Raw genomic sequence first — 57671 nt, forward strand, 5'->3', positions numbered from 1 at the left:
GGTCGCCGCCTTCTTATAAAGACCCAATTCGAAAGAATTGGGTCTTTTTTTATGCAATAGATTTTTTAAAAAATAGTTATACCACTAAATAAAAACCATTGGAACAAACTAAAATTGAAGAATTGTGGAATGCAGCTTCACACGGACTTGGAATTCTACTGGGCGTCGTGGGGCTCGTATTGCTGTTGGTATACGATTCCGAAAAAACAGCGTATAGCACATTCAGTATTATTGTGTATTCGCTTTCAATAATTGTTTTATTTGCAGCATCTACAATTTACCATGCCGTAACCCATGAATCTTGGAAAGAAACTTGTCGTAAGATCGACCATATTAGTATTTATTTTCTCATAGCGGGTACATATACACCCGTAGCTTTAATATCCTTGGAAGCAAGTTCCGGGTGGTATTTGTTTTGGACGGTTTGGAGCATTGCGGCTTTTGGGACACTATTGAAAATCTTTTTTACCGGAAGATATGAGATCTTGTCATTATTGTTATACCTTATCATGGGATGGCTTATTGTAGTTGATCTCAACAACTTATTGGAACAACAAACGTCTTTGGGAATTACACTTCTTCTCTTAGGAGGCGCTTTCTATACTATTGGGATCCTCTTCTATGCTATACGAAAAATCCCATACAATCATGTAATCTGGCATTTCTTTGTGTTAGGAGGCAGTATCGCGCATTTCTTCTTTATATTTTTAGATGTCATCTAAAATGTACGGTACAGTCATCTAGATAATATAGGCAAGTACAAACCCTAGCACTATGGTGATGAGTTTCGCCAAATTGAATTTATGATCTTTACTGCTTTCATATAAGATCGTGGTAGAAACGTGCAAGAAGATACCTATGACTACCGCAGTAATTTCAGTGTGATAGGTCTGTAGTGTTTCAAAAGTGGATAACCAGCTTCCCAATGGTGTCATAAGTGCGAATAAGGTCATAAAAAGGATGGTGACAGTTCTACTATACTTCGCTTTTATAAAAAAGAACGATAATATAATTGCCACAGGGATCTTATGCACCAAAATACCTATAAGGATATTATTTTCTTCAGAAATGGGAAAACCTTCCAAAAGTGCATGAATAGCAAGACTAATAAACAGTAGCCACGGAAAGTTTCGTTTATCTGAATGTAAATGAATATGTCCGTGTTCGGCTCCTTTTGAAAAGAATTCAAGGCAAATTTGAAGCAAAATTCCTCCCATGATAAAAATCCCTATACGTTCGGTGGGCATTTCGAACACTTCAGGAAGCAGCTCTAAAATAGTCATGGAAAGAAGGAATGCCCCGCTAAAAGCCAAATAGATGGTGAGCTGCTTCATCTCACGTGCCTTGAGACCTTCAGCAATTAAATAGCCTATTGCAACAGCTAAAAAGAGTACAATATAGACCATCAATTAAAAATTAAGATAAGACGTTCGGAGGTATCTTGATCGAATTCCCGTAAGTGATAATCTCCAAAACAATGATGTAAGGATACTTCAGCCTCTTCAAAATATACCAAAAAATCGGTTAGAGTAAGCGCTTTAACGCGTTCTGTAAAGGCATACGCTTGTCCATTATCTTTAAATTGAATTTCTTTATAGATATAACCATCGGTTATATGACGCTTTATATGAAAATCGATCTTTTCTACGGTCTTAGTTTCAGAAGCAACTAAATGCTTTGCCACATGATGAACATTTAAAAAATCGATGACTCCATACCCATTAGGTTTTAAACCATTCTTGATTGCTTTAATCGTTCTCACGTTGTCTTCTTCAGACTCAAAATAACCAAAGCTTGTAAACAGATTGAAGATCGCATCAAATTTTGAAGTAAAGGGTTTACACATATCGTGAACAACAAATTCCAGGCGTTCATTCTCAAATTTTTTTGCATACGCTATACTGCGTGGTGAGAGATCTGCGCCAATAACCTTATAACCTAGCGTATTCAAATATTTTGAATGGCGTCCTTTTCCGCAGGCGAGATCAAGAATTTCGGCATCTTTAGACAATTCCAAAAACGATGTAATCCGCCTCATAAAATATCCTGCTTCGTCGTAGTCCCTATCCTTATATAAAATATGGTAGTAAGGCGTGTCAAACCAGGAGGTATACCAAGTATCGGTCTCTTTTTGCATGAATCAATGTTTCCGCTGCTAAAATACTGTATTTTTGTAGGACTTTATGAATGACACTATGGGAAAAAATTTTAAAATGGTCGCCAAAACCCTCTACGGACTGGAGGAATTACTAGCACAGGAGCTAAGACAGTTGGGTGCCGGTGCCATTGAGATAGGGACGCGAAATGTTTCTTTTGAAGGGGATACCGGTTTTATGTATAAAGCAAACCTTTGTTGCCGTACCGCCATTAAGATCTTAAAACCCATTACGGCCTTTAATGTTTTTTCTGAAGAGGACCTCTATAAAAGGATCTACGATATGCCATGGGAGCACTACATGAGTGCAAAAGGCAGTTTGGCGATTGATGCTACAGTGTTTTCTGAACAATTCACACACTCTCAATATGTCGCCTTTAAAACAAAGGATGCCATTGTCGATCGTTTTCGTGATAGGGATGGGGAACGTCCCAATGTAGATTTGGATCATCCTACTTTGCGAATTAATGTTCATATCGATCGTAACATTTGTACCGTATCGTTGGATAGTTCCGGACACTCCTTGCACAAGCGCGGTTATAAGACCGAAAGTACCGTCGCGCCGATCAATGAAGTGTTAGCAGCGGGAATGATCATGCTTTCAGGTTGGTCCGGACAATGTGATCTAATGGATCCAATGTGTGGAAGTGGTACTATTGTCACGGAAGCTGCCATGATAGCCTGTAATATCCCCCCAAATTTAAACAGAGATGAGTTTGGTTTTGAAACCTGGCCCGACTTTGATGTCAATCTGTATGAGCGAATTGAAGATGCGGCACTTAGTAAAATTCGGGATTTTCATTTTAAGATATACGGATTCGACGTAGATCCGCTAGCGGTTAAGAAAGCCAAGGAAAATGCCAAAAATGCCAATCTTCAGGACTTTATCGATTTTGAAGTAAAGAATTTCTTCGAAAGTGAAAAGGTGACAGGAAGACAATTATATATGATATTCAATCCGCCGTATGACGAACGTATTTCGGTGGCAGATATTTCTAAATTTTATGCCGATATCGGGTCCACACTAAAGCATGGATATGCCGGCACGCAAGCATGGATGATCACCTCCAACATGGAAGCCCTGAAGCACGTAGGTTTACGACCTTCAGCAAAAATAAAGCTGTATAACGGGAAACTCGAAAGTAAGTTTGTTCGTTATGAGATGTACGAAGGCAGTAAAAAAGAGAAGAAACAGTAATTACTTCTTAAAGATTGGGATAAGGTAGGAAAGTGAATATCCGTATCCTACACCGAATTCGCTAAAATCGTAGGTTCGATTGAAACCCGGGATATAAAGATTGTCAAAATTCTCAGGCTGATCCTCGCTTAGCTTCCGTTTTAGTTGTACTTGAAGGGTAAGATAGAGGTTGTTCAAGACTTCCGTCTTCACTCCAACAATTAATTCCGCCCAATGTGCCGTTAGTCCATTGAATTCCTGTGGATCTACCTTAAACGTTTGTGGGAATGTTTGATTGGTCGTATAGACACCATAGGCCAAAAGCTCATGAGAAAAACTGGAGAACCCGTACCGAAGCCCACCGATAATTGCATTATCCATACCGAGCCAATTGGTATACGCATTATAATCCATGCCTATTTTGGCATAGCTCCCTGACGTGGTAGTGTTAATATACGGTTCAAAAATATCCTTCTTCTCACTTCCTAGTTCTGCTGCAATATAGAATTTTTGTGATATTCTGAAATCACCCACGATCTCGAACCCCGAATAACCATCTTCCAGTAGGGTACGCAGCGGCTTGGACAGATCGGCCCCTACACGCAATCCGTAGGCTTCCGAACGCACCTTGAGTGTGTCCTGAGCTGTACCTGTCTGCTGTGCCGAACCTGAAAGGATCGTTAGCAGACAAATACTAATGAAAAATAGTAAGGTGCGCAGACGTATCATTGGCTACCGTAGGGTTAAGGGTTTCTATACTTACGATCCAATTTCCGGTATTCGGATCCTCTTCTTGGGTGGTTAGATTGGTGAAAATTGTTTTAAAACCACAGGCTCTATTCACATAAAGATCCTCGCGCTGATAGGTAAAAGCAAGCATGGCATCGTTTGGAGCGCTGCCCCCATCATCTTTTTTAAAGAGGAAGGATGAAGTATTTAGATTCGTATTCAGTGGGATGGCTATTGAATCTGTAGTGGTTTGGCTTAAGACTACGACACCGTTCAACCCCGAAGTTCTTACTGTGAGATTTGGCACCTCTTTTGTTTCTGTAGGATTGGCACTGTCCTTAAATGTAATTATCAACAGTGGGGTAGTGGCGGTCCCTTCGGCACAGATATCATCGCGAGTGCATCCTATCAACAGGCTTATAAAAGCAATAATTAAAAGAAAATATTTTATCATAGAATCTCCGGATCTTTTTCAGAATACATCAACGCTTTTCCAAAAGTACAACATTTTCCACATGGTGTGTTTGTGGGAACATATCTACCGGTTGTACCTTGGTCACTTTGTACAAGACATCCAGCATAGCTAGATCTCTCGCTTGTGTGGCACTGTTGCAGCTCACGTAGACGATCTTTGGCGCTTTAATAGTGAGTAATTGCTGAACCACATCAGCGTGCATCCCGTCTCTGGGCGGATCGGTAATGATTACGTCGGGTTTGCCGTGTGTAGTCAAAAAATCGTCATTGAAAACTTTTTTCATATCACCAACAAAGAACGAAACATTGGTGATGGAATTTCGTTCTGCGTTCTCTTTGGCCGCCTCAATAGCTTCAGGAACAGCTTCTACCCCTATGACCTTCTTAGCATTTTTTGCTACGAATTGTGCAATGGTGCCTGTTCCGGTATAAAGATCAAACACTACTTCCGATCCGATAAGTCCGGCAAACGCTCTTGTAACTTTATAAAGCTCATATGCCTGTTCACTATTGGTTTGATAAAAAGATTTAGCGTTGATTTTAAACGTAAGCCCTTCCATTTCTTCAAAGATATGATCGCGACCTGCATGACAAATGACTTCTTGATCGTATATAGTGTCGTTTCCTTTGCTATTGATGACGTAGAGAAGGGAAGTTATTTCAGGAAACTGCGCAGCGATGGCATCTAGTAAAACAATACGCTTTGGAGCATCTTCATAGAAGAATTGTAGAAGTACCATCACCTCTCCTGTGGAAGAAGTACGAAGCATCAATGTTCTTAGAAAACCTTCTTGTTTCCGCGTGTTGAAGAAAGAGAGATCAAGCATTTCGGCTTTTTCTTTCACAAAATCCCGAATGGCATTGCTAGGGTCCTGCTGGAGATAACAATTGTTCAGGTCGAGTATCTTATCCCACATTCCCGGTATGTGAAACCCAAGTGCATTGCGATTGGTGATCACTTCGTCACTTTGTATTTGTTCTAGTGTCAACCATTTATTATCACTAAAGGAGAATTCCATCTTATTTCGGTAAAAATAAGTGCGTTCCGAGCCAAGAATAGGTTGTACTTCTGGGATTTCTATCTTTCCGAGCCGGATAAGGTTGTTCTCAACCTCCTTCTGTTTGAAATATAACTGATCTTTGTAACTCATATTCTGCCACTTGCAACCGCCACATACACCAAAATGTTCGCAGACAGGTTCGACCCGTCTTTCAGAAAATTTAGAAATTGAAACAGCCGACCCCTCATAGTAGGCTTTACGCTGTTTTGTGGTTTGTACAGTAGCCACATCTCCGGGTACAGCGTTATCGATAAAAATCACGCGGCCGTCCGGAGCTTTCGCAATCGCTTTTCCTTTAGCTCCTGCATCGATCACAGCTACATCTTCAAAAATCTTTCGGTTGTTCTTTCTTCTGGACATCGTGCAAAAATAGCATAATTAGAGCGTTTAAAATGGGGGAGATCGCCAAAAAATGTGGGAATATTTTAGTAATTTGCGGACCTACGGATGATTTCTCTCCGCAAAGCAGGAATCGACTTTGTTCTACCTATTAATTTCAGAAAAAAATGGCAGTGTTAGAGAAAACAGCTTCCCAGAAAGCGATCGATCTAGAAAATAAATACGGAGCTCATAATTACCATCCACTACCGGTAGTATTGACTCGTGGTGAAGGAGTTTATGTGTGGGATGTGGACGGCAAGAAGTATTTCGATTTCCTTTCGGCTTATAGTGCCGTGAATCAGGGGCATTGCCATCCTAAGATTGTTGGTGCCATGAACGACCAAGCGCAGCGACTTACGCTTACATCGAGAGCTTTTCACAACGATATGTTGGGGCAGTATGAGAAATATGCGAGCGAATATTTTAAATTCGATAAGCTCTTGCCTATGAATACGGGAGCTGAAGCCGTTGAAACTGCAATCAAGATTTGCCGGAAGTGGGCTTATGAAAAAAAGGGAATCGATGAAAATGAAGCAGAGATCATTGTATGTGAAAACAATTTCCACGGAAGGACGACAACAATTATCTCCTTTTCAAACGATCCTGTGGCGAGAAAGAACTTTGGACCTTACACCAAAGGATTTATAAAAGTATCCTACGATAATCTAGCTGAATTGGAGCAGGCAATGGCGAGTAGCTCGAATATAGCCGGATTCTTGGTCGAACCTATTCAGGGAGAGGCAGGGGTCTACGTTCCTTCTGACGAATATTTGATCAAGGCCAAAGCACTTTGCGAGAAATATGATGTACTGTTTATAGCAGATGAAGTGCAAACAGGAATTGCCCGTACGGGGCGTTTGTTGGCTACTTGTGGTAATTGCGACTGTCCTAAAAAGGATTGCAGTGGTACACCCGACGTGAAGCCAGATATCCTTATACTTGGAAAAGCCCTTAGTGGTGGTGCCTATCCGGTATCGGCCGTATTGGCTAACGACCCAATTATGAGTGTCATTAAGCCGGGTACCCATGGTTCGACCTTTGGTGGAAATCCGGTAGCAGCAGCCGTCGCTATGGCAGCGCTTGAGGTAGTGAAAGATGAAGCTTTGGCGGAGAACGCAGATATGTTAGGAAAACTCTTCCGAAGTGAATTACAAGCGTATATTGAAACTAGTACTATTGCTACGTTGGTTCGAGGAAAAGGTCTGTTGAATGCAATTGTCATCAATGATACTGAAGATAGCGATACTGCTTGGAATATTTGTTTGAAACTTCGTGATAACGGATTATTGGCAAAACCTACCCATGGTAATATTATTCGGTTTGCTCCGCCATTAGTGATGAATGAAGCACAATTGCGAGAATGTATTGCGATCATTATAGAGACACTTAAGGAGTTTGACAAATAAGAAGATAAGAATGAAATTGAGAGAATAAAAAAAGCGGCAATTGCCGCTTTTTTTATTAGTTATAGAATTATTACATTCCGTATTGCTCCATAAGCTCTTGATTCATATTCATGATGCCGTCCATTCCAAGAGTGGCGAATAAGAATATAACATATCCAAGATAAATCACGTTAAGCACGATACCGATAATGGCAAGGATTTTTCCTGTTTTTACATTTTGATACCCCGTATACTGTTCCGGATTGGCCATATAGACTGCGGTAGCTTTCTTAGCCATAACAATGGCAATGATACCGAAAATAAGCCCAAGAACTCCATAACAACAACATGTTACGATTGAGACTATACCAAAAACCAGAATAAGGGTAGCGTTAGGTAATTTTTGTTTTTCCATAATTGAAAGAGTATTTAGTTGATTAACTTTATAAATTTAAACGAAATAATTTAAACCTAACTTGTATTCCCATAAATTTTAGTGAATTACAACACCGAACTCATCTTCATAATATAACTTCCAATTATGATAACTACGTTAAGGAGTAGGAGTGCCACCTTGATCTGAAAGGCATAGCGAAATTTAACGAATAGATTAATAACCACCACCACTGCTAAAATTATAAGGCTATAGATGGCAGGATACATTTTAAATGCGGCAATAAACTCACCTCTAAAAAGTAAGGCTGTAGCACGTTGGATGCCACAGCCTAAACATTCAACCCCGAAGATTTTCTTATTGGTGCATTCCAACATATAATCTTCCAGGCCCTCTATGTTCATAAAGGAAGTATTTAATTACGGATCGTGATCTTATAATCGATCATTATATCATCATCCGTAGTAAGTTTTACTAAATATACACCATCACTCAAGGTAGCGGTAGAAAAGGTGAACTTCGTAGAATCACCAATATCATTTCTGCTAATTACAAGTTTTCCTGACATATCATAAATATGTGCAGTTTTGATAGTGTAACCTTCGGGATTCGTTACCTCTAATTGCGAAACCGGATTGTTTTGAAAGAAATCAACGTTTTCCACTACCATGTCACGCTGGGTTACCACCTTGGCCAATTCTGAATTTGGATCTGATGTACTACCATTGTTTCTAAATACAATAAAGAAACGATTTTGATAATGTCCGGCAGGTAATATCTTTTCCGCTCCTGAATCTTGAGTAAAATTGTGGTATGTATTGGTAACATTATCATATAAAAACGCCTCACGGTCCATATTTACTTGCTCTACGGTAGTAAACTTAACTGTTGTTTGCCCGTTCAACTTCAAATTTAATGGAACCTGTACCGTACCATTCTCAAAAGGAAGCGTTTGGATCACGAATTTTTCCATTTCATTTCCGGTACCAATAGGGAAGTAGGCTTCTGAAGTAGCATCCATTGGACTTCTTCCATCCAACCCTCTATCGAACTTCTCTGTGGCTTCATCAAAAAATGCAAGTACTAATTGACGAATATGAGAATCGTTCATTTGAACATTTATGCGCAAATGAGGCAAACGATTATCAGGTTCAATAACAGTTCCTCCGGGATCCGCTCCCGTTGAAGTTCCTGTGGTTGGTATTGCGCTTCTAAATTGTGAATCAAAAGCAGCACCTTCTTTAATGTAGCGTCTGTGACTGTTCTTAAAGATGATTACACCATCACCACCTGCGCCGGGCGTTGTGATGTCGAAACCTTGGCCGATAGGAGCAAAACGCCGCGCGTACACTGCACCCGCACCTGTTTGACCGCCACTAGGATTACCTCCGGCATCATAATTAAGAAAGGGAGCCGGGGTGTAAAAACCATTATCTGTGGTCCCGTTTGGATCGTTAGGCCCTGGAACATAAATCCCAAAACCACCTTTATTCTGTATAAACAAATGAGAATTTATTGTTCTGTCCTCATCCCAATACCAAAACTCGCTGATCTCACTATTATCCGGATCGTAAAAAACACGGTTCAGATCCAATGCTGAAGGATAAGGGTTTCCTGCCAAAACCGAAGTTCCCGGAGTAACGGCAACATTAATATTTCCACTATTTGGACGACCTCTAAAGTCGTAAATTTGATTGTGATTGACAGTACCAACACCTTTCATTGTAAAACCGTACCCGGCCGGCACTGCGTTGGAGGTATTAATAGCTATGTAATTATTAACACCTGCAGGACGTCTGTATAACCAACGTCTCGAGATTGTAAGCGGATTGATGCCTCCATTGTGTCCGGGTGTGATTAGTGCAACTGTTGAGTTGGTATAGCCGAGAGAGTCGTGTACCCTGCCTACGCCAAAGTTTTGATTTCCGCTTCCGGTAGTGATCCCCACAGGTGAAGCCCAAAAGGTATAATCCCAGGCATCATCATCCGGTACATTTTGAAATACAGAGATGTACCCGTTTCCGGTATTCGTGGAAGTAGTTCCACCTTGTACTAATTGTGATTGATTTCTTAAATAAACACTTGCTCTTGCAGTTCCAGGGTTGTTTTCCTGTAAATTTACATAACCGTCTACGTAAAGTACTTGGTCATTCACATATACATAAGAATCGGTAGCTCCATTGGGTTTTACAAAAAGCTGAGCAATGGACACAGCAGAGAAGAGCAACAGGGTTGCGAGGGGTAGTAGGTTTTTCATATTTCACTGGTTTAACGTGGTTTTTCTGGGGGGAAAATTCCACTATTTCCGTGGTAAATTTAAAAATATTTTTGTATTTACGAACAATTTAAGTAAAAAATCACAGAAATTTAATACTCAGGGAGTTGTAAAATTCTTACATACGATTCAAATAATTGACGTATTTTCCTTCATTATAAAGAAAATCGAAATGAAAAAAGGGGCAAAAGTATCTGTTCTAGATGATATAATTTCAGGAAAGATCACTGAAATATCAGGTGATGACGTCACTATTGTCACAGACGACGGATTTGAAATGCAATTCCATAGAAATGAATTGGTTGTGGAACATTCGGCATTTGCCCCTCGTGAATTGATGCCCGACACTATTTCTAATATTATTTCAGAAAAAGAAACTAAAAAGAGAAAAGACGCCCCTCGTGTCAAGTCAAAAGATCGATCGGCGCCTCCCATGGTAGTAGATCTTCATATACACCAACTGGTTAAAAGTGAAAAAGGGCTTAGTAATTACGATATGTTAACAATTCAAACCGACACCGCTAAACGGCAACTCGATTTTGCTATTTCAAAACGCATCCAGCGAATTGTTTTTATACACGGGGTAGGAGACGGTGTACTCCGGGCTGAATTGGAATACCTTTTTAAACGATACGAGAATATTGAGTTTTATGATGCCGATTATCAAAAATTTGGTCGCGGAGCTACAGAAGTATATATTTTTCAGAATAAAACGCCCTAATTTATAAATTTAGGAGTGATTGTAATAGTGGTATCTACTACGTCCTGTATATTTCCCATGTCCAAGGACTCCTGAACGATCTGTTCTTCGCCATTCACAAATACAACATTGGACAAGAATAGGTTGATACTGCTTCTCAGATTATAACTGTGTTCCCGATACATCTCCACGAAAACTGGCGTGGCTACTGCCGGATTTAAATAGTCGGGACCAACGGTAGGGTCCGTGATCATTTGTGTGGGATCCAAGCCTCCGCCGGCCTCATTTCGTGTTAAGACTCCATCGTTGTCATCATCGATATCCAAATAATCGGGCATGGCATCTCCATCGGTATCTTGCGGGTTGTCCGGATCGGGACCAATTTCCACAGCGGTAGGAACGTTATCGCCGTCATCATCAAAGTCAAAGTAGTTCAATAACCCATCATTATCTGTATCGATCGTGCTTTCAGGATCTTCCTCGAGTGCATCATTATCATTGAGTACTAGAGTAGTGATAAGTGTTGCGACACCCGATGTTGCCAAGTAGTCAATGGTAACCAGTGGACTCGTGGGCGGAACATTGCTGCAAAAATAGCTGCTCGTTATGGTTTCTGAATAGGTCCTATAATTAACAACATTTGAAGCCCCTAAATCGAAATCTACAGTTGCGTTATCCAAGAAAAGTGTTTCGGTAGTGTTTAGTTGCAATGAAAGACTTTCTGCAGTAGACGAATTGATCTTAAAAAACACATACGATCCCGGCTCCCCGCACACTTGAAGGTTGGCATCCTCAAAATCGAATGTGGTAACGATCACATCCCCGTCATCACATGACGCCAGGCATGTTACTAGAAGAAGTCCAAGTGCTACTATTCTATTCATAGTTCTTATAATAATTACAACAGTTACAAAGAAACGGATTTCTTTATAACTGTGGTATTTTAGTTTATTATAATATGTATTTTTGCGACCTATGAAGAAAGTTTATTTTGATAGCGCTGCGACCACACAACTTCGAAGTGAGGTCATACGATGTATTTCTGAAGTACTTAAAACAGAATACGGAAATCCTTCATCTACACATTCTTACGGTAGATCATCTAAGTCATTACTTGAAAATGCTCGTAAAGAAATTGCAGGCCATTTAAAAGTGAATGCCAGTGAGATTATCTTCACTTCCGGCGGGACCGAAGCCGATAACCTGGTACTGCAAAGTTGCGTTCGTGATCTTGGTGTTACACGTATCATTACTAGTAAAATTGAACATCATGCTGTGCTTCATACAGTACAAGAGCTTCAAGAGCAATACAATATTACAGTTGCCTATGTGAAATTGGATGAATGTGGGGTAGTTGACTTCGAACATTTGGAATCGTTGCTTAGAGAATCTGATGAAAAAACACTTATTTCTCTTATGCACGTAAATAATGAGGTAGGTACTTTGCTGGACCTTAAACAAACTGCAATGCTGGCTAAAGAGCACAACGCACTGTTCCATAGCGATACTGTTCAATCTGTAGGGCATTACGAATTGGATTTTTCTGAAATACCCATCGATTTCGCTGCTGCGGCAGCACACAAATTCCACGGACCTAAAGGTGCCGGATTTTTATTCGTTAGAAAGAACAGTAACCTGAAATCAATAATTCACGGAGGAGAGCAGGAGCGAGGCTTACGGGCCGGTACTGAAGCGGTTTATGCGATTGCCGGAATGGCCGAAGCATTAAAGATTTCATATCAAAATTTAAAAAAGGAGCGTGCCTATATCTTGGAACTGAAAGATTATTTCAAAGAAGAACTTTCAGCAAAAATACCGGGGGTAAAATTTAACGGCGCCTGTGAAGATAATGAAAGAAGCACCTATACATTGCTCAATGTATGTTTACCAATTTCTCAAGAAAAAGCTATGTTGCTTCTGTTTCAGTTAGACCTTAAAGGAATTGCTTGTTCCAAAGGAAGTGCGTGCCAAAGTGGTAGTGAAAAAGGCTCGCATGTATTGTCTGAAATCCTTTCCGAAGAAGACCTCAAAAAACCTAGCATCCGCTTTTCTTTTAGTAGTTTCAATACCAAAGAAGAAATAGACTATGTGGTTGAAGTGCTTCAGTCCTTTATTTCAGAATAAAAACACTAGAACTTCATAGTCACCCGTACGTTGAATACACGAGGGGTTAAGAAGTTTGGTATGGAATACTGGGTTTTGGTATATACATCACGCACAAAAGTATTGGTGATTGAATTCCGCACATCGAAAATATTAAAGATCTCTGCGCCTACGGTCAATTCTTCAAACGGACTCAGCCATCCGCTATCCCGCAGTTTCTTTTGATCGACAATCACATAGGAGACACCTACGTCGGCGCGCTTGTAATCTCGTAATCGCCGCTGAAACGTATACGGATCTGCATAACTGGGCGATCCTCCCGGCAGACCTGTATTGTACACCAGGTTTAAATACATCTTAAGATCGGGGATCACTTTCACATAATCCTGAAAGAGCATTGCAAATTTTAATCGTTGATCGGTGGGTCGGAATATATAACCGCGATCATCAATGTTCTCTTCGGTTTTTAAATACCCGAAACTTATCCAACTTTCGGTTCCGGGAACAAATTCACCGGACAGTCGCATGTCCAAACCATAGGCATACGCCACGGCATTGTTACGGGCCCTGTACCGTATGCGTACATTTTCGAGCGTATAGGGGTTTACATCGGTGAGATCTTTGTAATACACTTCCGAATTGAGTGTGAAAGGTCTTCCCCATAGATCGAAACTGTAATCATTTCCTAATACAATATGGATCGACTGCTGTGCTTTGACTCCGGGACGGACGGTTCCTGTAGAATCACGTAATTCCCTGTAAAAAGGAGGCTGATGGTAAAATCCGCCTGAAAGGCGAAATAACATGTCCATGTCCCATTCGGGCTTTATGGAAATCTGAGCTCTGGGGCTAAAGACCGTTTGCGTGGTACTTGTTATATCTTTTCCACTCACGGTCCAATTGTGAGCGCGTACGCCTGCATTGAGCCATACTTTATTCGTGCCCCATTCGGTACGCCGACTCCACTGAGCGTATCCTGAAATTCGGTCGATCTGTACATCGTTCTGTGCCCGTATTTCGGTAAAAGGCACTATGGGTGCATCGAAAGGGGTGTACGGTTGGTCGTTTACAAAATCACTTATTGGTGGACGAATAGAAAACCCTGCAGAGTCGATGATCTCGTATTCCTGCACTCGATCTCTAATGTCCTCTCGTGTATATTTTACTCCGTATTCTATTTTATTCTCGTCAAGCGAAAGATTTCCTTTGTGTTCTGCATTGATGATCAAAGCATCGAGATCGTTACGGGCGTGCGTCAATTGACCTCCAATTCCTTCGGTAAACTCTACTTCTCCCAAGTTCTCATCGCCTATGTTCGTATTTACTTGACCCAATCGATATTGTGCCAAGATATCGAAATATTCCTGTTCGGTGGTTTGATATCCGGATAGGATGAATTTTGCGGTATAGTTTTCAGAAACCACATAGGTTCCCTTTAAAGCGCCAAAGTATGTATTGTAGCGATCTTCTTCCTGACCTTCGTAAAAAACCAACAGAGCAATTGGGTCTGATAATGTACCAAAGTTTGTTTGACGTGTAAGTGGCTGATAGTTGTAATCGTTAATAGATATATTTCCTAAAAAACCCAACTCGAACTTATTCGTGAATTTATACGAAAGATACGTTTGAGCATCGGCAAACTTCGGTGTAAAGTTCGTTTCGGTTTGTTTGGCCTCTACAAACAAGCTGTTGTCCCTGTAGCGCAGTCCAACGATACCGCGCAGTCGTTCGCTTTTTGAAATACCTTCTACCGAAACACTTGCTCCCAACAAGCTAAGGTCTGCGGTAGCACCAAAATCAACCGGTTGTCGGTATTCAATATCCAACACCGAAGAAAGTTTGTCTCCATATTTTGCCTGAAATCCTCCGGCCGAAAAATCTACCGAACGCGTAAGGTCGCTGTTCACAAAACTTAGCCCTTCCTGTTGTCCGCTACGTATCAAGAACGGGCGATATACTTCAATTTCATTCACATAGACTAAATTCTCGTCGTAATTTCCACCGCGAACATTGTACTGCGTACTCAATTCATTATTACCACTTACGCCCGGAAGTGATTTCAACAGGTTCTCAACGCCGGCGTTTGCTCCGGGAATTTTTCGAATCACCTCCGGGGCGATCGTCGTAATTCCTTCAACTTGTTTTTGTTTTCGTCGGGAAATAACAACTTCACCTATTTGAGCAATATCCGTCTTCATGACCGGGTTGAACTCATAATCAGCGTTAGGTTCCAGTGTTATGGACAGTGTTACATCCTTAAATCCAATATAGGAAAAGGTAAGCGCTACCTTTTCGTTGGAAGGGATCTCCAGCAGATAATAGCCGTTGATGTCGGTTTGTGTTCCGGCATTGGTTTGATAGCTAATGTTCACTCCGGGAAGTGGTGTGTTCGTATCGTCAAGAACAATCCCTTTTATTGTCGCATTTTGCGAGAGACCGTTTGCAATTGTAAAGAATAACAGAAGAAGTAGCGGTAAGGTTGTTGTTTTCAAAAGCAATTTTTTGAATTATTTTCTGAAAAAGGTTGCTTCAAATGTAGTACTATTTCCCACATTATCTATAACAATCAGTTTCAAATTATTTTCAGTATCGGTAATCACACCATCATCAAAATCATAGGTTAGAACGTCTTTTTTGTAATCATATTCTAATAAAATGAATTTTCCGTTCACGGTTGCACGGTAACTGCTTATGCCACTTAAATCATCGGTTATCTTAAACCGAAGGGTTTCGTTCTTGCTAATCCACTTTCCGTCGTCAAAATTCAATGCTTTCACCAAAGGCGCCGTTGTATCTGCCACCAACACATAGGATCCGAAGGTGCGTGTATAAGCCGAAAGTTTATCTCCCTTTCTTGTGGTGGTATTATAGTATGGGTCGCCACGGTAATTCAGGCGGCCAACATATAAGCGATCAAGATCCTTGGGATCGTAATTGGAGGCGTCCACGGTGATCGTAATATTTTTATGGATAGGGATCACATCTTCATGAAGAAGCAGCGTATCGCCCTGTGCCTGTATGTTTAAAAAGGTATCTTCATATAAACTGTTCGCGGGAATATAGACACTAAATTTACCCTTAGATATGGAGGTCGCCTGATTTGCATAAATAAAATCGTCGGTCTTAGTGACGGTCTTAGGCTCAAGAATCTCCTCGTTGGTACCTTCAATAGGAACTGTAATATTTATAACATTCCCTTTAAAATCGGTTACTTCAATGGTGTAATTAGAACTAAAACCATCCTCAACAACAATAAAACCATTATCGTTCTCGTAAGTGATCACACTTAAGGGATTGTTAGCTTCTCTAAACAACTTTTGCACTCTGCTCTTGTTGTTCATCCAATAGTAGTAATCAATAAATCTATTGAGATACCGAGTTTCGTCAAAAGAAAATTTTTCAAACAGCACTTTAAAGCTTTCTGTTCCATTATAGTGCGTTGTGATCTTGTATACTCCGTTTTTATTGGATGCTCCATCCTGCTGATCGTAAGCGGAGACACCAAAGCCAATTTTTCCATGAGCTGTGATCTTTTCGGCCTTATACGACCCGTCCTTTTGGAGCATTAACCGCAATTTTATAGGATTTTGTGATTTGTTCACGTGGGCATCATCAGAAATAGGATACGCCATGACACTATTGATAAGGGGTTTTTTAGTATCGGGTATGTCGATCCCAAACAACATAGGATTCATAGGGCGAGAAGCTCCATCCCGTATTTCGAAATGCAAGTGAGGCCCGCCGCTGCTTCCGCTGTTACCCGTATAGCCGATGATATCTCCTTTATTTACTGTTAGCCTGGAAGCCTCGGGGAACAGCTCTACTTCAAAAGATTCTTTGTTGTATTGATTCTCTTTGACGTATTGTTCGATGGCACCTGCATACTTTTGGAGGTGCGCATAGACCGTACTGTATCCATTGGGATGCTGAATGTACAAGGCTTTACCGTAACCGTAATGGGCTACTTTGATCCTGCTCACATATCCATCGGCAGGCGCATAGATGGGCAAGCCTTCTTTTTGTTGTGTCTTTATGTCCAATCCGCTATGAAAATGATTGCTTCGTAATTCCCCGAAACTACCCGAAAGAATGAGCGGAATATCCAACGGATTCGAGAAATAATCTGTGGGGACCGAATGTTGTGCTTGCAAGTGAAGACCTCCAATAATAAGCAGACATAACAAAAGTGTATTCTTCATAAAATGCATAATTCAATATAGATTAATGGGGAGTTGGAGGTTTTATTGTGAATGTAATTCAATATTACAAAAAATTATAGAAAAGAGTTGTCTTATTAGGGGATGTGTGTTAACTTTGTCTGTATAGTATTGAAATAAACAATTAATGAGTGATCTTTCAGAAATTGTTGATTCTTTGGAAAATAGGATTAGCAAGTTGCTTCACCGACATGAGATCCTGAAGCAATCCAATGCAGCATTGACCGAAGAACTGCAACTTTTAAAGACACGCCAAGAAGAATATGAAAATGATATTCAGCAGTGGCAAGAAAAGTGTACCTCATTGAAATTAGCGAATTCAATACTTGGCAGCGACCAACATAAACGAGAAACAAAACTCAAAATAAATGCTTTAGTTCGGGAGATCGATCTTTGTATCGCACAGCTTTCCGAGTAAACTGAAATCATGTCGAACCAATTAAAAATCAAGATTTCGATTGCAGATAGGGTGTACCCATTAACTATAAACCCTGCGCAGGAAGAAGGCCTTAGAAAAGCCGCCAAGAAGATCGAAGAAATGATAAAAAGGTTCGAAAAAAGCTATGCCGTGAGGGACAAGCAGGATGTATTGGCCATGTGTGCCTTGCAATTTGCAGCTCAGGTAGAGCAAAAAGGGATTGATAAGAATACTGATGAACAACACATTGAAGACAAGCTGGAAGCTTTAAATCAATTGTTACAGGAGCATTTAACATAATACTAAGTTCTTTTAAATACAAAGGTTACTGCCTACATTAATATTATTTTTTGGTAAACTCAACACGAATTCTTTAAAAAGGGTGAGTTAAAGTTGTAAAAGCGAGCCGTCTTTGAGCGGATACTTGATCAGCTTGTTAGCCCTAAACTTGTTTTTAAGGAGTTTATTCAAAATGCATCTATTAATGTAGGCTTTTTTTTTACACCAAAAACAGATCGGAAAATGGATAATATCATTACCATAATTATAGTATCGATCGTAGGGATCGCCGTTGGCTTCCTTATTGCAAAGTTGTTGGAGCGCAATAATGCCTCACAACTTGTGAAGTCGGCAAAGAAGAATGCCGCTACGATCTTGAAAGAAGCAAAAACCGAAGCAGAGTCTATAAAAAAGGATAAAATCCTTCAGGCCAAGGAAAAATTTATCGAGTTAAAATCGGAGCACGAAAAAGTGATCCTGAGTAGAGACAAGAAGATCTCTGACATTGAAAAACGCATTCGCGATAAAGAATCTCAAGTTTCCAACGAACTCTCCAAATCTAAAAAGCTCAATGCCGAAATGGAGGCAAAGCAAAAGGACTACGATGAGAAGCTTGCATATTTAGAGAAAAAACAATCGGAAGTAGATAAACTGCATCGCGGTCAAATCGAGCAGTTGGAAGTAATCTCAAGCCTTTCGGCCGAAGATGCCAAGGCGCAGCTTATTGAGAATCTTCGAGAAGAAGCCAAGACCGATGCTATGGCTTACATACAATCATCTATTGAAGAGGCCAAAATGACCGCTCAGCAGGAAGCGAAAAAGATCGTCATCAACACCATTCAACGTATCGGGACGGAAGAGGCTGTAGAGAATTGCGTTTCCGTATTCAATTTAGAAAGTGACGATGTTAAAGGACGTATTATTGGTAGGGAAGGACGTAATATTCGAGCCATTGAAGCAGCAACGGGTGTAGAGATCATTGTAGACGATACCCCCGAAGCTATTATTCTTTCGTGTTTCGATTCGGTACGTCGTGAAATAGCACGTCTTTCGTTGCACAAACTTGTTACCGATGGAAGAATTCATCCGGCACGTATCGAAGAGATCGTTAAGAAAACTACCAAACAGATAGAAGAAGAGATCATAGAGGTAGGAAAACGCACCGTGATCGATCTTGGTATCCATGGGTTACAACCGGAGCTTATTAAAGCAGTGGGTAGAATGAAATACCGCTCTTCATACGGTCAAAACCTCCTCCAACACTCGCGTGAGGTGGCAAAGCTCTGCGGGGTCATGGCTAGTGAACTGGGATTGAATGCGAAACTGGCCAAGCGTGCCGGTCTCTTGCATGACATAGGTAAAGTACCGGAAACCGAAACTGAGGTTCCTCATGCCATTCTCGGAATGCAATGGGCCGAAAAATACGGTGAAAAGCCTGAAGTATGTAATGCGATAGGTGCACACCACGATGAGATAGAAATGACAAACCTGCTGTCGCCCATTGTACAAGTATGTGATGCTATTAGCGGGGCACGTCCGGGCGCGAGACGTCAAGTGCTGGATTCTTACATCCAACGATTAAAAGATTTGGAAGACATTGCCTTCGGCTTTAACGGTGTAAATAAAGCATATGCCATCCAAGCAGGGCGAGAACTTCGTGTGATGGTGGAAAGTGAAAAAGTAAGTGATGAAAAAGCCGCACAGTTATCGTTCGAGATCTCACAAAAGATACAAACCGATATGACCTATCCGGGTCAAGTAAAGATCACGGTGATCCGCGAGACCCGCGCGGTGAACATAGCCAAATAAAAAAAGCCTCCCACGGGAGGCTTTTTTTATTCATCATATACGTTGGTATATCCTTTCTCCGGAGCGTCAAAGAATTTTCCGGTAATAAAGCGATAGTGCTTGTCGAGTTTCGCGATGGTTTCCATGTCTTCTTTGTCTAATTTCACATCGGCCGCCCTAAAATTAGCAACAATATGTTCTTTTGTCGTAGATTTAGGTATCACTGCAGTTCCTCGGTGCATGTGCCAGGCGATTAAAACCTGTGCTACCGTCGCATCTCTTTTTCTGGCAATTTTTTGTAGGGCTTCAATCTCTAAAAGATTTGGTTCGTCGTCCCCTTTCATTCCTTCGGAACGATCGCCGGAGCCGAGAGGTGAGTAGGCCGTCATTAAAATACCTTCCGAAGTACAAAAATCCAACAGTTCTTTTTGTTGTAATAAAGGATGAAGCTCTACTTGATTCATTTCGGGGGTGACTGAAGCATCCTTTATAAGTGCTTTTAATTTTTTCTTACTGAAATTGGACACTCCAATATGTTTTGCATACCCGGATTCTTTTGCCAGTTCCATTTGTCTCCATGTCATGCTCAAAGGTTCCTCTTCAAGCGAAACATAGTCTGAAGGGGACGAAGGAAAACCAACCCCTAGCTTAAAGGCGATGGGCCAGTGCATTAGGTAGAGGTCAAGATAGTCTAATTGCAGTTTTTTAAGGGAGGTTTGAAGTGCCGGTATTACTTGTCCTTCGCCGTGCGAATCGTTCCATAATTTAGAGGTGATGAATACGTCCTCGCGAAAAATTCTCCCTTCAGCGAATACTTCGGCCAGTGCCTCGCCAATGAATTCTTCATTATCGTAGGCCGCTGCTGTATCAATATGCCTGTAACCGGCATATAGCGCTTCTTTTACTGCATTTTTTACATCATTTCCTTTCGATTTCCATGTTCCCAATCCTATGGCGTGCATGGTATCACCATTTTTAAATTGTAGTGTTTTCATAGTTGCTTCTTTTTTTATTAAAATACAAAAGCACCTTCCTATTAAAAAACGAAGCAGGCACTTTAGCGTTTATTTAACGCAACTATTTTTTGTCTTTTCTGGGATGATAGGTATCGATCACCGCGCGCAGATGGGTGGTATCAATGTGGGTATACACCTCGGTGGTGGTAATACTTTCATGTCCCAACATTTGTTGTATAGCCCTTAGATCGGCACCGTTTTCCAGCAAATGGGTGGCAAAGGAATGGCGAAACGTATGCGGACTCACCGTTTTACGGATCCCCGCAATTTCGGCTAGTTGCCTTACGATAGTAAAGATCATGGCTCGGGTAAGGGGTTTGCCGCGTCGGTTCAAGAATAATGTATCCTGCGCTAATACATCCACGGATTGATGCCTGCGTATTTCCTTACGGTAGATCTCAATATATTTTATGGTTGCATCTGCAATTGGAACAAAACGTTGCTTGTCGCCTTTACCGGTCACTTTTATAAAACCTTCATCATAGAACAGGTCGGAAAGCTTTAGACCTACGAGTTCCGATACACGAAGCCCGCAGCCGTACAATGTCTCCAAGATAGCGCGATTTCGTTCTCCTTGCGGACTGCTAAGATCGATAGCATCTATAAGCATGTCAACCTCTTTTTCAGATAAGGTATCGGGGAGTTTACGACCCAGCTTCGGACTTTCGATAAGTTCCAACGGATTCGTGGAGCGGTATTCTTCAAAGATCAAGTAATTAAAGAATCCCCGTAACCCTGAAATAATCCTGCTTTGCGTTCTGGGATTTACTTCTTTCGCTATGTGGTAAATAAACTCCTGTACGGTCTCTTCAGAAATTGCGGTAGGCGAAACCAAGATATTATTCACATCGAGCCATTTTTCTAATTTAAGAATGTCCAGCGAATAATTCTCAATAGAGTTTGAGGAAAGACCACGTTCAATCTTTAAATAATGACCGTAATCGCTACGCGCTTGTTTCCATTTCATGAGGCAATTCTCTTTTCTTACTATTTGTGTAAAAGTACTTTTTAAAATAATTGAAACCAATTAAACGTTTTACAGTAAATTTGATAAACTAATTTAAAAATTATGAATATGAAAAAATTGATTGTTTTAGCTGTTATCGCGCTATTTGGAACTTCCGTGCAGGCACAAGGACTTGATCTTGGTATAAAGGCAGGGGTTAACTTTGCCAATATTACCGATGCGAGTGAATTTTCCGGAAGAACGGGTTTTGTTGCCGGTGTATTTCTCGGCGGAAAGTTCAATGATAATATAGGTATTCAAGGAGAGTTACTTTATTCACAACAAGGAGCAGAGTTTGAATTGGGAGAATTTAATTTGGATTACGTAAATGTTCCTATCATTTTAAAATATTTCGTTTCTCAAGGCTTGAACATTCAGTTGGGTCCTCAATTTGGGGTGATCGTAAACGATGATACACAAACTGTAATAGGTGAGGTGATAAATGATATTGCAACAAAGGATTTTGATGTATCCGCTGTGGTTGGACTGGGCTATGATTTACCATTGGGCCTTCGAGTGGATGGTCGCTATCAATTTGGGCTTTCCGACGTACCGGAGAGTGGAGAGGGCAAAAACAGTGTGGTAACGCTATCGATTGGTTATTCCTTTCTGTAATCTATTAAGAAAGACTTAGGATTTGATTATGATTATTTAGGAATTGATTTGATTAGGTTTGATGAAACTTAAAAAATCAAATTATGAAGAAAGTAATTTTAATGCTAATTTGTTTGCCATTGGCCCTAGCCACAGCAAACGCACAGGAAGTAAAATTAGGTGTTAAAGCCGGAGTTAATTTTGCAAAGCTAACAGGTGATGCGGTTGAAGATGCCGACGGCCGTACAGGCTTTCATTTAGGAGGGGTGGTTGAAATCCCTGTTTCTGAAAAATTTGCCGTACAACCGGAGATCTTATATTCGCAACAAGGTCTGCAGCAGGAAACCGACTTCTTTGGCAGCACACTTGAAACAAAGCTGAAGCTGGATTATATTAATGTTCCTGTGATGGCCAAATATTATGTTACCGACGGACTCAGTGTTGAGCTAGGTCCGCAATTCGGATTCAATGTAAAAGCAGAAACCGAGGTATCTGTGGAAGGTGATAGCGACGGCGATGAGATTGAAGGCACATCCGATGTAAGTGATTCGGTATCCGGATTTGATCTTGGCCTTGGCGGCGGATTAGCATATCAATTAAATAACGGTGTGTTCTTTCAGGCACGTTATATGTTTGGGATCTCGAACGTAGATGAAGATAATGATGAAGGATTTATTGGAGACAATCTTACCAATTCCAATCTTTCCATTTCTGCAGGGATCAAATTCTAAGTATTAGAGCACAATATAAATAAGTTTAAAAAGAGCGGTTAAACCGCTCTTTTTTCATTTATAGCGACTAAGAAACTGTTAATAAGTAGGTTAGTAACTATCTAAGGGGTAGGGGGGCTTACACTTTGATTTATTCAGTAGCTTTATACTACTAACTGTAAAACACTTAATTATGAAAAAACTAATTGTATTGGCTGCTATCGCAGCTGTAAGTTTTACTTCCGTCCATGCGCAGGAAGTACGCTTTGGTATTAAAGGAGGGGTCAATTTTGCATCATTAAATGGAGACGATGCTGATGACCTAGACGGTAAGACCAGTATTCACTTGGGTGGTGTAGTGAACATCCCTATTTCAGAATTATTTGCAGTACAACCTGAAGTGATCTATTCCAGACAAGGTTTTGAGAACAGTGAGCCGGAACTTTTTGATGTTACGGTATACTTAGATTATTTAAATATTCCTATCATGGCAGATTTTACAGTGGCAGAAGGTCTAAGTCTGCAAGGCGGACCTCAAGTGGGAATTAACATTAATAGTATTAGTAAGGACAATAATACGGATAATGAGACCGATATTGACGATGTAGAAACACTGGATTTGGGCGTAGGTATCGGAGGGCAGTACAAACTACCCATGGGACTCTTTTTCCAGGCTCGCTATGTCATTGGACTGAGCGATGTGTTCCCGGATGCCAATGCTAAGAATTCGGTGGTAAGCGTGTCTGTTGGGTGGTTTTTTAATTAAAACAATATACAGCAAATCGTTTAAGGCAGAAAATCTATCTTTTATTTTCTGAATTAGAGAACCCCTTATTCGTATATGCGTTAGTAATTTTAAAATTGTTATTAGCCACAGATTTTTAATTTATTCATTAGCTTTATGCTATTAACCAAATAATTTACTTAATTATGAAAAAACTAATTGTATTGGCTGCTTTTGCAATATTTTCATTGGCAACCATGGAAGCTCAAGAAATCAGTTTCGGACTTAAAGCAGGTGCTAACTTTGCGTCAGTGAACGGTGATGATGCCGATAATCTTGACGGAAGAACCAGTTTACATGGAGGAGCTGTTGTGAATATCGGACTTAGTGAATTAATTGCTATTCAGCCGGAAGTACTATTCTCTTCTCAAGGATATTCCTTCAATGATGAGGACGGGGATAATGATGTGGTTTTAGATTACATCAATATTCCAATTTTAGTTGACGTTACACTTGCTGAGGGATTTAGTTTGCAAGGTGGACCTCAAGTTGGAATTAACGTGGGAAGTAAACTGAAATTCTTGGATGAGGAGATTGATTTAAAAGATGGAACTGAATCCTTAGATCTTAGCGCAGCGATTGGTGCTCAATACCGCTTGCCAATGGGAGTATTTTTCCAAGCGAGATATGCGATAGGATTTACCAATATTTCTACTGAAGAAGACGTCGACGCGAAGAATTCTGTAGTAAGTTTATCAGTAGGATGGTTTTTTAACTAAAATTGTCCGAAAAGATTCTTTTGAGCGGAAGATTCGATCTTCCGCTTTTTTTCTAATGTCAAAAAAGAAATTACTTCAAGCAGTTAAATAATTTTTCTCGGTAATCCTAACTTGATCCAGTTTCTATATCTTTGAGTTATGAAAATTATCATAATCAATGGCCCGAACTTAAACCTGTTGGGTAAGCGGGAGAACGATATCTATGGGGATGAAACCTTTCATGATTTCTTTGAACGGTTGCAAGAAAAGTTTCCACAAGTCGCTTTAAGCCATTTCCAGTCCAACGTAGAGGGAGAACTCATTAACGCTCTTCAAGAAGTAGGATTTTCGTATGATGGTATTATATTGAATGCTGCAGCGTACACACACACTTCCGTAGGCATAGGGGATGCGGTAAAGGCCATTACCACGCCCGTTGTCGAGGTACACATCTCTAATACATTTGCCAGAGAGGAATATCGGCATACTTCTTTTATAGCTCCCAATACAAAGGGGATCATCCTCGGATTTGGCCTTCAGAGCTATGAACTGGCGGTACAAAGCTTTTTAGCTAAGAACTAAAAAAAGCGTCTGTCCCTCAATTTCCATTGAGATCGAAACGCTTTCATACTTTGTTTAAAATAGTGTTACAAATGTATCACTTCGTCGTAGGCATCGGCTACAGCTTCCATTACAGCCTCACTCATAGTAGGGTGCGGATGAATGGCTTTCAAAACTTCATGTCCTGTGGTTTCCAGTTTTCGTCCTAGAACGGCCTCAGCGATCATATCGGTCACTCCGGCTCCAATCATGTGACAACCCAACCATTCGCCGTATTTGGCATCAAAGATTACCTTGACAAAACCGTCCTTGGTGCCGGCAGCACTCGCTTTTCCGCTTGCGGAAAAAGGAAACTTCCCAACCTTCAGTTCATATCCGGCTTCCTTGGCTTGTTTTTCGGTCATACCTACACTGGCGATCTCAGGTGTTGCATATGTACAACCCGGAATATTTCCGTAGTCAATAGGTTCTACGTGCAAACCTGCAATTTTTTCCACACAAGTGATCCCTTCCGCAGAAGCTACGTGCGCCAAAGCAGGTCCCGGAACCACATCACCAATAGCATAATATCCGGGTATGTTGGTCTGATACCAATCGTTCACCATGATCTTATCACGATCAACAACGATTCCTACGTCTTCAAGTCCTATATTCTGAATATTGGAAGCGATTCCTACAGCTGAAAGTACGATCTCAGCTTCCAGGGTTTCTTCTCCTTTCTGTGTCTTCACGGTAGCCTTTACAATTTTCCCGGAAGTATCCAGCTTTTCTACGGAAGAAGAGGTCATAACTTTAATTCCTGCTTTTTTGAAGGATTTCTCGAATTGTTTAGAAACGTCTTCATCTTCCAACGGAACCAAATGGGGCAAAAATTCTACAATCGTAACGTCGGTTCCCATAGCATTATAGAAATGGGCAAACTCAACACCTATGGCACCACTTCCCACAACGATCATACTTTTTGGTTGCGTTTTAAGGCTCATAGCTTCGCGGTACCCAATTACTTTTTTTCCGTCCTGCTTCAAATTTGGCAATTCTCGTGAACGTGCTCCCGTAGCAATAATAATGTGATCTGCGGAATATTCTGTGCCATCGACATCCACTTTCTTACCGGGTTTTAACTTTCCGAAGCCATTGATAACATCGATCTTGTTCTTCTTCATTAAAAATTGAACACCTTTACTCATGCCGTCGGCAACGCCTCTGCTTCGCTCAACAACCTTTGTAAAGTCTTTATCGGCTCCCTTAACGGTCAATCCGTAGTCTTCGGCATGTTTTAAATAATCGAACACTTGCGCACTTTTTAATAAGGCTTTGGTAGGGATACAACCCCAATTAAGGCATACACCCCCTAAACTTTCCTTTTCAATGACCGCTGTTTTAAAACCTAATTGAGAAGCTCTTATGGCAGTTACATAGCCGCCCGGTCCACTTCCCAATACTATAATATCGTATTTACTCATCTTCTGAATATATGTCTGTGATTTAATGTCACGAAATTACAAAATGAAAGTGGAACAGGGAAGGCCCACCGGTTATTTATACAAAAAAAGCGGAACGCTTGTACGTTCCGCTTGTTTCAGTTTTCTTTTTCAAACTTCTATTCTTTCTGAAGGTCTACCGAAAGTGAATTTACACAATACCGCTGTCCGGTTTCTGTAGGTCCGTCATTGAATACATGACCCAAATGACTTCCGCAGTTAGCACAAAGGATCTCGGTACGTATCATTCCATGGGAGGTATCCCGAATATATTCAACCGCACCTTCAATGGCCTCGTCAAATGAAGGCCATCCGCAACCACTGTCGAACTTACTACTGCTTACAAACAACGGGATATGACAGGCGCCGCAAAGATAGGTCCCTTTATCGACCGTAAGATTATACGTTCCTGTAAAGGGGCGTTCGGTTCCCTTTTCGCGTAAGATTCGATATCGTTCGGGACCAAGTTCTTGAAGCCACTCGGCTTCCGTCTTTTCTACGGGATATGTTTTCGCTTTTTTCATTATTGTTTCATAGGAATGAAATCTAAGGCAGCACCATTGATGCAATGCCGTTTACCTGTTGTCTCCTTGGGGCCGTCCTCGAATACATGACCCAGATGGCCACCACAAGTGGCACAATGCTCTTCTACGCGTGTGTACCCTAAATTGGTATCGGTAGAATACGCTACATTCCCTTCGATCGCGCGATCGAAACTGGGCCAACCCGTCCCACTGTCAAACTTATATTTTCCTTCAAATAAAGGTGTTTCACAAGCTGCACACACATAGGTGCCCGGCTCATAGATCTTGTTCAGTTCACTTGAAAAGGGACGCTCTGTACCTTCTTCCCGCAGTACGTAATACTCCATTTCTGAAAGTTCTGCTTTCCATTCTGCTTCTGTTTTAGTAATGGGAAATTCTTTAGATTCTTTCTTATCCTGCGCCGAAGAATTACAGCTGATGAACATAAGCGCTATGGCTATAATAGGTAATTGTTTCATAATTTATTTAGGGTATTGTTTCAATGTCGTTTGTGGAAATTTCGAGCTGTCGCATCAATTCTTCCATCGTAAGGTCAGCCGATCCAAATTCAGAAGGGACCACGGCAATCCTAAAGATTTGGTCGTTCGTAAAACCGTTACTTAACAGGGAAAGATCAAAATCTCCCTGAAGGAAGAGAAGCACATCCACAAAGGTATGGTTGAAGGTATACTGAAAGGATCCGTCGGCAGTATAAATGGTTTGAGGGAGTTGACTCCATACATCCAAAGACCCGCCATTTCCATCGGGAACGACATCTTCCAACCAATACACTAAAATCACATCACTTTCAAAGACCTCTACGTTCGAAGGAATTGTAAAAAGTTGTTCGTAATTATTTGCTTCGGAAAAAGTTGCGTTTACTTCAAATACTTGTCCTAAAATATTAATACCGGGTTCACCGGGAGGTCCGGGATCGCCTTCACAAGAACTGAAGATAATTCCAACGCTTACTGCTAAAAGTAAAATGATATGTTTCATAGTAGTTGTTTTGATATTGTATTACAAAAGTTGTTCCACTTTATAAAAGTACGTGCTTAGCGTGCGATCTTTCTTAAAATTGATATAAAAATTAATTGGTAATTTTTAATATTTACCCAAAATCAATACGATTCGCTTCGGTTTTATATTTTTTTTATAATAATTGAAATTTTATATCCTTAATTTTAGGAAGTTCAACAAAGAAAATAATTATGAAACTGAAAAAAACACTTTCCCTCCTCGCAGTGACTTTACTGGTCTTCGCATGTACCACAAATCCGTTTACCGGAAAACAAACATTGGCATTGGTGCCTAACTCACAAATCTACCCAATGGCATTTCAGCAATACAATCAAATATTGTCTGAAAACAAAGTAATCACCGGAACTTCCGATTCCCAAATGATCAAGAATGTGGGACAGAAGATTGCCGTGGCTGCCGAACGTTATTTAACAGCCAATGGATATGCCGGATACTTAAACGATTACGAGTGGGAATACAACCTTATTGAAAGCCCGGACGTAAATGCATGGGCCATGCCCGGCGGTAAGATCGCCTTCTACACTGGAATCTTACCTGTCGCACAGGGCGAAGCCGGGATTGCAGCAATTATGGGACATGAGGTGGCACATGCACTGGCAAATCACGGACAACAGCGTATGAGTGCGTCGCAATTACAAGGATTGGGCGCAGTGGCAGGAAATCTGGCACTTAGTAAAGACCCTAAGAACCAACAGATTTTCAATCAGGCGTATGGAATTGGATCGACATTGGGCGTCATGTTGCCCTTTAGCCGAAGTCATGAAACAGAGGCCGATCGTATCGGACTTACATTAATGGCGATCGCCGGGTACGATCCCATTGTTGCAGCGCAACTTTGGCAACGCATGCAACAACAGGGCGGAGGCGCACCTCCTGAATTCCTAAGCACACACCCGTCAAGTACCACCCGAATCAATAATATTACCGCTTGGGCTCCCGAAGCGAAAGCAGAAGCGCGAAAGTTCGGCGTTACCTCCTTTAAAAAATAATTTGTGCTACTACCACTGAAATGATTACTTTAGAATCCCGCTTTAAAGCGGGATTTTTTCTTTACAAATCATGAAATATGGCACAACTGGCAAAGGGAAGTAAAAAGTTACTAAACGCTTGGGCGTTCTATGATTGGGCGAATTCTGTGTACAGTTTGGTGATCGCCTCGGCAGTGTTTCCTATCTATTATCAAGCTTTATTCAATATTGCGAATGTTGAGACAGTAACGGTATTTGGCGGAGCCATTAGAAGCACGCCTTTAATAAGCTATACAACTGCAGCCGCATTTTTAATGGTTTCGATTATGTCCCCATTACTTTCAGGTATTGCCGATTATGTTGGGAATAAAAAGGTCTTCATGAAATTCTTCTGCTATTTGGGGGCCTTATCCTGTGTGGGTCTTTATTTCTTTGACTTAGACCGTATCTATATAAGCTTATTGTGCTATTTTCTGGGCTTGGTCGGGTTTTGGGGAAGTCTGGTTTTCTATAATTCATACCTTCCCGACGTAGCCTATAATGAGCAACAGGATCGAATAAGTGCCAAAGGTTACTCCATGGGGTACATTGGAAGTGTGGTATTGCTCATCTTTAATTTGATCATGGTCATGATGCCTCAATACTTCGGGTTAGGCGAGGGAGATCCGGCCAGCATGACCGCCATGCGTATATCCTTTATTACCGTAGGTGTTTGGTGGATCGCCTTTAGTCAGTATTCTTTTTACCATTTACCTAAAGGAGTATCTACGGGGCACAAGGTGACTCGCAGTGTTCTTTTTAATGGCTTTAAAGAGTTGAAGAATGTGTATCATTCGCTGTCGGAAAACAGTACGTTAAAACGGTTTCTAGCTGCATTTTTCGTGTATAGCATGGCCGTGCAGACTGTCATGTTAGTAGCAACCTATTTTGGCGAGCAGGAGATCGCATGGGGCGGAAATGAGGAAAAGACCATTGGTTTGATCAGCAGTATATTGATCATACAATTAGTAGCCGTAATAGGAGCGACACTCACATCCCGGGCTTCCGAACGATTTGGAAATATTGCAACTTTAGTAGTGATCAACATGGTGTGGGTGGGAATTTGTATCGTCGCCTATTTTGTTGAAACTCCCATACAATTCTATGCAACCGCCGGGGTGGTTGGATTGGTGATGGGTGGGATACAGGCACTGTCTCGTTCTACCTACTCAAAATTCCTTCCGGAGACCAAGGATACCACCTCCTATTTCAGTTTTTATGATGTCGCCGAAAAGATCGGAATTGTTATTGGGATGGTGATCTACGGCTTTATAGACCACATAACAGGAAGCATGCGCAATTCGGTATTGTTTTTAGTGGTCTTCTTTATAATTGGTGTTATTTTACTTCTTCGTGTACCAAGAAAATCGATGAAATAAACAATTTTTACTTATGTTTGCGGTTATTACCTGAGAAAACTTACTTACTTATGAAAAAATTTCAACTCTTAAATTGGTTGCTTGTCGCCTTTCTTGCTTTCCAATTTACTGCTTGTGATAACGAACCTTTGGAGGGTGACTTTGTAGATGACACCGTGGCTGAGGCAGAAGAAGGACAACTTATCTGTTCGGTCAACAATCAAGATTTTGCATCCGAAACGTCGTCCGGTATCCTCTCCGGAAATATCTTAGTAATTACTTCAACGAATGCCACTTCTGGATAATTCATAACGCTCTCGGTTGCTGATCCGGCTGAAGGAACTTTTAGCCTTACCGCAGGACAGGGTACCCCAACCTTCGGGATGTATGCGCAATCGTCTACCGAAACCAATCCGTATGTTTCATTTGCAGCCCTCGGAGGAACCGGAGAATTAACTATTACCAATCTGGATATGGACGCATTGACCGTTTCAGGAACATTTAATTTTATCGGAGGCCGATTCGCATTGGACGCCGATGGAAATCCTATTTTGGATGGTAGCGGCAATCCTGTGATAGAAAATGTAACCCTTTCAGACGGAGCATTCAATACGGTTGTTTTCACTATTGAAGATGATGGGAACGGTAACGCCGAGGACGAATTCTATGCCGAAGTCGAAGGGTCGGTCTTTGAGGATATCTCTTTGACCGTTTCAGAAACTACGGTGGGCGGTTTCGACATGTTAAACCTTGTGGCGATAGATACTACCGGGGCAATGATTCGTATTGATATACCAAAGGATCTTGGTGTAGGAACGTTTGATTTCTTCACGGGTATTTCAGACGGAACGAAATTGATAGCGGTGTACAATGCTGGCACAGGAGGAGAGAACCTTACTTCTTCCAATGGAAGTATCACTTTTACCGAATTTGGAAACATTACCGGAAAACTTAAAGCAACCTTCTCTTTTACGGCAACCGATCCGTTAGGTACAGACCCAACCGTGGTGAATATTACTGAAGGTAGTTTCTCGGTGGATTATGTTGATAATAGTAGTCCTATAACAAATGAACTGACTGCGGAAGTTGATGGTGTTGCGTTTGCGGCAAGTCTTATCGATATTGTAGAAACCACCGTAAATGATGTGCCGGTTATCTTTATTTCTGCCGAAGATGAAACGAACACACAATTTATACGCCTTAATTTTCCTTCTTCGATAGAAGTCGGTATGTATCCGCTAATGCCTGCGATCGTTGATGGGACTGAAAATGTTGGGTTGTTCATTCCGGATACCGATACGCCGCGTAATTTCAATTCCAGCAGTGGAACACTAGAGATTATTAGTTACGATACTGTTTCAGGAATTATTGAAGGACGTTTCCAATTTACTGCGGAAGACTTGACAGGGCAAGATCCTGCAATTTATGAGATCACGACTGGGATCTTTACAGTACAGTTGAATCCTTAAAACTGAAAAAATATTGAATAAAAAAAAGCCTCCAAACGGAGGCTTTTTTTTATCACATGTCCTACATAGATTTTATGGAACCGGAGCCGGACACCTTGGTGTCACTCTTGGAAGGATTACCCGAATACCGAATATCTCCCGAACCGTTTACTCTTGCCTTTAAACTATTGTTGGCAGTTACTTTGGCATCACCCGAACCGGATACAAAGGCTTCTGTATTCAATGCTTCCAAATCCATTCCTTTAAAATCGCCGCTTCCGCTTAATTTTAATTCCAAATTGGTGGTGCGACCAGCCAAGACCATATCGCCTGATCCGGTTACCTTCGCATCAAGATTCTCGGTATCCACGTCCAGAATTACATCTCCCGAACCGATCACCGCCAACTCTAACGCAGTGCTTCGTATTGGATCCTTGGTCTTGATATCTCCCGAGCCCACTAATTCGATTAGAGAAATGTCTTGAAACGGGACTGTTACACGTATTCCTTTTTTGGTGCGAAGTGACACACTTTTCTCTGTGCGGATCACCAAGGTATTTTCCTCTGTAATTTCCACAATAATGAACTCATGCAGGTTATCGTCTGTGGTCACCGAAATAGTTCCTTCAGAACCACTTTCCAGATGAACAGCCATAGAACCTACCACCTTTATAGCATCATATTCCTGTGTGTTTCGTGTTTTGGTCGTGACATTACCATTGCCCTCTACTTTCTTATTTCCCCACTGCGCAGCAGCTTCAGAAGCATTTAAAACTAAAAGCAGACAAACGATTAATGCATGTATTTGTGTTTTCATGGTTGTATATTTTTTAACGATTTATAATTTTCGGAAGGTAACCCCACCATAACTTGAATTGATGTTCATTGTCTTACCGGAGCCTTGCGTCTTGTGATAGCCTTCCAAAGACTTGCTGGTATAGTCCTTATCACTGCGCGTAACCGTGACAAACTCTTCTCCCTTAACGCTGGCGTAGGAGGTCCGTACCACGAAATCAAAACTGTAACCGCTATCAAATCCTAATTTTATTCCGGTGTAATCGGCTTTAATGGTCACATCGCCTGCCGAAGCAGTCAATCTTTCAATGGTGATGCTTCCATAATCTGTGTTCAGGTTGAGTGAACCGTTTACAGTGCCTATTTTATTGCTCACGTAATCGCCTCGGCCAATAATATTGCGCGCTTTGTCGATGACCACTTTACCGTAATCACAATTATAATTAATATCTCTGGCTTCATGGATCTCAGAGTTGGTATAGTCGGCAGTAAGTTCTATATCACCGGCCTTGTCCAAGGTAAAACCGGAGTAGTCTGCGTTGATCTTTCCGCTTTTCATATATCCTATGGTCGACTTATCGGTATAGTCGAAGCTTAGATAGTTGTTCTCAGCTAAGAGCTCACCAATAATTAATTGTCCGTAATCACAGTGTATCTTTGCATTCCCTTCCAACCTGTTTAGGTTAATTGTTCCATAATCGTTGGTAAGATCCACACTATTCGTCACAGGAACTTTCACGGTATAATTGACCTCCATGAAAACATTGTTACTCTTATTTCCCCACCAGCTCCAGGAATTTCCTTTCTTTTCCCCAAAAATTGTTTTGGCTGAAACTAGTGAACCGTTCCCGGAAAATTCAACCGTAATTTCGTCAAGTTTTTTCTGTGCTTGATCTTCATTATCGCTGTTGGTGATAATGTGTACTTCGATCACGGTTCTGTTTTCGTTCCATGTAACGATATCTAAGTTGCCGTAAGAATTGTTAATACGTAATCCTGCATTGGCATTGACCGTAAATTCTTTCTTCAAGGTCTTTTCTTTGGTGTATTTCCCTTTGAATTTGTCCGGATAGGCACATAATACCGCCGGAACGAGCAAAAGGAAGATAAGTGTTTTAAATGGTGCTTTCATTTTGTGTGTTATTTAGATTTTCAACTTCTTCTATGGTAGAGATCACTTGTTCCAACAGATCGATGCGATTTTGAAAGTTTGAGATCATAGCGTAGATCACACGCTTGTCATTGCCACTGGCAACAAGATCCTCTTTCAGTTTTTCGTATTGGGTTTCAAGGATTTCCATTTGTACCAAAGCATCATCGACCAATGCTTTGGTTGCGGGCGTGGAATAGCTTTTCAACTTATCCAGTTCCTTATTGATGGTTGTGGTAAAAAAGGTCTGTGTTTGTTTCATTTCTGAAGAAACACTCGCCAGATCTGCTTCTTGTGCGGTACTTGGCATAAAAGTAAACCCAAATCCCAGGAGTACAACGATTGAAGCGGCAATTGACAACGGTTTCCACCACCTGTTCTCCTTCTTAACCATAGGCTTAGAAGCTTCAAGGCGCTGTAAAAATCGTTTTTCGTGTCCCAAAGGGGTTTCGTGTACATCGAAACGTCCGTTGGTATTGTCAAATGCGTTGGGTGTGTAATTAGTATTCATAATTAATTAGTATTTTTTTTCGCAAACTGTCTTTAGCCCTTGAAATAAGGGTTCTACAATTAGCGTAGCTTATTTTTAATATCTCACAGACCTCTTCATAATCATACCCTTCAATAAAATGAAGTGTAAGGATCTCGCGATAGCTGTCGTGAAGTTGATCCATACAAGAGAGCAACTGTTTTACCTTTAAATTAGCGTACTCTTCCTCCGACAAGCCTTCCATGGTAATGTCAACCTCTGTCTCAATATACGTATGATCCGGTATGGACGTAAAACGTTGCGATTTGCGATACTGAGAGATACTGTTATTAACCACAATACGCTTTAACCATGAACCAAAGGATGCCTCTCCTTTAAAGGAGGAAAGCTTCTCGAAAGCCGTTATAAACGACTCTTGCATTACATCTTCGGCAGTTGCAGCATCTTTTACAATGCGCAAGGACGTGTTGAACATGGCATGTTGATACCTGTTGTATACCTCCAGCTGTGCCAATCTATTTCCTTCTTGACAAAGAGCGAGTAACGATTCAATATTTTGTTTGGTTAGTGTCAAAAAAACAAGTGTTTAGTCTAAAGATGAACCAAGATAGCATTTGTTACACTTGTAGTTAAAATATTTTCTGAAATCGCTCCGCATTGGTTTAATGAAAGATGGCATAACTCTTGAATTATAGTGCTGAACCGATATATGAAACACCTGTTTATCAGGAGTTTTTCAGAAATTTTATAGAAATATTAATATACATAACTCATTGTAACCACTACTTTTAGTGACACAATGTCGGAAAATATAGTATGTCCAAAACAAAACTTACATCCATAGACAGTCTGTCATTTCAAGATCTTAATGAAGATGCCGAATTGATCCCCTTAATGACGCCCGAAGATGAAGATGCCATGAATAAGGAAGACCTTCCGGAAATATTACCCATTCTTCCGCTTCGAAATACAGTGCTTTTTCCGGGCGTGGTAATCCCTATCACAGCCGGACGTGATAAATCGATCAAACTTATTAATGAGACGAATAACGGTACGAAGGTAATAGGCGTGGTTTCTCAGAAGGACGAAGGGAAAGAGGAGCCGCATTTGTCGGATATCAATACGATTGGAACTGTCGCGCAAATCCTGCGGGTTCTTAAAATGCCCGATGGGAATACCACTGTCATCATTCAAGGAAAGAAGCGGTTTGAAGTGGCCGAAGTGCTCACCACAGATCCTTACATGACCGCCACCATTCGTGAAGTGGCCGAAGCTAGGCCTGCCAAGGAGAATGAAGAGTTCATTGCCATTATCGATTCCATTAAAGAAATGGCCTTGGAGATCATCAAAGAAAGTCCCACCATTCCTTCGGAAGCTGCATTTGCGATAAAGAATATTGAAAGCAACTCATTCCTTATCAATTTTGTTTCTTCCAATCTTAATATTTCTGTTGCTGAAAAGCAAAAACTACTGGAGATCAATGATCTCAAGGAACGTGCACTGGAAACGCTTCGGTATATGAACATCGAAATTCAGAAGCTATCCTTACGTCAAGACATTCAGTCGAAGGTAGAAAGTGATATCAGCCAGCAACAACGCGAGTACTTTCTGCATCAGCAAATGAAGACCATACAAGAGGAGCTTGGCGGGAATTCTTCCGAAGCAGAGATCGAAGAGATGCGAGAGCGAAGTAAGAAGAAAAAATGGAGCAAAGAAGTAGCTAAGCATTTCGATAAAGAATTGGCGAAGTTACAGCGCATGAATCCGCAGGTGGCAGAATTTAGTATACAGCGTAATTATTTAGATCTGTTGCTGGAGCTTCCGTGGAATGAGTATAGTAAAGATAAGTTTGACCTGAAGCGTGCCCGTAAGATCTTGGATAGAGACCATCACGGTTTGGACGATGTCAAACAGCGCATTATAGAATATCTAGCGGTTCTAAAACTACGTAATGACATGAAGTCGCCCATTCTGTGTCTCTACGGACCTCCCGGCGTTGGGAAGACCTCTTTAGGGAAATCGATCGCTGAGGCATTGGGTCGTGAATACGTGCGTATGTCACTAGGAGGACTTCGTGATGAGGCTGAAATTAGAGGCCATCGAAAAACTTATATCGGCGCAATGCCGGGTAGGATCATACAAAGTTTAAAGAAAGCGGGGACCAGCAATCCGGTGTTTGTTTTGGATGAGATCGACAAATTGTCGGTGGGCAGTCAAGGCGATCCTTCCTCGGCCATGCTAGAGGTACTGGATCCGGAGCAGAATCATGCCTTTTACGACAACTTTTTGGAATTAGGATTTGACCTTTCCAAGGTGATGTTTATTGCGACCTCGAATAGTCTTAGTACGATTCAGCCCGCTTTAAAAGATCGTATGGAGATCATTAATGTGACAGGCTATACCATTGAGGAAAAAGTAGAAATTGCCAAGAAACACCTCCTTCCGAAGCAATTAAAAGAACACGGACTCACCAAAAAGGATCTTAGTATCGGAAAGTCTCAATTAGAACAGATCGTGGAAGGCTATACACGTGAAAGTGGTGTACGCGGACTTGAAAAACAGATCGCAAAGATGGTACGACATGCCGCCATGAAGATCGCAATGGAAGAAACATATGATCCCAAAGTGACCAAAGAACTGGTGGTAGAAGTCTTAGGTGCTCCCAAGATGCTTCGAGATAAGTATGAGAACAACAACGTTGCGGGCGTAGTAACAGGTTTGGCTTGGACACGCGTAGGAGGCGACATACTCTTTGTAGAATCTGCCTTGTCCAAAGGAAAAGGACAGTTGAACATGACCGGTAATCTTGGAAAGGTGATGAAAGAATCGGCGACCATTGCCTTGGAATTCATTAAATCCAATGCGAAGGAACTCGGGATCGATCCTGAAGTTTTTGAAAAATACAATGTACACATCCATGTTCCCGAAGGCGCTACACCCAAAGACGGACCCAGCGCCGGAATTACCATGCTAACATCATTAGTTTCGTTGTTTACACAGCGAAAAGTGAAGAAGAGCATTGCCATGACAGGAGAGATCACCCTTCGCGGAAAGGTGCTTCCGGTAGGGGGTATCAAAGAAAAGATCTTAGCCGCCAAACGGGCTCATATTAAAGAGATCTTGCTCTGTGAAGAGAACCGACGCGATATTGAAGAGATAAAACCAGAATATCTAAAGGGACTTACATTTCACTACGTGACCGATATGAGTGATGTACTTGAATTGGCACTGACCAAGGAGAAAGTCAAGAACGCAAAGAAATTATAGCAGGGAATCATTTCGCCCCCTCCCGAAAATAAATTATACTTGCATTCGTTTAAAGTGTCAGGTAATGGTATCTCACAGCGCATGATCCAAAAGGTATTCTACGTATTGTCATTTTTTTTAGCTACTTCTGCAGTCGCACAAGTAGGGGGACAGTCGACCTATCAATTTCTCAATTTGGTAAATTCGCCCAGACAAGCAGCACTTGGAGGTAAGACCGTGACCAATTACGATTATGATCCTACGCAGGGACTTTTTAATCCGGCAGCGATCAATCCCGAAATGGACAACCAATTGTCGCTCAACTACTTCAATTATATTGGCGATGTAAATTACGGAAGCGCATCCTACGCCTATTTGTGGGACCGCCGCACCCAAGTGATTCATACAGGGGTTACATATATTAACTACGGAAAATTTGACGGGTACGACGAATTTGGAAATCCAACCAGTTCGTTTAGCGGAGGCGAAGTGGCACTTTCTTTTGGACATGCGCGGAACATAGCCTTTACAAACTTTCATGTGGGGGCCAATGTAAAATTTATTTCTTCTACACTAGAACAGTATTCTTCTTTTGGGGGTGCCATAGACATAGGCGTCATGTACGTGTATGAAGATTGGGACCTCCATATAACGGGAGTAGCCCGAAATATAGGAACACAATTCACGCCCTACAGTGTGGATTATGAACCTTTACCCTTTGAATTGATCTTCGGAATCTCACAAACCCTTCAAAACATTCCAATCCGCTGGCATTTCACCATGGAGAACATGCAACAATGGAAGGTGGCTTTTCCCAATCCGAACCAATCGGTAACCGACTTGGAAGGGAATACCCAAGAAGAGCGGATCAATTTTATTGATCATGCCTTTCGTCATGCTATCGTTGGTATCGAGATCTTCCCCGAAGGAGGTTTTAATGTGCGGCTCGGTTATAACTTGCGCCGCGGGGAGGAATTACGCATTTTGGAAAAAAGAGCTTTTGCAGGTTTAAGCGCAGGGTTTTCCCTTCGATTGAACAAACTGCGTTTTAGCTATTCGTATGTAAAATATAGTACGGCTGCGTCTACGAGTAATTTCGGATTAAATATTAACTTGCAGTAATGCGAAAAATTACGATTGCCATAGACGGCTACTCATCTACAGGAAAAAGTACGGTCGCCAAACAATTGGCCGATTGGTTGGGATATGTGTATGTAGACAGCGGAGCCATGTACAGAGCGGTAACACTGTATGCGCTTCAAAATGAGTTCATTTATAACAATGAGTTGTATGTTGAAAACCTGGTCGCTGCATTGCCGGAGATCTCATTGGAATTTAAGAAGAGTGAAACAGGTAAAGCCGAAATGTATCTCAATGGTGTGAACGTAGCGAAGGCGATACGCACCATGGAAGTTTCAGAATGGGTAAGTCCTATTGCCACCATACCCGAAGTACGACGAAAATTAGTGAAATTACAGCATGCCATGGGTGAACACAAAGGCGTAGTGATGGACGGACGCGATATAGGCACCGTGGTGTTTCCCAACGCCGAACTCAAGATATTTATGAATGCTTCGGCAAGAGAACGTGCAGGCAGGCGTTTTAAAGAGCTTCAGGAACGTGGAGACAAGGTCACCTTCGAAGAAGTGCTTGAAAATGTAACCGAACGCGATCGTATCGATACCACACGCGAAGATTCACCGCTTCGGAAGGCTAAGGATGCTATTGAGATCGACAATTCAGAAATGAATCTCGACGATCAATTCCATACGATCTTACAATTGGCAAAGGATCGAATTGCAGGAAGAGTCTAATAGAACAAAACTGGGAAGCCGTAGTTTTCTTAGTTCACTTTTTCGTGGATGATAAAGAAAAGTATAAACGCAATAGGAGCGTTCGCAGGTTCAAAAAGTATACAGCACGCCTATGCTATGACCATTAAAGGTCAAATCGATAGATCCTGTTCTCGCATTTTTGTTAGAAGCATTATATTTTTCTGAATACTTCCTGTCTAAATACAGATCGATCGCTTCTACCACAAAATAGCTCATCGCCCAACTTAAAAAAACATCACTTGCCCAATGTGCCTTTGCGTATATCCTGGTAATCCCCGGTATGACCCCTATCGAATAGATCCCCGCCTTCACCCAAGGACTGCTAAATTGCTTGGCAATGATATGCGCATTGGTAAAGGTAAGGACCGCATGACCTGATGGAAAGGATCGATATGCCGGACTTCCTCCAAAGGGGCGAAAGTGATTCTTTCCAAAATCTGCCCCGGGTCGGGCTCTTCCTACTACAGATTTAGATAATTGCTGTAAGAATCCTGTGGCTGTAGCCGACGAAATTAACAAAACACCCGTTCGCCGAAGCTTTTCATTTCGAGTAAAAAGCCCCGTTAAGTATACCGCGCCCGTTAGGCCATAATTGTTTTGAGGCGCCCCGGCATAATACCCATAGTCCAATAGTATATCAGGAACCTGCGTCTCATGTTTCCCGAATCCGTCATTGATATCATCATCAAACACATAGAGCAACCCGGTGCCTCCTACAGTGGAAGCGAGGGGTAAAAGACTGCTCTCATCCCAGTAAAGGGGTCTGCTGTATGCAAAACCAATACCTTGAAAAACGGCACCCATGTCATACGTAAAATCTTGCCATAAAGTACGGTCATCATACGCATCAACACCTGTTTGAGAAATACCAGGCTGCATAGTACACATGTAAAGAATACTTATTAAGGCGAGCAACAACTCACATGCTCTTTTTTTATTAGATTGTAATGAGCGTAATTTTATATAGGGTTTCATAAATTCCTAAACAGATACATTTGAATCAAACAAACTTACTTCAATTTTTTTGTAAGTATACATATTCCTTGTTCAGCTTTAAAGATAGGTGTGAGATATGGTAAAATTTGAAGCAACATTCAATAAACTCTTTGAAAATCAAAACAAAAACACTATTTTTGCAGCCCTTTTAGCGAGATACTGAAATAAAAGGAATGAACCAATGTTTAAAAACAACCCTTCTGTGGGTGTATCGCAGTAATTTTCAGTAGACCTGCAGAATACAAACCCTTGATGTGCCAAGGAATTATTTCCGAAGCGATCAAATTTTAACGAATGGCTGATAAAGCAAAAGAAACAGCAGTAGAAGAAACCACTGCAAACAACGAAGCAGCAACTGCAACGACTGAAACAAAAAAAGAGGAAACTACAAAACCTCAAAAGGAAGTTTCTCTAAAGGAGAGCAACCCTGAAAAATTCCTTAACGATTTTAACTGGCACAACTACGAAGAAGGTATCGACCCTATAGACGATGGTAAGCTGGAGGAATTTGAAAAATTAGTAGCCGAAAACTTCGTAGATACTTTAGATGATGAAGTAGTAGAAGGAGAAGTAGTGTATATCTCAGACCGTGATGCTATTATCGACATCAACGCTAAGTCTGAAGGTGTCGTTTCTCTAAACGAGTTTCGTTACAACCCGGACCTTAAGGTAGGGGATAAGGTAGAAGTATTGATCGACGTGCGTGAAGACAGCACAGGTCAATTGATCCTTTCTCACCGTAAAGCAAGAACAATTAAAGCGTGGGATCGCGTAAATGCAGCACACGACGAAGGTACTATCGTGAACGGATATGTTAAATGCCGTACTAAAGGTGGTATGATCGTAGATGTATTTGGTATTGAAGCGTTCTTACCCGGATCACAAATAGACGTGAAGCCAATCCGTGATTACGATGTGTATGTTGGAAAGACAATGGAATTTAAAGTGGTGAAGATCAACCATGAATTCAAGAACGTTGTGGTTTCTCATAAAGCGCTTATCGAAGCCGATATCGAAGAGCAGAAAAAGGAGATCATTGGTCAGTTAGAAAAAGGACAAGTACTCGAAGGTGTTGTGAAGAACATCACTTCATACGGTGTCTTTGTTGACCTTGGTGGTGTTGACGGACTTGTACACATTACCGATCTTTCTTGGTCACGTATCAACCATCCAAATGAGATCGTTGAACTAGACCAAAAATTAAATGTTGTAATTCTTGACTTCGATGAAGACAAGACACGTATCCAACTAGGATTGAAACAATTGAGCGCTCACCCATGGGATGCCCTTGGTGATGAGTTGAAAGTAGGAGATAAAGTAAAAGGTAAAGTAGTGGTAATTGCCGACTACGGTGCGTTTATTGAAGTTGCCGAAGGTGTGGAAGGATTGATCCACGTGAGCGAAATGTCGTGGTCTACTCATTTGCGTAGCGCCCAGGATTTCGTAAACGTTGGTGACGAAGTAGAAGCTCAAATTCTTACTTTGGACCGTGAAGACAGAAAAATGTCGCTGGGTATCAAGCAATTGTCGCAGGATCCTTGGACAGATATCACCAAGAAATACCCTGTTGGTTCAACCCATAAAGGAATTGTTCGCAACTTTACCAATTTCGGTGTGTTCGTAGAATTAGAAGAAGGAATCGACGGATTGATCTATATAAGCGACCTGTCTTGGACCAAGAAAATCAAGCACCCAAGTGAGTTTACCAATATTGGTGACACCTTGGAGGTAGTTGTATTGGAGTTGGATGTGGAAGGACGTAAGTTAAGTTTAGGTCACAAGCAAACTACTGAAAATCCTTGGGACAAGTATGAAGATGAGTTCGCTGTTGGCACAAAGCACACAGCTGCCATCGATGAGATCGTAGACAAAGGTGCAGTTATCAACTTTAACGAAGATATCAGCGCATTCATTCCAACACGTCACCTAGAGAAGGAAGACGGCTCTACGCTTAAGAAAGGTGAAGAAGCAGAATTCCAAATCATCGAGTTCAACAAAGAATTCAAGAAAGTGGTTGCGTCGCATATGTCTATCCACAAGGAAGAGGAAGCTAAGATCGTAAAGCAAGCTGCTAAAAAACAAGCGGCACAAGCTGAAGAAGCGAAGCCTACCTTAGGAGACGCCAATGCGAAACTTCAGGAATTGAAAGACAAAATGGACGGAAAGAAATAATTCCCGTAAATTTTAACTATATGAGCCCTGTCAGCAATGACGGGGCTTCTTTATTTGGGCATTCCGCAAATGCACCCAAACGCCGGCTGCTCCTGCATTTACGGCGGGCTTTTGGCACTACACGCCTTTGGCGTGGTAGCTCGCCGCAATCCCTAATGCATGCCTTTTATACATTTATACCGGAGCGAACCTCAAATAATTCATACTTTTTAAAATAAAACCCCTAAATTTGTATTCTGAATAGATTTCAGAACTACCTATGAGCCAAAAAGTGTTATTGAACGCAAAAGAAGTAGAGATCGCACTTCATCGCTTGGCTTGTCAATTAATTGAAAATCACGATTCTTTTTCGAATACAGTACTCATAGGCATACAGCCAAGAGGTGTGTATTTGGCTGAACGCCTTAAATCACTGCTTTCTACAGAGTATAAGATCAAAGACATTCCTTTGGGATATTTAGACATAACTTTCTATCGAGACGACTTTAGGCGTGGCGATAAACCTTTGGAGGCGAATAAGACCAATATCAATTTTATTGTAGAAGACAAAAAAGTGGTTTTTATAGATGATGTACTTTATACCGGTCGGAGCATCCGATCTGCTTTAACGGCTGTTCAGTCCTTTGGACGCCCCATAGAGATCGAACTCTTAGTATTGATCGACCGACGTTTCAGCAGACATCTCCCCATACAACCGGATTACAGAGGAAGACAAGTGGATGCCATCAACAACGAGAAAGTGAAAGTATGCTGGAAGGAAAACGAGGGGGAAGATGCCGTGTATTTGGTGAAGAATTAAGAACGGTAGCTCATAGGTCATTAGGTACCGCAAGGAATGACACATAGCGAATAAAGCGAAACGCCAAGCGTTTTTAGAATAATAGCAAATGAAAGAACTAAGTGTAAATCACTTACTGGGAATAAAATACATCACCGAAGAGGACATACAGTTGATCTTCGAAACTGCCGATCATTTCAAGGAAGTAATCAACCGACCCATAAAAAAGGTTCCTTCGCTACGCGACATTACTATTGCCAATCTCTTTTTCGAGAACAGCACCCGCACCCGACTTTCATTCGAACTAGCTGAAAAAAGGCTATCTGCAGATGTCATCAATTTTTCTGCGGCATCTTCATCGGTCAAGAAAGGCGAAACGCTTATCGATACGGTAAACAATATCCTTTCCATGAAAGTGGATATGGTCGTGATGCGCCATCCCAATCCGGGGGCGGGCGTTTTTTTATCGAAGCATGTAAAAGCTAGTATTGTCAACGCCGGCGATGGAGCACATGAACATCCTACCCAAGCCCTGCTGGATTGTTATTCCATACGGGAGCGGCTGGGAGATGTAGCTGGAAAGAAAGTTGTGATCGTTGGAGATATTCTTCACTCCAGAGTAGCATTATCAAACATTTTTGCACTTCAAAAGCTTGGAGCACAAGTTAAAGTGTGCGGACCTAAAACACTTATACCTAAGCATATAGATAAATTAGGTGTAGAAGTAGAAGGCGATCTTCGTAAAGCCCTGAACTGGTGTGATGTGGCCAACATGCTTCGTGTACAGAACGAACGAATGGAGATAAGTTATTTCCCTACTACACGTGAATACACCCAACAATTTGGTGTCAATAAAGCGCTGTTGGATAGCCTTGATAAAAAGATCGTATTAATGCACCCGGGTCCTATAAATAGAGGAGTTGAGATTACCAGTGATGTAGCGGACAGCAAGCAGGCGATCATTTTGGAACAAGTGCAGAACGGGGTTGCCGTGCGTATGGCCGTACTATATTTATTAGCTTCAAAAATTCAGCATCATGAAGATTAAAAATCACAGTACTTTCGTGGAACTGGCAGACGAAAAAGACGACATCCTTGACTTTGCAAATTTCTTAGAATACCAAATCCCCAATAAGTTCAAGGGTCAAAATGTGGTGTTGAATCTTTTGGATTATAAAGACCTAGAACTTCCGCAATTACTATCGTTCCTCAAGGTTTCCAACCTACATCGAAAGACCAAATTCTCATTTGTGATTGTTAATGACGCGATCAATCCGGATGATATTCCCTTTGAAATGATCGTGGTTCCTACACTGCAAGAAGCAGAGGATATCATTGAGATGGAAGAAATAGAGCGTGATCTGGGTTTTTAGAAGAATCGGGATCTTATAATCAATTACTACATGAAACTTACCATTCTTGGTTGTCACTCGGCTACACCCAGAGCTTCTGCACATCCTACATCACAGGTGTTGGAAGTCAAAGGACATTTGTTTCTTATTGATTGTGGTGAAGGTACCCAAGTGCAATTACGACGGTACAAAGTAAAATTCTCAAGGATCCGTCATGTGTTTATCTCGCATCTGCACGGGGATCATTTCTTCGGCTTGGTAGGTCTTATCTCTACCTTTCGTCTTTTAGGCCGCGAAGCAGAGCTCAATATCTATGGGCCTAAAGGGATCAAGGAGGCGATCACGCTTCAGTTGAAGTTAGGCAAGTCATGGACCAATTACCCATTATATTTTCATGAATTGGATGCGGTTACCCCCCAATTATTATTTGAGGACGATTCCCTTTCAGTAACAACCATCCCTTTAGATCACCGTGTCTATACCAACGGCTTCCTTTTTCAGGAAAAACCGGGAGACAGAAAGCTCGACATAAACGCTGCCCGAAAAGCGAACATAGACCTTAGTTACTACAATAAAATAAAACAAGGGTATGATGTCGTTAATAAAGAAGGTAGGATGGTCCCCAATACGGCAATCACCTTCGATCCCGATCCTCCAAAATCCTACGCCTTTTGTAGCGACACGGCCTATTATCCCGAGATCGTCCCGCAAATTGAAAACGTGACCGCTTTGTACCATGAAGCCACTTTTTTGGAGACACATTACCATCTTTGTGAGCCTACCAAACACAGCACTGCCAAAGAAGCCGGTGTAATTGCCAAAAAAGCACAAGTTGGCACATTGATCTTAGGTCATTATTCAGGCAGGTATGGCGATCTGGAATTATTTCGGAAAGAGGCACAAGAGGTCTTTGAGAATGTAGAACTGGCCGAGGATGGTAAGATATTTAAGCTCTAGGAAAATTAACAGCTATTTAATAAACACCCTTTTCTTACCTTTGGTAAAACTTGTAACTTGCAATAAAGTTGGTGTATGAGAGATAACTTGCACAAAGAACGGAAATCGTATGAAAAGGGAGAATTATCCGAAAGATCGGTTGACGCCAATCCGCTGCAACAATTTCGCAAATGGTATTACGAAACCGAACATACCGGCGGTGTTGACGAAGTGAATGCCATGACACTCTCGACCATTGGAACTGACGGGTATCCCAGAGGTCGTGTGGTATTGCTGAAAAAGTATGATGAGAATGGGTTTTATTTTTACACCAATTACAACAGCGAAAAGGGAGTGTCCATTCAAAATAACAATCATGTGTGTCTCTCTTTTTTTTGGCCGGTTATGGAACGCCAGGTAATTATTAAAGGAATAGCCTCTAAAACTTCTGAAGCCGATGCTACTAATTACTTCCATTCCAGACCTAAAGGGAGTCAGTTGGGTGCCGTCGTTTCCAATCAAAGTAAGGAGATCGATAGCAGAGAAGCATTGGAATCGCGATTGCTGGAACTGGAAAAATTATATGAAAACAAAGAGATCCCCAAACCGAAAGATTGGGGCGGATTTGTCGTAGCTCCTGTAGAAATTGAATTCTGGCAGGGACGCCCTAATCGCTTGCACGACCGCATTCGATATCGTTTGCAGGGTCACGATTGGGAAATCGACCGATTACAACCCTAGAGCGAATGTGTGAGGGTAAAAATTGATACTAAACACTTTGATTGGTCTTTTAAAATTGAATGTAGAATTCTTAAAATAGTATAGCTTACGAAAATGAAAACACTTTATATGGTCCGGCACGCAAAGTCGTCCTGGAAATACGATGTAATAGATCACCAGCGTCCTTTAAAAGGACGAGGCAAACGTGATGGTGAACTGGTATCTAACACCTTGAAAGGGCAAGTGGATCCTCCACAAAAGATCATAACCAGTGATGCCAACAGAGCCTTATCAACAGCTCATTACTTTAAAGCGGCGTTTAACATTCCCGATGCTAAATTCGTGACCAATCATAGTCTGTACGATTTTAGCGGACAAAATGTAATGAACATCATTAAAAGTTTAGACAACTCGCTGGACCGAGTGATGATCGTAGGGCACAATCATGCATTCACATCGGTTGCGAATATGCTTGGAAATAAATATATTGACAATGTTCCTACCTGTGGTTTTGTCATGATACAATTTGAGGAAAACTCTTGGAACGATATAACCACCGGAAAAACCATACAGACACTTTTCCCTAGAGACCTTAAATAATGGCGGTAGAGCTTATTAAAAATAGCATTACAGAGAATACCTACTTCAATCGAGAATTGAGTTGGCTTCAATTTAATGCGCGTGTGCTTCAAGAAGCGGGTGACAAGACTGTCCCTTTATTAGAGCGGCTTCGGTTCTTGGGAATATTTTCAAACAATTTAGATGAATTCTTCAAGGTAAGGTACGCAACCATAAAACGTATTGTGGATGCCGGTAAAGGAGGGAGAAGTGCGTTGGGAGGTATTTCAGCTAAAGAATTACTGGAAGAGATCACACAAACCGTAATCGATCAACAGGCTACCAGCCTTCGTATCTTAAGCAAAATTAGACGAGAACTTCAAAAAGAGAATATCTTCATTATCAATGAAACCGAAGTTACCGCAAAGCAAGGGGCTTTTATTTCCGATTATTTTATTCGGAAGGTGAGTCCTGCCTTAGTAACGATCATGATTGGAGAACTGGAAAAGTTCCCGTCACTGAAAGATAGTGCGGCTTACCTGGCGGTAAAAATGGTGATGTCTAAGGACGACCATACCTTTGAGTCCAAAAACAATTATGCGCTTATCGAGATCCCAAAGGTTATCGAACGATTTGTTGTACTCCCTCCCAACGGCGACAGGCAATATATTATTATTCTGGACGATCTTATTCGTCATTGTCTGCACAACATCTTTAGCATATTCAAGTACGAGAGTATTTCGGCACACATGATCAAGATTACCCGCGATGCCGAATTGGATATTGACAGTGACCTTAGTAAGAGCTTTATCGATAAGATCTCCAAAAGTGTGAAAGACCGAAGTACCGGGGATCCTGTTCGCTTTGTTTACGATAAAAATATTGAACCCACAACACTAAAGTTCTTAATGGATAAAATGGGAATTGACACCACCGATAGTGTGATTCCCGGAGGACGCTACCACAATAGAAGGGATTATATGGATTTTCCCAGCTTGGGCCGTAACGACCTTTTGTATGAGAAAATAACCCCCTTACACATTGCAGGACTAAGTTTACAAGGCAGTTTATTCGATAAGATATCGGAAAAGGATTATATGCTCCATGCGCCCTATCAAACCTTTTCGTATGTGGTGAAGTTCTTGCGTGAGGCTGCTTTAGACCCCCATGTGCGATCCATAAAGATCACCATTTACCGTCTTGCACAGGTGTCTCATATTGCCAGTTCGCTTATCAATGCTGTCAAGAACGGTAAAACGGTTACCGTACAAATAGAATTACAAGCTCGTTTTGATGAAGAAGCCAACATAGGGTATGCAGAACAAATGCAAAGCGAAGGGGTACGTCTTATCTTCGGGGTAAAAGGTCTTAAAGTACATTGTAAAGCGTGTTTGATAGAGCGCGTGGAAAAAGACAAGCTCAAAAGGTATGCCTTTATCAGCACCGGAAATTTCAACGAATCAACCGCACGGCTCTATACCGATTACACGCTATTTACTTCAAACCCGAGTATATGCAAGGAGATCAATAAAGTATTCGATTTTTTTGAGGTGAACTATAAGATTAAGAAATATCGACATCTCATCGTTTCACCACATTATACACGTAATGCACTTTACAATCTTATTGAAACAGAGATAAAGAATAAAAAACTAGGTCTGCCATCGGGAATTAAACTAAAGCTCAACAGCTTATCCGATTATAAAATGATCGACAAGTTATATGACGCAAGTAGGGCAGGAGTTCCTATTCGTTTGATCGTTCGAGGGATCTGTTGTCTAGTTCCCGGGGTTAAGGGAATGAGCGAGAATATTCAGGTGATAAGCATTGTAGATAAATTCTTGGAACATCCGCGTTTGTTCATTTTTGAGAACAATAAGGATCCGAAGGTGTATATTTCTTCTGCAGATTTTATGGGAAGGAATCTCGACAATAGAGTAGAAATCACATGTCCTATCTACGACGAAGGCATTAGAGCCGAACTGTTAGATACTTTTGAGATCTGCTGGAGTGATAATGTCAAGGCCAGAATTATTTCTGCCAAACAAGACAATGCCTACCGAAAACCTAACAATGGTGCCGTTCGCTCGCAGTTCAAATTATATGAATATTACCAAAATAAACTGAAACAATAGATTTGTTACACATTGAAAAATATGGTGCCATTGATATCGGCTCGAATGCTATACGCTTGCTAGTAGCCACGGTCGTTGAAGAAGAAGGTAAAAATACGTTATTTAAAAAAACATCATTAGTGCGAGTGCCCATTCGGTTGGGAGCCGATGTATTCTTAGAAGGAAAGATCTCCGAGGTCAATACACGACGCATGATCGACGCCATGAACGCCTTTCGACTTCTCATGAATACACACAACGTGAAACGTTTCAAAGCCTGTGCCACATCGGCTATGCGAGAAGCTACTAACGGGCAGGAGATTGCGAATCGAATCAAAAAAGAAGCCGGCATTTTTATCAATATTATCGACGGGAATGACGAAGCGGCTATCATTGCCTCTACAGATCTAAAATCCTTGATTCAGAACGACAAAGTTTTCTTATATGTGGATGTAGGCGGTGGAAGTACGGAATTCACCATCTTTGCCGAAGGCCAAACCGTAGCATCCAAATCCTTTAAATTGGGTACGGTGCGATTATTGAACGACATGGTGGAAGACACTATGTGGCAGCAAGTGGAGGAGTGGATTCGATCAAACACCAAACCTTATAAAAAGATTTCTGTGATCGGGTCCGGGGGGAATATCAATAGTATTTATAAGAATAGCGGAAAGAAGATTGGTAAACCTTTAAGCTACTTTTATTTGGCCTCATTCTATGACCTTATTCGTTCCTATTCTTTGGATGAACGCATCACACAAATGGATATGAACCCGGATAGGGCCGACGTAATCGTTCCGGCGACACGTATCTATCTGTCTGCCATGAAATGGGCCGGTGCTAAAAATATCTTCGTTCCAAAGATCGGTTTGTCAGATGGAATTATTAAGAGCTTATACAACGAAAAGATCGCAGAATCCCTAGAGGTGAATTAGGGTAGATCGCAAGATGAGTCAAGTAGACTCAACCATGGATAGTCTCTTTTTTACTAAGGTCCTTCATTAATTGCGCTTCGAACTCCAGTAGTTCTTTCCATTTTTTATCTACTTCGTTTCGGTTGCCGTACTGTCTTGCAAAACCTAAGAACATGGTATAATGATTCGCTTCACTCACCATCAGTTTTCTGTAGAATTCTGCCAGTTCCTTATCTTCCAATGCCTCACTCAACAGCCGAAAACGTTCACAACTTCGTGCTTCAATTAACGCTGCATATAACAATCGATGCACCAATTGTGTGGTCCTGCTGCCTCCTTTTGGAAAAAATTTTGTTATCTGTATTACGTATTCATCCTTGCGATCACGCCCCATGACCCAACCGCGCTCAAGGATCTTGTCGTGAACCATTTTAAAATGGCTTATCTCTTCTTTTACCAAAGCGACCATTTCCTGTACCAACTCAGTATACTCAGGAAAAGAAACTATAAGAGAAATCGCCGTAGAAGCTGCTTTCTGCTCACAATAGGCATGATCGGTGAGTATCTCTTCAATGTTCTTTTCGACTATATTGACCCAGCGCGGATCTGTTGGTAACTGTAAGCCCAGCATTTGTGTGTTTTTAGGAGGTAGAAGCAATAAACTTTAAATTTACGAATTAAGGTTTTAATCTCTAAATATCAAGATCGAACTCTTTTCGCAAGGTTTCTATTAGAGGGTTTTTTTCTCGTAGTTTTTCAAATTTTTCACGGGTTGTATACGCATAGCGCTTTTCGATGGTTTCATTCACTTCTATGGAGAGGTCGACGTCGTAATTTTGCAGCTTTTCACGCAGAAACCCGAGCAATTCATACTTGGCTCTTTCAACTTCGACCTTGATGGTGGAATTTGGGAATTCCAAATGAATAAGCGATCCCTCTAATTTTGGAACACCCATGGTTAAATGCGAAAGTAGATTATATTTACCGGCTTGTTCTACGGCGTCCGTATATTCCTTCCAAGCTGCGATCATTTGGTCTTCATTGAAGTCATTGGAAGGCAAATTCTCTTCGTCCGGCTGGTTGGCCATACGTTCTTTCTTGATCGCTTGCTTCTTTTGAATACTTTTTAAGGATAAAGCCGATACCTTCTTCGCATTTCGTTCTGCGAGTATCTGGGGTCGTTCTATAACTCGTTCTTTGTTCTCTTCTGAAGGTCTTATCTCGACAGAGGCTTCGGTCGTATTTGAAACATGCAATTCTGAAGGTGCTTCAGTGACCGGAACAGCTTCCTTAGAAATGGCATCGGTATCTTTTTGTGAAACGGTCTCCGCTTCCGAAGGCATCTTCTTTGCTGAAAAAGCAGATGGCGGTATTACGAAACGCGCTATCTTTTTATTTCCGAAGGAATTAGGATTTTTTTTTTCGCCCCTGGCCGTTAAAGAAGCTAGTTGCAACAAACAAAGTTCTACCAACAATCGCTGGTTTCTGCTGCTTTTGTACTTTAGATCGCAGTCATTGGCAAGTTCTATGGCGTCGATCAAGAAATCATGAGGTGTCTTTTGCGATTGTTCAAAGTACATGGTTTTTACTTGCTCGCCCACCTCCAGTAGTTGGATGGTCGCTTGGTTTTGGCACACCAATAAGTCCCTGAAGTGAGATGCCAGGCCGGTTATAAAGTGATGACCGTCGAAACCTTGTGCGAGAATGGTATCGTAGGCTACCAGAACCTCCGGTATGTTATTTTGGAGCAGGAGGTCGGTAATTGCAAAATAATACGTGTAATCGAGCACGTTCAAATTCTCGGTAACAGCTTGTCGTGTCAGGTCTTGCCCTGAAAAGCTTACCACGCGATCGAAAATAGACAGTGCATCCCTCAGGGCACCATCGGCCTTTTGAGCAATAATATGAAGGGCATCGTCTTCTGCATTTATATTTTCTAACTTGGCCACATCAGCGAGATGACCTTTGATATCCTGAACGGTGATGCGTTTGAAATCAAAGATCTGACAACGCGATAGGATGGTGGGTATGATCTTGTGTTTTTCGGTGGTTGCCAAGATAAAAATGGCGTGTTTTGGAGGTTCTTCCAACGTCTTTAAAAAAGCATTAAAAGCTGCAGAGGAAAGCATGTGTACCTCGTCGATAATATACACCTTGTACGTTCCTATCTGCGGTGGGATGCGTACTTGGTCAATTAGGTTTCTAATATCGTCTACAGAGTTATTGGAGGCGGCATCAAGTTCAAAGATGTTAAAAGCAAAATCCTCATCTGCCTTTTGAGTACCGTCTTGGTTGATCTGTTTTGCCAGTATTCGTGCACAGGTGGTTTTTCCAACACCACGCGGACCTGTAAACAAAAGTGCTTGTGCTAAATGATTGTTCTCTATGGCATTTTGCAGCGTATTTGTAATCGCCTGTTGGCCTACAACGTCTTTAAACGTAGTGGGTCTGTACTTTCGGGCCGATACAATAAAATGTTCCATAAGCGAAAAACAAATATAAAGATGTAGGCGTAGTTTTTAAAAATTAGGGCTCGCTATTTTACGGTATTTATTAACATTAAAGTACTTTTGCAACAGCAGACCGCCTTATCGCTCCATACCGTTGTATGGGGAGGAAAGTCCGGACACCATAGGGAAGCATAGCGGCTAACGGCCGTCCTTACGCTTTGGCGTAAGAGGACAAGTGCAACAGAAAGGATGTACAGGTAATGCTGTAGTGAAATCGGGTAAACTCTATGTGGTGAAATGCCACGTAAACCTGCGCCCCGATTCCGATAGCTATCGGGACGGGAAAGGGATCCCACCCAATGCAGGAGGGTAGGCAGCTAGAACGTGCTGGCAACAGTACGTCCAGATAAATGATAAGGGTTGCGCTACGGCGTGATACAGAATCCGGCTTACAGGTCTGCTTTTTTATATAATTCCAACTGTTTTTCGATCCACGCCGTGCATTCTTCCATGGTATAAAATGCCTTATGTGGCCACGCTAAGAACTCTTCGGCAAAAGAAGCCATCTTATATGTAGTTTCAGAATAACACAGTGTAGCAATCCCTACCAACTGAGAATTATATTTTTTTGATTCTGAATAGCAATTAGGGTTGATGGTATAATCGAACTTTCTATTCGATATATAACCAAATGGGCGATTGTAGTAATGCCTGTCGAAGATCTCATGAAATTTATTGATATGCGGCACATCGAACAACACCCCTTCGTGGATGGTTCCTACAAGATAATTATCATATAAATCGAAATCGGCAAAGCCAATATTAATTGAATAACCGGGACCGGAAACCATAAAGCGCAGTATGTATGTTGAATACACTAAATTTAATCTTTTTTTCGACAGCTTTTCAAACCTGGGATAAATTCCTTAAGGCCCGAAAAAAAATGAAAAACAAATTGTGATCAGTCAGATTCAGTATACGCTTCAACAAGCTGCAAAGCCCATTCCTTGCAGGCTTCCATCTCATAAAATGTTTCGAATTTTCCTTTAAAGAAGGTTTTTTCAAAAAGGGCATTCTTATAAGAAGCCTCCGAATAGCAAACTACGCCTATGCCTAAAAGATTTTTAAAGCGAGAGTCCTTAAGTAAATTTGGATTGATAGTATAATCATTCTTCCTGTCGGCAATTGATACGAAGGGACGGCCGGAAAAATAAGTTTCAAACACTTCATAAAATGCTTCTAAATGCTTTTGTTCAAAATCCACACCTTCTTTTATTTGTGATACAATATAATGTTGATGGATTTCAATGGTTGTAAAATCCAATTTAATTATTTTAACAATGGAAGGTTTCATGTGTTTTGTTGAAAAAAACTAAAGACCGAGCCCCCATACTTTCTGGCTTGCGAAAAATTAGGCTGGGACGAAAGGTCCATGTGTTTTGAATGCTCAATAATAAGCATTCCATTTGGTTCTACCCAAGAATTCTTAAAAATGAGCTGTATGATGGCTTCAAACTGATCTTGGGGAAGATCGTATGGCGGATCTGCAAAGATAACATCGAAAGACTTGCCTGAGCCCTCTAAGAATTTATAGACATCACTTTTTACCGGGGTAATGGGAAGTGAAAGCATTTCTGCGGTTTTTTGAATGAACTGGATACAGGCATAGTGTGCATCTACGGCAAGTACACCGGGGACGCCGCGTGATGCAAATTCATAACTTATGTTTCCGGTTCCGGAAAAAAGATCGAGCACCGTAATCTCATCAAAATGGTAGTTGTTGTTCAAAATATTAAAAAGCGACTCCTTGGCGAGGTCGGTGGTAGGGCGCACGGGCAAATTCTTTGGCGCGGTGAGACGTCTTCCTTTATGTATTCCTGAAATGATCCGCATTATAAACTTAAAGTCAGTAAATAGTTATTTTGAGGTCTTTCATCGAGTGTAGCTTGTCCCTTTGCGGAATTGGCTGTTGCAACCGTTACATTCCGAATGTACCTATACACTATATGATACAGATCACTTTCTTCTGAAATGCTTCCGACGAAGGTCACGGGAACTGTTTCAGGATTGAGGTTCAGCTGCTCGAAACAGAAAAGGATATAATACACAAAGTCTTCGGGTGTTTTGTACAAATAGCTGTTGCAAAGTTGAAGGGTACCTTCTTTAAGCACTAAAAGATCGAAGTGTGTTTCTGTAACATGAACAAACACTTTGGCGTCGCGCGAATGCTTTTCCGAAGCCAAAAAAGAGCGCAGAAGAACTGTGGTGGCATGATAGTATTGAAAACTGCCAAAACGATCAAAAATATAATTATTGATATTTACATACGGAATATAGACAACAACGGTTCCGGCAGATTCGAGAGTATCGTGTGAGATATAATCGTTCGCCAGTATTTTTGAGTTGAACTTTAAATACTCGCTGGCCTTTGTTTCGTCGAACAACGACAATGGAACAGGAGCATATACGTTTGTAGCATAGAGCAATATTACTTCCGTAGGATGTTCCAATTCCTTATATTCTGAAAAAGATCGTTGCAGTTCGAGTAAAAGTTCTTCGGGAGTGTGCGGACTTGAAAATTTCTTTTCAGTATAGAACATAGGTTCTTTGGTGTCCGGATTTGACACTAAAAAAGAAAGTCCGGTCAAAGCAATTTGAACGGACAGTTTCTTTTGGATGTTAGGATCTATGTTATTGATCTTTTGCAGTATCGTAAATTTTTGGCCAGTTTCCGCTCGTGTTTACTTCGTTCATTGACCCCACCTTAATGTATGCACCATTAACTCCATCCACGGAAACAACTTGCTTTTCTTGTGCCAAAAGGTCTTTGTTTTGATCGGCCAAGATAACGTCTTTTGGTACTCTTGCTTCAAATACAGAGTAGGTAGCATCGTTTTTTTTCAGCTTACCGGCCTGTAGTTCAATTTTTGCATCAACACCTTCTACAGGAATATTCATCATGGTCTTGTAGCGATCGCTACCGCCAAACAATGAATCTTTTACCGGTGTATAGCCAAGAGTATCGATAAGTACCTTTTCAATGAAATATCCTTCGGCAATTCCAAAGGCTTTATTTTTAGCAACATCGGCGAAACTGGTATCGCGACGTTGTACAATGGCAAACTGAGCTGTATCGATAAACCGCACTAAACTATCAAAACTTCCGGTGAAACTCCCTGTGATCTCTTGATGAGCCAATTCCGCATCCCGAATATCCTTCAAATTTTTGATCACTTTGGCATAACGTGCTTCTTTCACTTCGTTAAAAGCAATAGGCTCACTAATGGAAGTATAAAGTTGATATCCCAAAAAAGCGATCACAATCCAAAGTAGTAGTTGAATTACTATTTTCATTATTTTGACAGTTTAATTATGTTGTTTAATAGGTCTATCGCAAATCTACAATTTTTTTTTGTTCGTTAAAGTATAATCCGAAAAAATCATGGCTATCTTTAAGGGCTATTACACGCCTACAACATTCATGGATACTTCGCAGTTTTACAGCCTTTTAAAAAATGATTTTCCTCACGATACGACCGCTAAGCAAGATCTTGCGCTTCAATTGTTAGCCGATTTTACACTTAGCGATAAAAAAAATCAAACATTTTTATTGAAGGGATATGCGGGAACCGGAAAGACTACGCTAGTGGGAACCTTGGTTAAAAACCTATGGAAAGCCAGACGATCTGCCATTTTGCTGGCACCTACCGGGCGCGCTGCCAAAGTAATTAGCAACTATTCTAACAAGGAGGCGTTCACCATTCACAAAAAAATTTATTACCCGAAGAGCCAAAAAGGGGGAGGGGTGTCCTTTACACTTCAGAAGAACAAACACCGAAATGTAATTTTTATAGTTGATGAAGCATCTATGGTTCCCGATATCAATCAGGAATCGAAATTGTTCGAAAACGGATCCCTCTTGGATGACCTTATGGAATATGTCTATAATGGTCAGAATTGTAAATTATTACTTATTGGAGACACGGCACAGTTACCGCCCGTGAAACTCCATATTAGCCCTGCCTTAGATAAACGTACGCTCGAAAGCCACTACAATAAGGAGGTCATTGAGATCGAGATGGACGAGGTCGTTCGTCAGCAAAAGGATAGCGGTATTCTAGTGAATGCTACCCATATTCGAACGCGCATAGAAGATGGGTTATACGAAGCGTTCAAATTTTCTGAATTGCCCTATCCAGAGGTGATACGTCCCTTAGATGGACAAGAACTCATGGAAGCCATACAAGATAGTTACGCAACACTCGGAAATGAAGATACCGTAGTTATCGTGCGTTCCAACAAAAGAGCAAATCTTTACAACCAAAATATCCGGAATCGTATTTTATATCAAGAAGAAGACTTATCGGCCGGAGATTATCTTATGGTGGTGAAGAATAATTATTTTTGGGTGAAGACTGAAAGTGACGCAGGATTCATTGCTAATGGCGATATTATTGAAGTGTTGGAGATCTTCAGCATAAAAGAATTATACGGGTTTCGCTTCGCGGAAGTTAACATCCGAATGGTCGATTATCCTAAAATGGCGCCCTTTGAAACAGTACTTTTATTGGATACGCTTACTTCTGAAGCGCCCTCGCTATCATACGAAGATTCCAACAGACTCTACCAAGAAGTTCAAAAGGATTACGCTTCAGAAAAATCGAATTACAAACGGTTTCTTTCGGTGAAGAACAATACCTATTTTAATGCGCTCCAAGTGAAATTCTCTTATGCTATTACGTGTCACAAATCGCAGGGAGGCCAGTGGAAAACTGTGTTTGTGGAGCAACCGTATTTGCCCAATGGGGTTGATAAAGAATATCTGCGTTGGCTGTACACAGCAGTTACAAGGGCCCAAGAAAAATTGTATCTTATAGGATTCAAAGATGAGTTTTTTGTAGATTAGTGAGTATGGAATGGGTTGATATCTTATTGAGCATTTTTTTAGGAATAGGATTGGCTGCGGCTGTTGGATTTAGAGTATTCCTGCCGTTATTGGTCATGAGCTTGGCCGCACATTATGATGTGATACCACTTAACGAAAGTTGGCAATGGATGGGCAGTCTCACGGCTGTGATCACCTTGGCGGTTGCAACACTTGTTGAAGTAGCCGGATATTACATCCCTTGGTTGGACAATGCGCTAGATACGATTGCAATTCCCTTGGCTGCCATTGCCGGAACAGCAGTAATGGTAGCAACAGTTACAAACCTCGACCCGATCATTACTTGGACACTCGCTATTATTGCCGGAGGAGGAACGGCAGCTGCGGTTCAGGGAAATACCACTGCCATTCGGTTGGGTTCCACCGCTACGACGGGAGGACTCGCAAATTCGGTAGTTTCTACGATCGAAGCGGGCACTTCGACCGTACTAGCTATCTTGTCCATTTTTGTTCCCG

General features: G+C 41.3%; 59 protein-coding genes and 2 other RNA genes (1 of these 61 running past the window's edge). 33 read left to right on the forward strand and 28 right to left on the reverse strand.

Annotation, left to right across the window (positions count from 1 at the left end):
* The first annotated feature begins 98 nt into the window (after positions 1–98).
* A complete protein-coding gene (locus AACZ11_RS02485) occupies positions 99–722 on the forward strand; it encodes a hemolysin III family protein (RefSeq protein ID WP_290625976.1) in 624 nt (207 codons plus the stop codon).
* 18 nt (positions 723–740) lie between these two features.
* Here AACZ11_RS02485 and AACZ11_RS02490 read toward each other — a convergent pair whose 3' ends face one another.
* Both AACZ11_RS02490 and AACZ11_RS02495 read right to left on the reverse strand, forming a co-directional pair.
* Positions 741–1406 carry a ZIP family metal transporter gene (locus tag AACZ11_RS02490; RefSeq protein ID WP_290625978.1) on the reverse strand — a complete coding sequence of 222 codons (666 nt, stop codon included), beginning with the start codon at positions 1404–1406 and terminating at the stop codon, positions 741–743.
* Positions 1406–2137, reverse strand: coding sequence for a class I SAM-dependent methyltransferase (locus AACZ11_RS02495; protein WP_290625980.1), 732 nt, complete (start codon positions 2135–2137; stop codon positions 1406–1408). The genes AACZ11_RS02490 and AACZ11_RS02495 overlap by 1 nt, the downstream gene beginning before the upstream one ends.
* Before the next feature lie 58 nt (positions 2138–2195).
* Between AACZ11_RS02495 and AACZ11_RS02500 the strand changes: the two genes are divergently transcribed.
* The gene (locus AACZ11_RS02500; RefSeq protein WP_290625982.1) at positions 2196–3353 is read left to right on the forward strand and encodes a THUMP domain-containing protein; all 1158 of its coding nucleotides are present in this window, start codon (positions 2196–2198) and stop codon (positions 3351–3353) included.
* On the opposite strand, the gene AACZ11_RS02505 is transcribed toward AACZ11_RS02500, so the two are convergent.
* From AACZ11_RS02505 to rlmD, 3 genes are read right to left on the reverse strand one after another with little or no spacing between them, the layout of a single operon-like run.
* Complete coding sequence (locus AACZ11_RS02505; RefSeq protein WP_290625984.1) at positions 3354–4061, reverse strand: DUF6048 family protein; 708 nt, start codon at positions 4059–4061, stop codon at positions 3354–3356. It abuts the gene before it with no gap.
* A complete protein-coding gene (locus AACZ11_RS02510; RefSeq protein ID WP_290625986.1) occupies positions 4027–4515 on the reverse strand; it encodes a DUF6452 family protein in 489 nt (162 codons plus the stop codon). The genes AACZ11_RS02505 and AACZ11_RS02510 overlap by 35 nt, the downstream gene beginning before the upstream one ends.
* A gap of 28 nt (positions 4516–4543) precedes the next feature.
* Complete coding sequence (gene rlmD, locus AACZ11_RS02515; protein ID WP_290625988.1) at positions 4544–5956, reverse strand: 23S rRNA (uracil(1939)-C(5))-methyltransferase RlmD; 1413 nt, start codon at positions 5954–5956, stop codon at positions 4544–4546.
* Between the two features lie 146 nt (positions 5957–6102).
* On the opposite strand from rlmD, the gene rocD reads away from it, so the two are divergent.
* On the forward strand, positions 6103–7383 hold the full coding sequence (rocD, locus tag AACZ11_RS02520; protein ID WP_290625990.1) for an ornithine--oxo-acid transaminase: 1281 nt from the start codon (positions 6103–6105) through the stop codon (positions 7381–7383).
* 70 nt (positions 7384–7453) lie between these two features.
* Here rocD and AACZ11_RS02525 read toward each other — a convergent pair whose 3' ends face one another.
* The 3 genes from AACZ11_RS02525 to AACZ11_RS02535 form a co-directional block, all read right to left on the reverse strand.
* Entirely contained in the window at positions 7454–7777 is a 324-nt protein-coding gene (locus AACZ11_RS02525) for a CCC motif membrane protein (RefSeq protein WP_290625992.1), read from the reverse strand.
* Positions 7778–7863: 86 nt separating this feature from the next.
* On the reverse strand, positions 7864–8160 hold the full coding sequence (locus tag AACZ11_RS02530; protein ID WP_290625994.1) for a DUF2752 domain-containing protein: 297 nt from the start codon (positions 8158–8160) through the stop codon (positions 7864–7866).
* Positions 8161–8171: 11 nt separating this feature from the next.
* Positions 8172–10013 (reverse strand): T9SS type A sorting domain-containing protein, encoded by a 1842-nt coding sequence (locus AACZ11_RS02535; RefSeq protein WP_290625996.1) that lies wholly within the window; start codon positions 10011–10013, stop codon positions 8172–8174.
* Positions 10014–10203: 190 nt separating this feature from the next.
* Here AACZ11_RS02535 and AACZ11_RS02540 point away from each other — a divergent pair, with 190 nt between their 5' ends.
* Positions 10204–10752, forward strand: coding sequence for a Smr/MutS family protein (locus AACZ11_RS02540; RefSeq protein ID WP_290625998.1), 549 nt, complete (start codon positions 10204–10206; stop codon positions 10750–10752).
* On the opposite strand, the gene AACZ11_RS02545 is transcribed toward AACZ11_RS02540, so the two are convergent.
* A complete protein-coding gene (locus AACZ11_RS02545) occupies positions 10749–11615 on the reverse strand; it encodes a hypothetical protein (RefSeq protein ID WP_290626000.1) in 867 nt (288 codons plus the stop codon). The two genes, AACZ11_RS02540 and AACZ11_RS02545, sit on opposite strands and share 4 nt — an antisense overlap.
* Before the next feature lie 91 nt (positions 11616–11706).
* Between AACZ11_RS02545 and AACZ11_RS02550 the strand changes: the two genes are divergently transcribed.
* Positions 11707–12855, forward strand: coding sequence for a cysteine desulfurase family protein (locus tag AACZ11_RS02550; protein WP_290626002.1), 1149 nt, complete (start codon positions 11707–11709; stop codon positions 12853–12855).
* A gap of 5 nt (positions 12856–12860) precedes the next feature.
* On the opposite strand, the gene AACZ11_RS02555 is transcribed toward AACZ11_RS02550, so the two are convergent.
* On the reverse strand, positions 12861–15326 hold the full coding sequence (locus tag AACZ11_RS02555; RefSeq protein WP_290626004.1) for a carboxypeptidase-like regulatory domain-containing protein: 2466 nt from the start codon (positions 15324–15326) through the stop codon (positions 12861–12863).
* 15 nt (positions 15327–15341) lie between these two features.
* Complete coding sequence (locus tag AACZ11_RS02560; RefSeq protein ID WP_290626006.1) at positions 15342–17033, reverse strand: M23 family metallopeptidase; 1692 nt, start codon at positions 17031–17033, stop codon at positions 15342–15344.
* 145 nt (positions 17034–17178) lie between these two features.
* Between AACZ11_RS02560 and AACZ11_RS02565 the strand changes: the two genes are divergently transcribed.
* The 4 genes from AACZ11_RS02565 to rny all read left to right on the forward strand — a co-directional run bounded on the left by AACZ11_RS02565 (position 17179) and on the right by rny (position 19557).
* Complete coding sequence (locus AACZ11_RS02565) at positions 17179–17469, forward strand: hypothetical protein (RefSeq protein ID WP_290626008.1); 291 nt, start codon at positions 17179–17181, stop codon at positions 17467–17469.
* Between the two features lie 9 nt (positions 17470–17478).
* Positions 17479–17769 (forward strand): cell division protein ZapA, encoded by a 291-nt coding sequence (locus AACZ11_RS02570; protein ID WP_290626010.1) that lies wholly within the window; start codon positions 17479–17481, stop codon positions 17767–17769.
* A gap of 57 nt (positions 17770–17826) precedes the next feature.
* Positions 17827–17934, forward strand: a non-coding RNA gene (gene ssrS, locus AACZ11_RS02575) — 6S RNA.
* A 57-nt stretch (positions 17935–17991) separates the two neighbouring features.
* Positions 17992–19557, forward strand: coding sequence for a ribonuclease Y (rny, locus tag AACZ11_RS02580; RefSeq protein ID WP_290626012.1), 1566 nt, complete (start codon positions 17992–17994; stop codon positions 19555–19557).
* Positions 19558–19583: 26 nt separating this feature from the next.
* On the opposite strand, the gene AACZ11_RS02585 is transcribed toward rny, so the two are convergent.
* Both AACZ11_RS02585 and xerD read right to left on the reverse strand, forming a co-directional pair.
* The gene (locus tag AACZ11_RS02585) at positions 19584–20531 is read right to left on the reverse strand and encodes an aldo/keto reductase (protein WP_290626014.1); all 948 of its coding nucleotides are present in this window, start codon (positions 20529–20531) and stop codon (positions 19584–19586) included.
* A gap of 82 nt (positions 20532–20613) precedes the next feature.
* A complete protein-coding gene (xerD, locus tag AACZ11_RS02590; RefSeq protein WP_290626016.1) occupies positions 20614–21519 on the reverse strand; it encodes a site-specific tyrosine recombinase XerD in 906 nt (301 codons plus the stop codon).
* A gap of 108 nt (positions 21520–21627) precedes the next feature.
* Between xerD and AACZ11_RS02595 the strand changes: the two genes are divergently transcribed.
* The 5 genes from AACZ11_RS02595 (at position 21628) to AACZ11_RS02615 (ending at position 24926) form a co-directional block, all read left to right on the forward strand.
* Positions 21628–22173, forward strand: a complete 546-nt coding sequence (locus AACZ11_RS02595) for a porin family protein (protein ID WP_290626018.1) — start codon at positions 21628–21630, stop codon at positions 22171–22173.
* A gap of 83 nt (positions 22174–22256) precedes the next feature.
* Complete coding sequence (locus tag AACZ11_RS02600; RefSeq protein ID WP_290626020.1) at positions 22257–22883, forward strand: porin family protein; 627 nt, start codon at positions 22257–22259, stop codon at positions 22881–22883.
* 172 nt (positions 22884–23055) lie between these two features.
* Positions 23056–23628, forward strand: coding sequence for a porin family protein (locus tag AACZ11_RS02605; RefSeq protein ID WP_290626022.1), 573 nt, complete (start codon positions 23056–23058; stop codon positions 23626–23628).
* A 164-nt stretch (positions 23629–23792) separates the two neighbouring features.
* Entirely contained in the window at positions 23793–24365 is a 573-nt protein-coding gene (locus tag AACZ11_RS02610; RefSeq protein ID WP_290626024.1) for a porin family protein, read from the forward strand.
* Between the two features lie 138 nt (positions 24366–24503).
* Positions 24504–24926 (forward strand): type II 3-dehydroquinate dehydratase, encoded by a 423-nt coding sequence (locus AACZ11_RS02615; protein WP_290626026.1) that lies wholly within the window; start codon positions 24504–24506, stop codon positions 24924–24926.
* Positions 24927–24991: 65 nt separating this feature from the next.
* On the opposite strand, the gene lpdA is transcribed toward AACZ11_RS02615, so the two are convergent.
* From lpdA to AACZ11_RS02635, 4 genes are all read right to left on the reverse strand, one after another.
* Complete coding sequence (gene lpdA, locus AACZ11_RS02620) at positions 24992–26368, reverse strand: dihydrolipoyl dehydrogenase (protein WP_290626028.1); 1377 nt, start codon at positions 26366–26368, stop codon at positions 24992–24994.
* A 137-nt stretch (positions 26369–26505) separates the two neighbouring features.
* Positions 26506–26910, reverse strand: a complete 405-nt coding sequence (msrB, locus tag AACZ11_RS02625) for a peptide-methionine (R)-S-oxide reductase MsrB (protein WP_290626030.1) — start codon at positions 26908–26910, stop codon at positions 26506–26508.
* Positions 26910–27389 carry a peptide-methionine (R)-S-oxide reductase MsrB gene (msrB, locus tag AACZ11_RS02630; RefSeq protein ID WP_339831372.1) on the reverse strand — a complete coding sequence of 160 codons (480 nt, stop codon included), beginning with the start codon at positions 27387–27389 and terminating at the stop codon, positions 26910–26912. Before msrB (AACZ11_RS02630) ends, msrB (AACZ11_RS02625) begins: the two co-directional genes overlap by 1 nt.
* A gap of 7 nt (positions 27390–27396) precedes the next feature.
* On the reverse strand, positions 27397–27909 hold the full coding sequence (locus tag AACZ11_RS02635; RefSeq protein WP_290626033.1) for a collagen-like protein: 513 nt from the start codon (positions 27907–27909) through the stop codon (positions 27397–27399).
* 212 nt (positions 27910–28121) lie between these two features.
* Between AACZ11_RS02635 and AACZ11_RS02640 the strand changes: the two genes are divergently transcribed.
* The 4 genes from AACZ11_RS02640 (at position 28122) to AACZ11_RS02655 (ending at position 31785) form a co-directional block, all read left to right on the forward strand.
* On the forward strand, positions 28122–28940 hold the full coding sequence (locus tag AACZ11_RS02640; RefSeq protein WP_290626035.1) for a M48 family metallopeptidase: 819 nt from the start codon (positions 28122–28124) through the stop codon (positions 28938–28940).
* A 77-nt stretch (positions 28941–29017) separates the two neighbouring features.
* Positions 29018–30337, forward strand: coding sequence for an MFS transporter (locus tag AACZ11_RS02645; RefSeq protein WP_290626037.1), 1320 nt, complete (start codon positions 29018–29020; stop codon positions 30335–30337).
* A 50-nt stretch (positions 30338–30387) separates the two neighbouring features.
* Entirely contained in the window at positions 30388–30621 is a 234-nt protein-coding gene (locus AACZ11_RS02650; RefSeq protein WP_339831377.1) for a hypothetical protein, read from the forward strand.
* 78 nt (positions 30622–30699) lie between these two features.
* Positions 30700–31785 carry a hypothetical protein gene (locus tag AACZ11_RS02655; RefSeq protein WP_339831379.1) on the forward strand — a complete coding sequence of 362 codons (1086 nt, stop codon included), beginning with the start codon at positions 30700–30702 and terminating at the stop codon, positions 31783–31785.
* A gap of 61 nt (positions 31786–31846) precedes the next feature.
* Here AACZ11_RS02655 and AACZ11_RS02660 read toward each other — a convergent pair whose 3' ends face one another.
* From AACZ11_RS02660 to AACZ11_RS02675, 4 genes are read right to left on the reverse strand one after another with little or no spacing between them, the layout of a single operon-like run.
* Complete coding sequence (locus AACZ11_RS02660; protein WP_290626041.1) at positions 31847–32581, reverse strand: head GIN domain-containing protein; 735 nt, start codon at positions 32579–32581, stop codon at positions 31847–31849.
* 21 nt (positions 32582–32602) lie between these two features.
* Positions 32603–33691 (reverse strand): hypothetical protein, encoded by a 1089-nt coding sequence (locus AACZ11_RS02665; protein WP_339831381.1) that lies wholly within the window; start codon positions 33689–33691, stop codon positions 32603–32605.
* Entirely contained in the window at positions 33675–34220 is a 546-nt protein-coding gene (locus AACZ11_RS02670) for a hypothetical protein (protein ID WP_290629213.1), read from the reverse strand. Before AACZ11_RS02670 ends, AACZ11_RS02665 begins: the two co-directional genes overlap by 17 nt.
* Positions 34210–34773: an RNA polymerase sigma factor gene (locus AACZ11_RS02675; protein WP_290629211.1), complete on the reverse strand. Its 564-nt coding sequence runs from the start codon at positions 34771–34773 to the stop codon at positions 34210–34212. The genes AACZ11_RS02670 and AACZ11_RS02675 overlap by 11 nt, the downstream gene beginning before the upstream one ends.
* A 242-nt stretch (positions 34774–35015) precedes the next feature.
* On the opposite strand from AACZ11_RS02675, the gene lon reads away from it, so the two are divergent.
* The 3 genes from lon (at position 35016) to cmk (ending at position 39259) form a co-directional block, all read left to right on the forward strand.
* The gene (gene lon / locus AACZ11_RS02680) at positions 35016–37466 is read left to right on the forward strand and encodes an endopeptidase La (RefSeq protein ID WP_290629209.1); all 2451 of its coding nucleotides are present in this window, start codon (positions 35016–35018) and stop codon (positions 37464–37466) included.
* Positions 37467–37547: 81 nt separating this feature from the next.
* Positions 37548–38567, forward strand: coding sequence for a type IX secretion system protein PorQ (porQ, locus tag AACZ11_RS02685; RefSeq protein WP_290629219.1), 1020 nt, complete (start codon positions 37548–37550; stop codon positions 38565–38567).
* Complete coding sequence (cmk, locus tag AACZ11_RS02690) at positions 38567–39259, forward strand: (d)CMP kinase (RefSeq protein WP_290629207.1); 693 nt, start codon at positions 38567–38569, stop codon at positions 39257–39259. Before porQ ends, cmk begins: the two co-directional genes overlap by 1 nt.
* Before the next feature lie 90 nt (positions 39260–39349).
* On the opposite strand, the gene AACZ11_RS02695 is transcribed toward cmk, so the two are convergent.
* The gene (locus AACZ11_RS02695; RefSeq protein WP_290629205.1) at positions 39350–40159 is read right to left on the reverse strand and encodes a phosphatase PAP2 family protein; all 810 of its coding nucleotides are present in this window, start codon (positions 40157–40159) and stop codon (positions 39350–39352) included.
* Positions 40160–40570: 411 nt separating this feature from the next.
* Between AACZ11_RS02695 and rpsA the strand changes: the two genes are divergently transcribed.
* The 9 genes from rpsA (at position 40571) to AACZ11_RS02740 (ending at position 49841) form a co-directional block, all read left to right on the forward strand.
* Positions 40571–42448 carry a 30S ribosomal protein S1 gene (gene rpsA, locus AACZ11_RS02700; RefSeq protein WP_290629203.1) on the forward strand — a complete coding sequence of 626 codons (1878 nt, stop codon included), beginning with the start codon at positions 40571–40573 and terminating at the stop codon, positions 42446–42448.
* 259 nt (positions 42449–42707) lie between these two features.
* On the forward strand, positions 42708–43247 hold the full coding sequence (gene pyrR / locus AACZ11_RS02705; protein ID WP_290629201.1) for a bifunctional pyr operon transcriptional regulator/uracil phosphoribosyltransferase PyrR: 540 nt from the start codon (positions 42708–42710) through the stop codon (positions 43245–43247).
* 88 nt (positions 43248–43335) lie between these two features.
* On the forward strand, positions 43336–44274 hold the full coding sequence (locus AACZ11_RS02710) for an aspartate carbamoyltransferase catalytic subunit (protein ID WP_290629199.1): 939 nt from the start codon (positions 43336–43338) through the stop codon (positions 44272–44274).
* Positions 44264–44599, forward strand: a complete 336-nt coding sequence (locus tag AACZ11_RS02715; RefSeq protein ID WP_290629197.1) for a ribonuclease Z — start codon at positions 44264–44266, stop codon at positions 44597–44599. The genes AACZ11_RS02710 and AACZ11_RS02715 overlap by 11 nt, the downstream gene beginning before the upstream one ends.
* Positions 44600–44629: 30 nt before the next feature.
* On the forward strand, positions 44630–45535 hold the full coding sequence (locus tag AACZ11_RS02720) for a ribonuclease Z (protein ID WP_290629194.1): 906 nt from the start codon (positions 44630–44632) through the stop codon (positions 45533–45535).
* A gap of 75 nt (positions 45536–45610) precedes the next feature.
* On the forward strand, positions 45611–46255 hold the full coding sequence (pdxH, locus tag AACZ11_RS02725; protein WP_290629192.1) for a pyridoxamine 5'-phosphate oxidase: 645 nt from the start codon (positions 45611–45613) through the stop codon (positions 46253–46255).
* A 93-nt stretch (positions 46256–46348) separates the two neighbouring features.
* Positions 46349–46834 (forward strand): histidine phosphatase family protein, encoded by a 486-nt coding sequence (locus AACZ11_RS02730; RefSeq protein WP_290629190.1) that lies wholly within the window; start codon positions 46349–46351, stop codon positions 46832–46834.
* The gene (gene ppk1 / locus AACZ11_RS02735; RefSeq protein WP_290629187.1) at positions 46834–48927 is read left to right on the forward strand and encodes a polyphosphate kinase 1; all 2094 of its coding nucleotides are present in this window, start codon (positions 46834–46836) and stop codon (positions 48925–48927) included. The genes AACZ11_RS02730 and ppk1 overlap by 1 nt, the downstream gene beginning before the upstream one ends.
* Positions 48928–48929: 2 nt before the next feature.
* Positions 48930–49841, forward strand: a complete 912-nt coding sequence (locus AACZ11_RS02740; RefSeq protein WP_290629185.1) for an ethanolamine ammonia-lyase reactivating factor EutA — start codon at positions 48930–48932, stop codon at positions 49839–49841.
* Positions 49842–49869: 28 nt separating this feature from the next.
* Here AACZ11_RS02740 and AACZ11_RS02745 read toward each other — a convergent pair whose 3' ends face one another.
* Both AACZ11_RS02745 and AACZ11_RS02750 read right to left on the reverse strand, forming a co-directional pair.
* The gene (locus tag AACZ11_RS02745) at positions 49870–50451 is read right to left on the reverse strand and encodes a tRNA-(ms[2]io[6]A)-hydroxylase (RefSeq protein WP_290629183.1); all 582 of its coding nucleotides are present in this window, start codon (positions 50449–50451) and stop codon (positions 49870–49872) included.
* Between the two features lie 61 nt (positions 50452–50512).
* Positions 50513–52303 carry a DNA polymerase III subunit gamma/tau gene (locus tag AACZ11_RS02750; protein ID WP_290629181.1) on the reverse strand — a complete coding sequence of 597 codons (1791 nt, stop codon included), beginning with the start codon at positions 52301–52303 and terminating at the stop codon, positions 50513–50515.
* A 92-nt stretch (positions 52304–52395) separates the two neighbouring features.
* Here AACZ11_RS02750 and rnpB point away from each other — a divergent pair.
* Positions 52396–52738: RNase P RNA component class A (rnpB, locus tag AACZ11_RS02755), an RNA gene on the forward strand.
* A 493-nt stretch (positions 52739–53231) separates the two neighbouring features.
* Here rnpB and AACZ11_RS02760 read toward each other — a convergent pair.
* Genes AACZ11_RS02760 through AACZ11_RS02775 form a run of 4 tightly spaced genes read right to left on the reverse strand, consistent with a single transcriptional unit; the run spans position 53232 to position 55624 of the window.
* Positions 53232–53594, reverse strand: coding sequence for a hypothetical protein (locus AACZ11_RS02760; protein ID WP_290629179.1), 363 nt, complete (start codon positions 53592–53594; stop codon positions 53232–53234).
* Between the two features lie 26 nt (positions 53595–53620).
* Positions 53621–54163, reverse strand: a complete 543-nt coding sequence (gene rsmD, locus AACZ11_RS02765; RefSeq protein WP_290629177.1) for a 16S rRNA (guanine(966)-N(2))-methyltransferase RsmD — start codon at positions 54161–54163, stop codon at positions 53621–53623.
* Positions 54163–54918: a DUF3822 family protein gene (locus AACZ11_RS02770; protein ID WP_339831390.1), complete on the reverse strand. Its 756-nt coding sequence runs from the start codon at positions 54916–54918 to the stop codon at positions 54163–54165. Before AACZ11_RS02770 ends, rsmD begins: the two co-directional genes overlap by 1 nt.
* Positions 54919–54961: 43 nt before the next feature.
* Positions 54962–55624: a hypothetical protein gene (locus AACZ11_RS02775; protein WP_290629175.1), complete on the reverse strand. Its 663-nt coding sequence runs from the start codon at positions 55622–55624 to the stop codon at positions 54962–54964.
* A gap of 127 nt (positions 55625–55751) precedes the next feature.
* Here AACZ11_RS02775 and AACZ11_RS02780 point away from each other — a divergent pair, with 127 nt between their 5' ends.
* A complete protein-coding gene (locus AACZ11_RS02780; RefSeq protein ID WP_339831420.1) occupies positions 55752–57176 on the forward strand; it encodes an ATP-binding domain-containing protein in 1425 nt (474 codons plus the stop codon).
* A gap of 5 nt (positions 57177–57181) precedes the next feature.
* Positions 57182–57671, forward strand: the 5' portion of a protein-coding gene (locus AACZ11_RS02785; RefSeq protein WP_290629223.1) for a DUF4126 domain-containing protein. It continues 89 nt past the right edge of the window; 490 of the gene's 579 nt are visible here — the first part of the coding sequence; its start codon is at positions 57182–57184; its stop codon lies beyond the right edge, outside the window.

It is taken from the genome of uncultured Altibacter sp. (genome assembly GCF_963972995.1).
In the GTDB taxonomy this organism is placed as follows: domain Bacteria; phylum Bacteroidota; class Bacteroidia; order Flavobacteriales; family Flavobacteriaceae; genus Altibacter.

Bases quoted from the DNA above. Each gene is read 5' to 3' on its own strand.
- AACZ11_RS02490 (WP_290625978.1), bottom strand. From the start codon at position 1,406: ATGGTCTATATTGTACTCTTTTTAGCTGTTGCAATAGGCTATTTAATT.
- AACZ11_RS02495 (WP_290625980.1), bottom strand. From the start codon at position 2,137: ATGCAAAAAGAGACCGATACTTGGTATACCTCCTGGTTTGACACGCCT.
- AACZ11_RS02500 (WP_290625982.1), top strand. From the start codon at position 2,196: ATGGGAAAAAATTTTAAAATGGTCGCCAAAACCCTCTACGGACTGGAG.
- AACZ11_RS02505 (WP_290625984.1), bottom strand. From the start codon at position 4,061: ATGATACGTCTGCGCACCTTACTATTTTTCATTAGTATTTGTCTGCTA.
- AACZ11_RS02510 (WP_290625986.1), bottom strand. From the start codon at position 4,515: ATGATAAAATATTTTCTTTTAATTATTGCTTTTATAAGCCTGTTGATA.
- rlmD (WP_290625988.1), bottom strand. From the start codon at position 5,956: ATGTCCAGAAGAAAGAACAACCGAAAGATTTTTGAAGATGTAGCTGTG.
- rocD (WP_290625990.1), top strand. From the start codon at position 6,103: ATGGCAGTGTTAGAGAAAACAGCTTCCCAGAAAGCGATCGATCTAGAA.
- AACZ11_RS02525 (WP_290625992.1), bottom strand. From the start codon at position 7,777: ATGGAAAAACAAAAATTACCTAACGCTACCCTTATTCTGGTTTTTGGT.
- AACZ11_RS02530 (WP_290625994.1), bottom strand. From the start codon at position 8,160: ATGAACATAGAGGGCCTGGAAGATTATATGTTGGAATGCACCAATAAG.
- AACZ11_RS02535 (WP_290625996.1), bottom strand. From the start codon at position 10,013: ATGAAAAACCTACTACCCCTCGCAACCCTGTTGCTCTTCTCTGCTGTG.
- AACZ11_RS02540 (WP_290625998.1), top strand. From the start codon at position 10,204: ATGAAAAAAGGGGCAAAAGTATCTGTTCTAGATGATATAATTTCAGGA.
- AACZ11_RS02545 (WP_290626000.1), bottom strand. From the start codon at position 11,615: ATGAATAGAATAGTAGCACTTGGACTTCTTCTAGTAACATGCCTGGCG.
- AACZ11_RS02550 (WP_290626002.1), top strand. From the start codon at position 11,707: ATGAAGAAAGTTTATTTTGATAGCGCTGCGACCACACAACTTCGAAGT.
- AACZ11_RS02560 (WP_290626006.1), bottom strand. From the start codon at position 17,033: ATGAAGAATACACTTTTGTTATGTCTGCTTATTATTGGAGGTCTTCAC.
- AACZ11_RS02565 (WP_290626008.1), top strand. From the start codon at position 17,179: ATGAGTGATCTTTCAGAAATTGTTGATTCTTTGGAAAATAGGATTAGC.
- AACZ11_RS02570 (WP_290626010.1), top strand. From the start codon at position 17,479: ATGTCGAACCAATTAAAAATCAAGATTTCGATTGCAGATAGGGTGTAC.
- rny (WP_290626012.1), top strand. From the start codon at position 17,992: ATGGATAATATCATTACCATAATTATAGTATCGATCGTAGGGATCGCC.
- AACZ11_RS02585 (WP_290626014.1), bottom strand. From the start codon at position 20,531: ATGAAAACACTACAATTTAAAAATGGTGATACCATGCACGCCATAGGA.
- xerD (WP_290626016.1), bottom strand. From the start codon at position 21,519: ATGAAATGGAAACAAGCGCGTAGCGATTACGGTCATTATTTAAAGATT.
- AACZ11_RS02595 (WP_290626018.1), top strand. From the start codon at position 21,628: ATGAAAAAATTGATTGTTTTAGCTGTTATCGCGCTATTTGGAACTTCC.
- AACZ11_RS02600 (WP_290626020.1), top strand. From the start codon at position 22,257: ATGAAGAAAGTAATTTTAATGCTAATTTGTTTGCCATTGGCCCTAGCC.
- AACZ11_RS02605 (WP_290626022.1), top strand. From the start codon at position 23,056: ATGAAAAAACTAATTGTATTGGCTGCTATCGCAGCTGTAAGTTTTACT.
- AACZ11_RS02610 (WP_290626024.1), top strand. From the start codon at position 23,793: ATGAAAAAACTAATTGTATTGGCTGCTTTTGCAATATTTTCATTGGCA.
- AACZ11_RS02615 (WP_290626026.1), top strand. From the start codon at position 24,504: ATGAAAATTATCATAATCAATGGCCCGAACTTAAACCTGTTGGGTAAG.
- lpdA (WP_290626028.1), bottom strand. From the start codon at position 26,368: ATGAGTAAATACGATATTATAGTATTGGGAAGTGGACCGGGCGGCTAT.
- msrB (WP_290626030.1), bottom strand. From the start codon at position 26,910: ATGAAAAAAGCGAAAACATATCCCGTAGAAAAGACGGAAGCCGAGTGG.
- msrB (WP_339831372.1), bottom strand. From the start codon at position 27,389: ATGAAACAATTACCTATTATAGCCATAGCGCTTATGTTCATCAGCTGT.
- AACZ11_RS02635 (WP_290626033.1), bottom strand. From the start codon at position 27,909: ATGAAACATATCATTTTACTTTTAGCAGTAAGCGTTGGAATTATCTTC.
- AACZ11_RS02640 (WP_290626035.1), top strand. From the start codon at position 28,122: ATGAAACTGAAAAAAACACTTTCCCTCCTCGCAGTGACTTTACTGGTC.
- AACZ11_RS02645 (WP_290626037.1), top strand. From the start codon at position 29,018: ATGGCACAACTGGCAAAGGGAAGTAAAAAGTTACTAAACGCTTGGGCG.
- AACZ11_RS02650 (WP_339831377.1), top strand. From the start codon at position 30,388: ATGAAAAAATTTCAACTCTTAAATTGGTTGCTTGTCGCCTTTCTTGCT.
- AACZ11_RS02655 (WP_339831379.1), top strand. From the start codon at position 30,700: ATGTATGCGCAATCGTCTACCGAAACCAATCCGTATGTTTCATTTGCA.
- AACZ11_RS02660 (WP_290626041.1), bottom strand. From the start codon at position 32,581: ATGAAAACACAAATACATGCATTAATCGTTTGTCTGCTTTTAGTTTTA.
- AACZ11_RS02665 (WP_339831381.1), bottom strand. From the start codon at position 33,691: ATGAAAGCACCATTTAAAACACTTATCTTCCTTTTGCTCGTTCCGGCG.
- AACZ11_RS02670 (WP_290629213.1), bottom strand. From the start codon at position 34,220: ATGAATACTAATTACACACCCAACGCATTTGACAATACCAACGGACGT.
- lon (WP_290629209.1), top strand. From the start codon at position 35,016: ATGTCCAAAACAAAACTTACATCCATAGACAGTCTGTCATTTCAAGAT.
- porQ (WP_290629219.1), top strand. From the start codon at position 37,548: ATGATCCAAAAGGTATTCTACGTATTGTCATTTTTTTTAGCTACTTCT.
- cmk (WP_290629207.1), top strand. From the start codon at position 38,567: ATGCGAAAAATTACGATTGCCATAGACGGCTACTCATCTACAGGAAAA.
- AACZ11_RS02695 (WP_290629205.1), bottom strand. From the start codon at position 40,159: ATGCAGCCTGGTATTTCTCAAACAGGTGTTGATGCGTATGATGACCGT.
- rpsA (WP_290629203.1), top strand. From the start codon at position 40,571: ATGGCTGATAAAGCAAAAGAAACAGCAGTAGAAGAAACCACTGCAAAC.
- pyrR (WP_290629201.1), top strand. From the start codon at position 42,708: ATGAGCCAAAAAGTGTTATTGAACGCAAAAGAAGTAGAGATCGCACTT.
- AACZ11_RS02710 (WP_290629199.1), top strand. From the start codon at position 43,336: ATGAAAGAACTAAGTGTAAATCACTTACTGGGAATAAAATACATCACC.
- AACZ11_RS02715 (WP_290629197.1), top strand. From the start codon at position 44,264: ATGAAGATTAAAAATCACAGTACTTTCGTGGAACTGGCAGACGAAAAA.
- AACZ11_RS02720 (WP_290629194.1), top strand. From the start codon at position 44,630: ATGAAACTTACCATTCTTGGTTGTCACTCGGCTACACCCAGAGCTTCT.
- pdxH (WP_290629192.1), top strand. From the start codon at position 45,611: ATGAGAGATAACTTGCACAAAGAACGGAAATCGTATGAAAAGGGAGAA.
- AACZ11_RS02730 (WP_290629190.1), top strand. From the start codon at position 46,349: ATGAAAACACTTTATATGGTCCGGCACGCAAAGTCGTCCTGGAAATAC.
- ppk1 (WP_290629187.1), top strand. From the start codon at position 46,834: ATGGCGGTAGAGCTTATTAAAAATAGCATTACAGAGAATACCTACTTC.
- AACZ11_RS02745 (WP_290629183.1), bottom strand. From the start codon at position 50,451: ATGCTGGGCTTACAGTTACCAACAGATCCGCGCTGGGTCAATATAGTC.
- AACZ11_RS02750 (WP_290629181.1), bottom strand. From the start codon at position 52,303: ATGGAACATTTTATTGTATCGGCCCGAAAGTACAGACCCACTACGTTT.
- rsmD (WP_290629177.1), bottom strand. From the start codon at position 54,163: ATGCGGATCATTTCAGGAATACATAAAGGAAGACGTCTCACCGCGCCA.
- AACZ11_RS02775 (WP_290629175.1), bottom strand. From the start codon at position 55,624: ATGAAAATAGTAATTCAACTACTACTTTGGATTGTGATCGCTTTTTTG.
- AACZ11_RS02780 (WP_339831420.1), top strand. From the start codon at position 55,752: ATGGATACTTCGCAGTTTTACAGCCTTTTAAAAAATGATTTTCCTCAC.